This is a genomic window from Lactococcus sp. AK05, from assembly GCF_041026685.1.
GTDB lineage: Bacteria > Bacillota > Bacilli > Lactobacillales > Streptococcaceae > Lactococcus > Lactococcus lactis.
This window is the reverse complement of record NZ_JBFTEI010000001.1, coordinates 749730-807400: the sequence shown is the minus strand read 5'-3', so window position 1 is coordinate 807400 and position 57671 is coordinate 749730. Positions and strand designations below refer to the sequence as shown.

The following is a 57671-nucleotide window of genomic DNA, read 5'->3' as shown; positions in this document are numbered from 1 at the left end:
AAACCTTACCTACTAAATTAAGTTTGGAGTTTTTGCAGTTAATGCAGTTTATTGTTATCAGTGATTTAAGAACTTTAAAACTAAATGAAATAGTGTCTGAACAACAAAAACGTCTGAAAGATTCAATCTTGAGCTCGATTAATGGTGATTTAGACAAACTTTCGAATCAAGTTAAAGAAATATTAAGATTCGATAAAAAAGAGAATAGTGTGCTCCTACTTTCAATGTCGTCTGGGTTACAATACAAACTTCATGATTTAGAAATGTGTCTTATTTCTCATAACTCTAGATCAAGAGAATTTATTACTACGGATGTTCCAATTAATAAAGATAATATATTTGCAAAAAGTTTAAACGGATACTCAGATGGGACTGGATTTAGCAATCTAGGTTTTGAGTTATTCTTTCCAATAACCCCAAAACTTTGTTTGTTTTTATATGATCCTAAAATATATGAGATTACTAACTCTAACAGTATGGATGTTAAAATTAATGATAAAGATATCGATAAAATTAATAAATATTTTTATTTAAATTCTAATTCCAATCTTTATTTTAGTGAAAAAATATCTGAGGATTATTTAAAGAAACATATTCTTAGTTATGAGAAACATAGCAAAAATAAGATATTAGAAGATTCGTTTAGAAAGCATACCAATTCAAAGGGGCAAGACTCACTCTATGAATTCAGGCTTGATTCATCACAGGGAAAGTTAATTTTGCCATTTATTAAAATGACAGAATATGCTAAAACTATTACTGTCAAACCAAGTGCCGGTTTTTATCAAAGAAGTAGTACGTTATTATAAGTATGCAAAATACTTTGAAAAATATATGTTAAAATTCTATATTTATTTTCTTTATATACTTTAAAAAAAAATTAAATAAAAGAAGGTTAAATATTAAAAGGGGAACAATTTAACTTTGTTCCCCTTTTAGTACGTATAAAAATTTCCTTAATCAGCCCAGTAACAAGTGAAGTGTTGTGATGCATTGAGCTTTTCAAAGATATATGAAAATATATCCTTTAGTTCATCTCTTGTTTTTCCAGAAATATCAATATCTGTTTCATAGCCCACGTGGGAGTTAACATTTAAACTTTTTATTAGAGCAATAATTAAGACTTTATCAACCGAGTCTTCAAACTCATTCTCAATTTCACTAGGTGAATTATTTTTAAAATTAAACCTATTATAAGTTTCTAATATTCTCCTCATATTATTCCACATAAAAGTGACTTTATTTTGTTCATATGCATATTTTAGTTCTTCCCATAACTCATCATAAATCGTCTTTATGTTCTCACTATCACATGATATTGTTAACATTGATGTTCTATTTTCAGTCTTTAAAAACTTAATGTATCTTTGCTCAGGATTTCTTGATTTTGAGGGATATTTTTTAGAGTGTGGTGTAACTTGCAAATAAATTTGCACACTTCGCTCAGCTCCATTTGTATCCAATAAACGGTATTGTCCTTTTTGACCATCAGGTGTATCAATATAGTCCAAAGAAAACGAGCGAGAACCTAACCCTCTTAAAAATTCATTAATTCTGCTTACTGTCGATAATTCTTTCGTCATATCTGCTATTAACTTCCTTTTCTCTTGTAACAGGCTATTTTTTTCACCTTTGAGACTGGAAATATCATTAGATAGTAGTTGATTATTTGATTCTAGCTTTACTAAAATTGCTTTTTCGCCAGTATAGTCAAAGTTATCAAGTGATATTTTGACTTCATGATATCGTATCATCTCATTAGCAATCTTTTGTTTTTGCTCTAAATTTTCAGCATACATCATATTTTTTTCATATAAATCATCATATTTTAGTTGAAAATCAGAGAGTGTTTGTGAAATTTCAACATTTACTTGATCGACTTTAATTATTGTCTTTCCTTTTTTTTCTTCTAATGCATTTTTTAAAATATTTAAGGATTTATTGTAACTTGATTTTATCTCTAGTATTTCGAAATTTAATTCTTGTATCAATTCCTTATACTCAGGATAATATTGCTTCTCATCTATAATGGAAATATCATTTATTGATTTCAAACAATTTTCAATATTATTAAGTCCGTCAGCTACTCTCCGATCCAACTTTTCAACTTCATCTGAAAAGTATCTATCTAATTGAACCCAACGATCTTTGGATATTACTGAACCACAAAACGAACAAGGCTCGTTATCTATATCCCTGTTATGAATCTTCATACCTAATTTTGCAAAATTTTGTTTTTCTATATTGTTTGTAAGTTCATTAATTATTCCACTTGGTAAGACAACTGTCTGTAATATTCCGTTTGTGGCTACTAAATATTTATCTAAATCAATTTTAGGAAAAGAGATTTTTGGGTTTATTATTATTTTATCAGCCTTAATTGTTTCTCTTAGTCTATTTATATCTCGCTCAGAGAGTATATTGGCGAGAGGGATATCAATTTTAAAATTTCGTTTATCATAACTTCTACCCAAAGACAATTTAGTAGAGATTTTACTTGCAGATGAAGTATAGAATGTTTCTATTTTTCTATTTTGAAGGTCATAGGAACTTTTTATTTTATTTTGCTTTTTAAACAAGTTTTCAATTCCAGCTTGAGGTTCACTAATTTCTTTATCTATTTCTTTTATTTTTTCATCAATCTCATCAATTTCTATTTGCTTATCAACATTTATTTCTCCAAGTGCTATAGCGTCTAGATAATTATTCTCTTTAATTATTCCTCTCCATCCATCAAAGACTCTTATATCATAAGTATCTGAATATTGCTCTCTTATCGCCTTAACAAGACTAGATTTACCAGTTCCATTTTTTCCATAAATAAAATTTTTTCTTTTTAAGTCCGATAATTCTGACTTAGAAAATACAAATGAATAATTGGATAAATTAATAGTGTTAATCATATATCTCCCCTTAAGTGATTAATTTTTTCATTCATAGTTGGATTGTTCTTAACCAACTTTTTAACCGTCAAATCATCAGCTTTATTATTAGCTAGTCATAGTTTGTTTTCGGAAGAAATGGGGGCATTTTATCTGATTCATATTTTAAACTAACTCCTAATCAAATTTATTTTCCTCCATTTTATCACAATGTTTTATGATTGAAAATAATTTCACAATAAAATAAGAGATTTCATTATTATTTTTTATTCTTTTCTCACCATAATTACTAAAAAATAACAAAAATTTTAAAAAGTTTATGCAATCAAAGAAATAAAGTTCGATTAAATTTACAAAAAGTGCTTAAAAAGAAGACCAACTCTTGGGTGAATATCACATGTAACTGTTTACTCACTTTATGTTTATATTATATAAAATCAATTCTTTTTTAGCATTACTAATTTCATATTTTGGATAATAAATATAATCGCTAAAATATTTTATCTGTTAAACGATTTTTTTATGTTAAATTTAATACAAATATAGAGTATAATATCATTTAAACAGATAATTTTATATTTTGTTAGGAGAAAGTATATGAATTTAACAAGGTGGAGTAATCATTTTGATTATGACCGTGAGACTAGCTTCGAGGATGTGAAGTCCAACTATGCCTCAATCGAATGTATTGGACATGGATTAAATCCAATGACCACCTCATTATGTGTCATGAGTCGAGCTGATAACTCAAATGGTATGCCCTATAAATATTAATGGGGATTGAATTATTCGATAATAACCTTACCTTAGGGAAGCATTTATTTTTGGAAATAGCATCGATAATATAACTGACCCAGAACTCGGATATGAACTAGCGGAGCTGGTTAGGACAGGTAAAAAATCTGCGACTACAAGCGCTTTGATTGAGTACGATATGTATAATGAACCTATCCCTACAGTAGATGGGAAATTTGATATTGTTCTAAATAGTAAATGTGAGCCGGTAGCTATTTTAACAAACAGTAAAGTCTATCAGACAACCTTTGATAAAGTTGCCGAACGTGCCTTAAAAGAGGGTGAAGGTGATTTGAGTCTAAGTTATTAGCGGCAAGCTCATGAGAGATTTTTTAAAGCACATAATGTTTTTAAACCCGATATGCCAGTTATTTGTGAAGAATACGAACTTCTATACAAAAATTGTATTTAAAAATCAAGTTATATTCTACACAAATCACTTCTTCAATTTATCGAACATGTTTTCTATGTTAACTTTAGTACTAATACTTAGTTGACCAGAAGTTATATATTCATTCATTAAATCTGAGTATACTAATTGAGCTTGATTATTACCCAATGGTTTTAAAAGTACCTTTTCTTCATAAAGATTGAAATAAAGATAGCTTTTATTGAACTTACTAAGATGGTTCAGAGTACTTAGGACGGCTGAATAACAATCAAGACATTCGAATAAAGTAGGAGTATTATCCTCAGAAGTATGTATTAATTTATTTCTTTTTTCAACATACTTTTGGACCTTTTTTCTTAACTCCTTAGGAAAGTCATCTTGAAAATAATCATAAAATATCGAACCTAGTAATTTTGGAATTGATGGCGATTGTAAATTATCCAGGATAATACTTAAATCAGGTTTTGTTTCTTTATAGAACTCTTTAACACCAAATTCACATGCAGTCATTATTGAGATAAATTGCTGCCTACGATCAGAGATGTTTTTACTTTTTTTTAGCAATATATATGAAAGGGGTAATCTATCAAAACCATACATGTACTCAACCAAATTCTTTGAGTCATCTTCCGACAGTTTTTTTTGATAATCAATGAATGCAATGTTTGAACTCAGTTCAAAAACTAGTCTTACCCAATTTCCTTGATTATCTTCACTGTATATTATTTCTTCATAATCATCTCTACAATTAAGAATGCTAACATCTGTAACTGCTATCAAAAAATTTTTTAAACGGTTAACCATTTCAAAAATTTTAGTAAAATCATCTAACTGTATTTTTGTTTGAAAAAAAATAGATATTCCACTATTTCTAAGCATAATTTTTTCGACAGTAATCTGTTTATCAGCGCTTTTTTCCTTATTATTAATTTTTAAGTCTTGTGAAATTAATCCAGTATTTTTTTTAAAATTTAAACAAACTTTATACTTAAACATATAACTCCTTCTCAAGTAAGTCACTTTTATGACTTCATTTTTAAGTATAACTGTTAAATCAGGGTTATGTCAATAATTATATTATCCAACATAAAAATTTAACTTTAGTTATAATGCTGTTTTAATATTAAATTAGGTCGTGGAATCTTTAGCGTTAAATAGTAATTGGCAAGTCATCAACCTATATTTGAAACACTTAAACATATAACTAGAGAATCACTTCAATCTTATGATGTTAACTAATATACATAATCAAAAAAATGCTTGATAGGCAGTTTTTTGATTTTATTAAGATTTTATGAGATTATATTGTTAATAAAAATTTCGAGGTGTACTAATAATATGAATAATATGAAAAAAACAATCATTTTCATTGATACGAATGTTTTACTCTCATTATATGATATCGGTTCAGATAATCTACAAAAATTTGAGGAGTTATTATGACGTTATGTCAAGTTTTATAGTTGCAGAACTACCTCATGCTAATTTTACTGGGGCTGAGTTAATTAATGCTGATTTAACTGGAGCTGATTTAAGTGGAGCTGATTTAACTGATGCTGTTTTAATTGATACTGTTTTAATTGATACTGTTTTAATTGATACTGTTTTAACTGGCACTATTTTAGCTGGTACAGATTTAACCGAAAACTCATGATAAGAATTGTGCAGTTTATAAAATATAAATATTCTAAAAAAGGAGTAATCATTTTGATTACTTCTTTTGCATATATAATTATTTCTCAAACACATTTTACTATTTTTTCTGATATTTTTTGTTGATAATTTCAAATAAAAAGCGTATAATATCATTTAAAACGATATTTTGTATTAAATATACTGATTGTAGTAATTGAACAGAGGAGGAGATGACTTTTTTGATTGAATATGACCGTGAACCTAGACGTGCGATTTTCTTTGAAGATGTGAAATCCAACTATGCCTCTATCGAATGTATTGAACGTGGCTTAAATCCTATGACCACCTCATTATGTGTCATGAGTCGAGCTGATAACTCAAATGGTTTGATACTTGCTGCAAGCCCAACATTTAAAAAGGCCTTTGGAATGTCAAATGTAAGTCATTCTAAGGAATTGCCTTTCCTACCAGATACTAGAAAATTCAATTATCGTTTATGGTATCAAAAGCATACTGACATCTTTGGTCAAACGGTCGAACCTGACCCAAAATATATTGCTGAAGTGGAACGTTGGGCTGCTCAAACATACATTGTACCGCCTCAAATGTTGCTTTATATCAAAAAAAATCTTGAAGTTATTAATGTTTTGAGGGAAATTACCTCAATTGATGAAATTCATGCTTATTCTATCGATGAATCTTGCCTTGATGTCACAGAATCATTAGATTTTTTCTTTCCTGAAATTACTGACAAATACGAACAAATGGGTAAATTAGCTCAATTACTGCAGCGTAAAATTTATCATCAAACTGGGTTATACGTGACAATTGGGATGGGGGATAATCCACTCCTTGCAAAACTTGCAATGGATAACTATGCTAAACATAATTCAAATATGAGAGCGTTGATTCGTTATGAAGATGTTCCTACTAAGATATGGTCAATAGCTGATATGACTGACTTTTGGGGGATTAATGTTAGGACTGAAGCACGTTTAAATAAGTTAGGCATTCATTCTATCAAAGAGTTGGCTCATTCTGACCCTGATATGTTAAAACGTGAGATGGGGGTAATTGGCTTACAACAATTTTTCCATGCGAACGGTATTGACGAAACACGGTTGACAGATCACTATAAAAGAAAATCTGTCAGTTACTCGAACTCTCAAACCTTACCTAGAGACTATACTCGTAAAGGCGAGATAGGTTTGATTGTAACTGAAATGGCTGAACAAATCGCTGTTAGGTTGAGAAAATCAAAGAAAAAAGCAACAAATTTCTCGCTCTTTGTTGGGTTTTCTAACATAGATTATAAAAAATCTATCTCAGTCTCACGTAAAATTGAAGCCACAAGTTCAACTAAAGACCTGCAAGAGATTGCTACCAGACTCTTTAATGAGAAATACGATGAAGGGGCAGTTAGACGGATTGGTGTAAGTGCCAATAATCTGATAGACGAACCCTATCAACTTATTTCTCTCTTTGATTCTGATGAAAAAAATAGTGAAACAATCAGACAAAAGAAAGACGAGGCTGTTCAAGAAGCTCTTGATTCAATACGTCAAAAATATCATTTTGTATCTGTTCAAAAAGCAACGGTACTAAAGAAAGGTTCACGTGCGGTTGCTCGAAGTAAAATGGTTGGTGGACACTCTGCAGGAGGATTGGAGGGATTAAATTGAGTCGTGTTGATCGTTCATATAGTAAATATGAGTCTATTCGGACTTATGAAGACCGTGGGAAAATGAAGTGGAACCCGTTTGCGACTGCAGAACTTGCATCAGCACATCGAGATTACCGTTCTGATTTTAATTTTGAAGAGCCTGGTTTTTCTTTAGAACAAGATGATAAGATGACGATGCTCTCTTTTGCAAAATCTCTGCAGTTAGAGATTACCATAGAATATCAATCTGAGAAGACAAATAAAAAGGTAACAGGAATTGTTCTTGATTGGAAAGATAAAACAGGAATTATTTTCAAAAAACAAGATGGCCATTATCAAGAAATTGATTTGGAGTGCATTATCAAATTAACTGATAAGGAGTATTTTGACCCTTATCTCAAACAATAATGAAAGGAAAACTCATGGAACAGCCCGATTATGCTTCGAGAAGAGTACATAAAATAACTGACCCTGAAGAAAAGAAATTGGCGATCCTTAAAGCCACAGAATCAATTGAGAAAAGATTTGGCTCAAATACGATCTTAGATGATGAAGGAAAGGCAGCCCAACATGTTCAGGCGCTTCCTACTGGCATTCTGTCGTTAGATTGTGCGATTGGCATTGGTGGTTATCCAAAAGGACGCCTCATAGAGCTTTTCGGGGCTGAATCTTCAGGTAAAACGACTGTTGCACTTCAGGCCGTAGCTGAAACTCAGAAATCTGGTGGATATGTCGCGTATATTGATGCTGAAAATTCACTTGATATTGAGTATGCCGAAAATCTAGGGGTAAAAGCCGAAAGCCTTATCTTTGCACAACCAGATACAGGCGAAGAAGCCTTTTATATGATTAATGAATTTGTCAAAACAGGCGCTTTTGATTTAATTATTGTTGATTCGGTTGCCGCTCTGACGCCTGCGTCAGAAATAGATGGGGTGAGTATTCCAGGTCAGCAAGCTAAAATGATGTCAGAACAGCTCTCTAAGCTCGTTTCAAAAGTCAATCAGACAAAGACAGTCATTATCTTTATCAATCAAGTTCGTTCAACCATGAGTGGACTATTCTTAAATAAAGAAACTCCCCCAGGAGGGTCAGCATTAAAATTTTATTCCTCTGTGCGAATTGAAGTTAAATCAGGAGAAAAAATCAAAGATGGCATTGATACTATCGGTAAGAAAACAACCCTTCATACCGTTAAGAATAAAGTGTCAGCACCATATAAGAAGCCAACTGTTATTAATGTCTTTGGCGATGGATTTTCTCAAGAAATAGATGTGGTCACTCTAGCAATTCAAATGGGTGTGGTTAAGAAAATGAATGAGTGGTACTCGTTCAACGGTCAAAAGTTAGGTCGTGGAATCTTTAGCGTTAAGGAGTACTTGGCAAGTCATCACTCTGCTTTCGAGACACTAAAAACTGTAACCAAAGAGGCATTAAGATTTGATTGATAATAAAAAGATAGCGGAATTAGTGATAAAGTTCAATTGCAAAAAAATAAATATTCTTCTTTGTCTTTTGAGTTTATTGTGTTAAAAATGAAGGATACTATTTTTTAGGAGGCGGTTATGGAAGATTTCGTTTTTTTTTGCCAGGAATGCTTCAAAAAAATTGAAATTTTTATACTTTATTAATTTTTAGAGCGTAATTGAGCATGTATATATTTGTTGCTCTCCCATAGCATAAGCAATTTAGTTCTGTAACAAAGTTTACAGAACATTCTATTTTATTGATTGAGGCTATAAGAAATATGAATTATACTATTTTTGTATTAGTTAAGCTTTTTATGATAAATCTTCTTATTTATTATTTATTAAGACAGTTTACAGAATAAATACCTATAAAAATAAACTCCTTATATATGATATAATCTAATTAATATTTAGAAATAAAATATTTTTGAGAGAAAAAAGTAAATATCAATTTAATTAATGTACCTGCAGATATTTAATAGAATCAGAAGTAAGAGTATAAGGAGAAAAACATGGCAAATATTCTTTTAGTGGATGATGAAGAACGAATGTTAAACTTATTATCATTATACCTAACGGGTGATGGTCATAAGTGTGAGAAAGAGACCTCTAGTGTTAAAGCGATTGAAAAAGTCTATGAAAATAGTTATGATTTGGTTATTCTAGACGTGATGATGCCTGATTATGACGGGTGGGAGGTTTGTAGACGTATTCGAGAATTTAGTAAAATCCCTATAGTAATGTTGACAGCAAAAACAGAGTATTCAGATATAAGTTTTGGTTTAAATAATGGAGCTGATGAATATATTATAAAACCTTTTGATGAGAGTGTGCTACTAGCTCGTATCAACGCTCTATTGAGAAGGACTACAATAGCCGAAGAACCAATTATTGAATTTAAAAAACTCGTTCTAGATGAAAAACGTTTTTTAGTATACTATCAAGAAAAAAATATCATAGTTACTAAGATTGAATTTGATTTATTAAGGGTGTTTTTATACAATTTAGAAACAATTTTTAACAGGGAAAAATTAATCGAAATGGTATGGGGATATACCTCTGATGTAGATAGTAGAACAGTTGATTCACATATAAGAAATTTGAGAAATAAATTGAAAGAAGCTGGATTTCAAGTTGATAATTATCTTAAAAGTGTGTATGGGGTAGGATATAAGTGGTTACAAAACTAAAGCCCAAAATAAAAAATAATAAGCTTTCTGTTAAGATGGCATTTACTTTTTTTTCAGTAATTTTCATAATAGAAATAACTTTATTCGTTATACTATATTTCGTAGTGATAAATTCAATGGTAAGTCAAGAAATAAACAATCTTTTGTATAGAGGCGATGGATATGCAAGAATGATGCAAGGAGATTTTACAGAAAAGAATATTAATAATGCTATAAATACAGGGATTGACGACCATAGTGCTATGGTCATTGAAAATAATATTAAACAAATAATAAAGTCTTCCCGTAAAATTGATAATGAGATGCTGAAACATATCTCCGAATTACAAAATAACGCTCGCAATGTAAGTGAGTCTTTGGATTTCCATTGGGTAGGAGATAAATACGCTGCTACAAGCAGTCCAATTTTTGATAAAAATAAAAAAATTGGGACAATTTATATGTTTCTTGATAGGTCATATATTCAGCAATTGGTATTCAATTTCTCAAAAGTTTTTATATTAATAGTACTATTGAGTTCATTGATTACAATACTACTTCTAGTATACTTATCTAAAGTAATAACAAGACCACTTATCAAAATTAAAGAAGGAACTGAAAAAATAACTCAAGGAAATTATTCATTGAGCTTAGATATAAATACACATGATGAGTTACATGATTTAGCCCGCTCAATCGAGGAACTTTCAACAAAATTAAATCTAGTAAAAAAAGAAAGAAATGAATTTTTGGCTTCCATTGCTCATGAGCTAAGGACACCTTTAACCTTTATTAGAGGGTACGCCGATATTTTAAAAAGACCAACAATTACAAGTGTTGAAAGATTAGAGTATATTACAATTATTCAAGAAGAAACAGACAGATTAACTCAACTTCTTGAAAATCTTATGATGTTGGCTCAGCTAGAAGAGCATGAGTTTAAAATAAATAAAATAGAAGTCAACTTAAAACCATTTATAGAAAATGTAATAAAAAAATCCTCAACATTTGTTTCTCAAAAAAATATATCGTTGGAGTTAAAAGGTATTGGAAATATATCAGCAATTTTTGACCCGACAAGAATGGAACAAGTGCTAATCAACCTCTTAATGAATGCATTTAAGTATTCTAAAGAAAATTCTAAGATTATTTTAGAAGTAAAGCAAAATGAAAATTTTATTACATTCATTGTTAAAGATGAGGGTGAGGGAATATCTGAACATGAACTAAAACATATTTTTGATCATTTTTATAGAATAGATAAATCCCGCACAAGAAAAAGTGGCGGGGTAGGACTAGGGTTGGCAATCGTTAAGCAAATAACAGAATTACATAAGGGAAGAGTCTTCGTAAACAGTAAATTAAATAGTGGGACAGAAATACAGATAATAATACCAAGTAAAAAAACACATTGAAACATCATTATGTGTTTTTTTTCTGCATTTTTTCTGCACATTATTTTTTTATAATAGTTTCTATAGAACTTCTCATTTAGAAGTTTTCATTAATTATAATATATCTTACATCTAAAGGTAAAACACATGTCAGTTACAAAATTATTAGCAAAAATAGATGGTATAAGTCTTTTTACTGGAAACATAATTCCCAGTAAGAAATTATTAGAGGTTGAAGGTATAATAAAGACTGCCTTACTGAATGATGATATATTAGAAATAATATATGAATCAGATATTTTAAAACTTTATAGGATAAATGAGTCTTTAAGAGAAATTGATTTGAGAGTTAGTTATTACTTTAATAATAAAAAAATGTATTAAGTTTATTTATAGTACTTATAATACAAAAAATATAATTGGAGAAAATTATTTTGAATAAAAAATTCACATCATTATTATTGTTATCTTCAGTAATTCTTATTACAACTGCAGATAAAATAAGAGCAAAAGCTGATACAACTGATAGCTCTATAGAACAACAAGAAAACATAATCAATGAAGCACAATCTGCAAAGGATAAATCTTTATCGGATATTTCTTTGCTTCAATCAAAAATTGATAGTATACGTGTAGAAAAAAATAAAACGGAACAAAAAATTTCTGAAATTAAAAAACAAGCACAAAATTTAAATAATAAAATTGAGGAGCTTTCGAAAAACATCGAAAAAAGAACAGATGTATTAGAATCTCAGGCTCGTAGTGCCCAAGTTAACAGTAATGCAACTAGCTATGTTGATACTATTGTGAATTCAAAGTCACTTTCAGATATTATTCAAAGATTATCAGCTATGGCAACTATTTCTAGTGCAAATAAAAGTATGCTTAATTTACAAATTAAAGAGCAAAAAGATTTGAATAACAAATCGGATGAGGTCAAAAAGAATTATATTGAATACGATAATTTAGTGAAAAATCAAGCTTTACAAGAAAAAGACTTAACCTCTCAGGAGAAGCAGTTAAAAGTTGCATCACTTAATTATCAAAGCACGATTGAAACTGCTCAGGATAAAAAAGAAAATTTACTAAAACAAAAAAGTACTGCTGAAAAGGAAGCAAAAATAGCTCAAGCTGAAAAAGAAAAAGTAGCTTCTGCCCAAAAATCGGCAAAAGAAGCTTATACGAGTAGTAGTATTGTAGCAAATATCCCAAGTAGTTCAGTCGAAAAGTCTTCATCAGCCAAAAAAGAGAATACTATTACTAGTTCTAATATTGGAACAACTGTAGAACAAGGTATGAGTACCAGTTCAAATAATGATACTAATAGCTCGACTTCTGGCACAGGTAATCCTAATTATAATCCTTATGCAGGCGGAGGCTGTACTGATTTTGTTTGGCAGTACTTTGCCGCTAAAGGAATATATATAGCAAATATAGTAAATGGTAATGGGGGTTATTGGGGAACGAATGGTGTGAGTCAAGGAGTCTTGCGTCGAACAAATTTAGCTCCAGGAGTTATTGCTTCAGGATTTACCGACCACTTTACAGGATACGGAACGTCTACTACAGCTCGAACCTCACCATATGGTCATGTGGCAGTAGTAACTGGAGTGAACCCAGATGGAACATTTAACGTTCAAGAAGCTGGATATGGTGGGACATTTCCTTGGGGAAATGTTAGAACAAATATTAGTCCAGAAAATGTTGTATTCCTACTCCCAAATTAAAAAATACAATACTAGATACATATCTAGTATTGTATTTTTAGATAACTGCGAATTAATTTAATAATATTCTTAATTCCAGATGTGGCGTTGAAAAGTTGTACGGATTTTCGTAAGTTTCCAGAATTAATATAGAATTTTGCTTAAGTTTTTTTAGTCTAATTAATTTATCCGTTATCTTATCAGGTTCAATATGTTGTGCTTGAACACAGACATGATCAATATGCAAAATTTTTATATTTTTTAAATTTGATGAGTGGCCCCGAACTTTTAAGGCAAGAAATGTATCGTAGTTACCACACTGGAGTGAATAATAACACCCGATTCGGTTAAAAAATTCTATTTCTAAATCCTTCAACATTGAGATAGTTTTATTAATTGTATCATAGTACTTATTTGAAAAAAATACATCATCAAAAGGTATCAAGATAAAATCCTCATGAATTTGCTCTAAATCAACATTAATTGACGAGTCTAGTTTTTGAGATAAGCTGATTTCATTTTGCATATATTCTAAAAATTGCTTATCCTCTTTTAATTGCTTTTCTTTTAAATCTAATATGTTACTTGCTTTTCTAATGATGTCAATCAAGTTGATCTCAGTTTCTGACTTAATAAAGTCGTTAAAAGTCCTTAAAGGAATTCCATAATCAGCACATAATTTTATAATTTTCACATATGGAATATGTGCATGAGAGTAATAGCGGTAACCATTAATAGTATCAATAAATGCTGGATGTAAAATGCCGATTGACTCATAATATCTTAAAGCCTTGATATGTATACCGGAATAGCTGCTTAGTTTTCCTATAGTCAAATAATTTTTATTTTCCATTCTTCCTCCTTGACCTTACTGTAAAGGTATAGTTTATAATGTCAGTATAACATAAAAAAATTTAAATCATTTAAAAGAGGTATCTAATATGAAAAGTTTAATTACAGCTCTAAAAGAAAAAAGAGCATTACGTTTATATTTTATCGGAATAATAATTTTTATCATCGGATTATTACTTCCAATATCAAGTACAGGAAGAGTTTTAATTAGTATACTAGCAACTGTTTTATCGGGTTATCATGTGATGCTTGAGGGGATAGACGATACCATAAAAGAGACAGTCAAAAAGAAAAGATTTACTCCTAATACGCATATTTTAATGACACTTGCCGCATTAGGTGCAATTTTCTTAGGAGAAGCCGTCGAGGCTGCTCTACTAATCTTTATATTCGCAGGGGCACACTTTCTTGAAGAATATGTTGAGGGAAAAAGTAAACGGGAAATTACTAAACTAATTGAATTAAATCCTACGGAAGCTCGTTTAATTAATAATGAAGGAAACATAGAAGTAGTTTCGATTGATAAATTAAAAATAGGAGATAGACTTCAAGTTTTAAATGGAGCTCAAGTTCCAACTGATGGTATCATACTTAATGGTTCAACAAGCATTGATGAGTCAACCATAAATGGTGAAAGTATTCCTCGAGAAAAAAATATTGGTGATATTGTTTTTGGTTCAACCATCAATGGTACAGGTACATTCACTATGAGAGTATCCAAGGATAGCAAGGATACAGTATTTTCCAAAATATTAACTATGGTTGAAGAGTCACAAAATAACCTTTCACCAACTGCCGATTTCATAAAACGTTTTGAACCATACTATGTCAACGGAGTATTAGTAATATTTTTAGTTTTACTTATATTTTCTCCAATGTTTTTAGGCTGGACATTAACGGAAACAATTTCAAGAAGTTTAGTCTTTCTAGTCTCTGCTTCACCATGTGCATTAGCTGTTGCTGCAATTCCTGCAACATTAGCTGGAATATCATCTTTAGCAAAACAAGGAATACTATTTAAAGGTGGTAATTTTCTTTCAAATTTAATTAATTTAAAAGCTGTAGCTTTTGATAAAACAGGAACATTGACAGAAGGGAAACCAAAAGTAGTAGATTTCTATTTTAATCCCGAACTTGATGGCGAATCCTTTAGAAATACTTTAGTAGCAATGGAAAAGCAAAGTAATCACCCATTAGCAAATGCTATAGTTAATAAATTTGAAACTCAAAAAGTTGACTACGATATAAAAGTTAAAAATGAACTTGGGACAGGATTGAGTGCAACCTATCAAGGAGAAAATTATCGAATTGCTAAACCAAGTGCTTTTAAAATGGTAAGTCAAGAATGGATTGAAAAACAGGAAAACTTTGAAAATGAAGGAAAAACGGTGGTATTTATTGCTGCTAACGATAAAGTCGAAGGTTTAATAGCAATTCAAGATACTCCTCAAAAGACCGCAATTTCCGCAATTCAATATTTAAATAAGAACCAAATAAAAACTATTATGTTAACTGGTGATGCAGTATTAACAGGAAAGGCAATTGGAAAACAGTTAGGCGTAAGAGATGTGCAGGCAAATGTAATGCCTGATGAAAAGGCAAAAATAATAAATGAAAATAAAGAAAAATATGGTCCAACCGCGATGGTCGGAGATGGTGTGAATGATGCACCAGCACTTGCTGTTGCAGATATAGGTATTGCGATGGGAGATGGCACAGATGTAGCTATAGAAACTGCTGATATAGTATTAATGAAAAATGATCTCGGGAATTTTGTGAGTGCACATAAAACTTCTAAAAGATTAAAAAAAATTGTAACTCAAAATATAATATTTGCTTTATTAGTTGTTATATTTTTAGTGTATATTAGTCTATGGAAAAATGCCTCTGTGGTATTAAGCATAACATTGCATGAGGGAAGTACGTTGGTTGTTCTGCTTAATTCATTAAGATTATTATTGCCAAATAAAAAGGTATAGAAGGGAAATTAGCAATGTTTAAAAATATATTTCAAAACTTAACTGGACAAGCACAAGATATTTTGGGACAAATAACCGAAAATATCCCTGAACAAATTCAAAACGCTGCAGGAGGTATAACCGAAAATATCCCTGAACAAATTCAAAACGTTGCAGGAGGTATAACCGAAAATATCCCTGAACAAATTCAAAACGTTGCAGGAGGTATAACCGAAAATATCCCTGAACAAATTCAAAATATATCAGATAACTTTACGAAATATTTGGGGTTATAAAAAAATTTCTTAATATAAAAAAGTGCTTAAATTTAACAATCAGGCACTTTTTTTATATTTAATTGAAATTCAGTCCTATAAATACTATAATTTCGGCTATTCAAATATAGGTGCCAAATTGTAATCAATAAAGCTTAATAATTTGCTGTTAGTTTTACAAAAAATTTTTAAATAATAAGATTCATATGAGTATTGACTAATATGTGAAGTATGGCTGATAATCTTAATAAGTTGCCATACCTTCTATTACTCAGCAAATCAACTGTTCGTATTATTAAAGAGAATATCACATTATCATTGTTGATTAAATTGATAGCACTTATAGCTGCATTTGGTGGAGTATTACCTATTTAGTTAGCTGTATTAAGCGATACAGGAATGGCAGTAATTGTTACATTAAATGCTTTACGCTTATTATCGAAGAAGGATGTTAAATAAAATATATAGTTTCATAGATAAAAAACACCATATGAGGTGTTTTTTATCTTAGGGTCAGTATTAGGGTCAGTATTAGGGTCAGTATTAGGGTCAGTATTAGGGTCAGTATTAGGGTCAGTATTAGGGTCAGTATTAGGGTCAGTATTAGGGTTAGTATTGGGGTTAGTATGAGAAAAATCAAACTTTTTCGGAAAGATATTTATCGTTTCAAAAAGTTCGTATCTGTTAAGTAATTTCTATCCATTTATACGATACTTGAGTCTCTTTCTGAAGTTTAAACACCGAAATACTGAAAACCCGTTTTTCGGTTGAAATAACCGTATTACTGAAAATCCGTATTTCGGTATCCGTAGAACGCCTTTTCCGTATTACGGATATTCCAGAAACTGGATTTATCGTATTACGGATTTACCAGATTCCGTTAAATCAGCCACTACAAATTACCCACTCTTAACAAACTAAATATAATAACAAAATAAATATCTTTTACCAAAAAAAACATTTGAATAGAGGAGGAGGAATATAAATAATAAAGGGGGGAAAATTAAAAAAAACAGTCTAAACAGAGACCCTTATCATAAAATTTTGATTTATAATAAAAATTGACAATACTTTAATATTTGACTACAATATATTCTAATTTGAAAAGAAAATGTTGAGGAATAATAAAAAGAGATGTCAGAAAATCATGGTTATCGTTATAATGTAAATAAACTCATGCTTGAGTTTCCCTACTACGTCAATGAGTTTATCCAGTCTAAGGACACCGTACCGCTGAGCATTGCCTCTATTTACTCTTACTGCTTAGAATTTAGAAAATACTTGAAATGGATGAATGCTAGTAATATAACTAACCATGATAACATCAATGAGATTACATTGAAAGAAATGGAAAATGTATCAAAACGGGAGCTAGAAGAGTTTGTTCTTCATGAACGTTTACGTTTAGAATCAAAATGCGGTTCTAACACACATACATCAGCATTAAATCGAACAATTGCTGCAATAAAGAGCCTATATAATTATCTTTGCGAACAAACCGAAGATAGTAATGGCAATACTTACATGACTAGAAATGTTAGCCGTTTAATTCATATCCGAAAAAAAAGCGAAACCTTGCATTACCGTGCGGCTCAACTTGAAGGGAAACTCTTTTTAGGCGATGAAACCAAAGCCTTTTTAGAATTTGTTGAACATGACTATGAAAAGTCTGTCAGTAATCGTGCAAGAACAAGTTTCAATAAAAATAAAGTCAGAGATTTAGCTATATTAAGTCTTTTTTTATCATCTGGAATACGTTGTGCGGAGCTTGTAGGGATCAATCTTAACGATTTAAACCTTGAAACTGGGAAAGTAAGTGTGATGCGAAAAGAAGGCAAGAATGATGTAGTGCCTATTGCTCATTTTTCGCATAAGTACATCACCGATTATTATAATGCAAGAAGTAGCTTGAATACTGATATAGAAGCTTTATTTATTACTGACTATAACCAAACAATCAGAAAAATTTCTAATGCATCGATCAATAAGCTAGTCGCAAAGTATTCAGAAGCCTATAAAGTCCGTGTAACACCTCATACTCTGAGGCATACTTTCGCAACAAGACTCTATAATGTCAGTCACTCTCAAGTCCTTGTCAGCAACCAACTAGGACATTCCTCAACCAAACCAACTGAGTTATATACCCATATTGTCAGTGCTGAAGCTAAAGATGCGTTGAGAAAGTTATGAAATTCACAAACTATCTAAAATTTATTTAACGTGTAATTTTTGATATAATCAGATTAACGTAATTAAATGACAGGGGAGTAACCATGAAAATCATTCAAGCCGTCCATATTAACGGAACTGACAAACATAAACGCTATTGGAAGGTACCAGACCACCTACAACCGATTAGACTACGTAAAGGCGACGAGGCGGCTGTTGAAACAAAAACTGGCCCACAGAGGGTTAAGATTGTTGCCGTAGTGACCTCAAAGGATGGATTTTTGTATTGGAAAAATGGAGATACCTGGCACAAATTTGAAGTTAAACAGGAAGTTTTAGCATTCTTTGACAGAAAAACAATGGAAGTCAAATACCCTCCAAAAGCTGATTAATCAGCATAACAGAGCATAACAAAAAAATCCTTGCACGCAAGAATAGTTTATGCTATAATTAAGGCAACTAAAAAAGGCCTGATAAAGTTAGCGCTTAATCAGACCTGCCGATTAAGAACCAATCCCGTTCAATCGACTTACTTAGTGATATTATAAATAAATATGCATAAAAAGTCAAGTCATAATGATGTAAAAGGGAGATTCTTAATCGGAATCTCCCTTTTTTGTGAGTAACTGAGTCTTTATGATAACTATTGTAAGTCTTATTTTATGGAAAAACAAAAAACTTCGGAAAAAACTATTTTGAAAGATAATTAAAACAAAAAGCAGGAGAGCAATGTGTTACAAAAACCTTATAATAGCAAGGTTTACGAAACCTTTTGAAAAGGTGTGACACAGAACTCCTATATGTTTTAAGTAACATCTTTCCGAAAAACTGTAATTTTCTTGACAATTGGGTATCTCTTCTGGTATACTTAAATCTATGAAACGTGAACAATTAATACAAAATATTGAAAAACTAAAACATATCATGCCTTCTTATGTTTTAGAATATTATCAATCTAAACTTACTATTCCTTATAGTTTGAATACACTTTATGAATATCTTAAAGAATATGAACGTTTCTTTAGTTGGTTGGTCGATTCTGGAGTTGCTGATGTTGATAAGATAACTGATGTTTCCCTCACTGTTTTAGAAAACTTAACTAAACGAGATTTGGAGTCATTCATCCTCTATCTTAGGGAGAGACCTCGTTTAAATACGCGTTCTACCCGTTATGGGGTAAGTCAAACAACAATTAATCGTACTCTATCTGCTCTTTCTAGTCTTTATAAATACCTTACTGAAGAGGTTGAAAATGAAGATGGTGAGCCTTACTTCTATCGCAATGTTATGAAGAAGGTACAGACTAAGAAAAAATCCGAAACTTTAGCTTCTCGTGCTGAGAATATTAAAGGGAAGCTTTTTTTGGGAGATGAAACTCAAGGTTTTCTTGACTATATTGATAATGAATACGAAAAAACATTATCAAATAGAGCTCGTTCTAGTTTTTTCAAAAATAAAGAACGTGATTTAGCAATTATTGCACTTATTTTAGCCTCTGGTATTCGTCTTTCTGAGGCAGTTAATGTAGATTTAAGAGATTTAAATCTTATTACTATGGTTGTTGAGGTGACTCGTAAAGGAGGAAAAAGGGATGCTGTTCCTTATGCTCCTTTTGCCAAAACTTATTTTGAAAGATACTTGGAAGTACGAAGTCAACGTTATAAGACCACAGCGAAAGATACGGCATTCTTTGTGACGCTTTATAGAGATGTTCCTAGCCGAATAGATCCTTCTAGTGTTGAAAAATTAGTTGCTAAATATTCTCAAGCTTTTAAAGTACGAGTGACCCCTCACAAACTTAGACATACACTTGCGACTCGACTTTATGCTCAAACAAATTCTCAAGTATTGGTGAGCAATCAGTTAGGGCATGCTTCAACTCAAGTTACAGACCTTTATACTCATATTATCAATGAAGAACAAAAAAATGCTCTAGATAATCTATAACAAATAAAAAAACACTTGGAATTTGAATCAAGTGTTTTTTTATTTGTTATAGATTATCTTTTGAAATAATGTCTGTTAAGCTATTTAATGCACGCTCTGCTACCTTAGTATAACGTTCTTTTTTATCACGAATTCGTGGGCCTTCTAATTCTTCAACAATTCCGAAGGTTACATTCATTGGTTGAAAATGTTTGCTGTCGGTATGGGTGATGTAGTAAGGTAAACTTCCAATTGCCGTTGTTTTTGGGAATATAACTACTTCTTCGTCATTAAAGAGTTTAACAGCATTAATCCCAGCAACTAAACCAGAAGCAGCTGATTCTACATAGCCCTCTACTCCTGTCATTTGTCCTGCAAAGAACAGATTCTCTTGTTTGCGAGATTGGAAGGTTTGTTTAAGAAGATTTGGAGAATCCATGTAAGAATTACGATGCATGACTCCATAACGAACGAATTCAGCATTTTCAAGACCTGGAATCATTTGGAAAACTCGTTTTTGTTCTCCCCATTTTAAATGAGTTTGAAATCCTACGATATTGTACAAAGATGCGGAAGCATTATCTTGGCGAAGTTGAACAACTGCATAGGGAGTCTTAAAATCACCGTCTCTGGGTCCTTTATAATCTTCAGGATATTCCAATCCAACAGGTTTCATCGGGCCAAATAGCATCGTTTTATAACCACGTTTGGCCATTTCTTCAATAGGCATACAACCTTCAAAGACTTTTAAATCTTCAAAAGAGTTTAAAGGAGCTTCTTCAGCAGAAATTAAAGCTTCTTGAAAGGCTTGAAATTCTTCCTTGGTCATTGGACAGTTGATATAGTCAGCCTCACCTTTATCATATCGAGATTTTTTATAGACTTTATCAAAATTAATCGAGTTGGCGTCAATAATTGGTGCTGCTGCATCATAAAAATAAAAGCCATCCGCACCGTTAAATTCATGAATTTTTTCTGCTAATTTATCTGAAGTTAGAGGTCCAGTAGCAATAATTGTAATTTCATCTTCTGGAAGATCAATAATTTCTTCACGAATTACTTCAACCAATGGATGGTTAGAAACTTCTCTTGTGACAAAATCAGAGAAACCTTCTCTATCAACAGCTAAGGCTCCTCCAGCAGGTACTTGAGTCACTTCCGCTGCCTTGATAATTACAGAATCAAGTCTTCTCATTTCTTCTTTTAAGAGACCAACCGCGTTAGTGATTGCAGCTCCACGAAGAGAATTTGAACAGACTAGTTCAGCAAATTTATCTGTTTTGTGTTGAGGGGTTTGTTTAACGCCTCGCATTTCGTATAGTTTAACGGGAATGCCACGCTTAGCAATTTGATAAGCAGCTTCAGAACCAGCAAGTCCCGCTCCAATAACGTTAATATGTGTTTTTTTCATAGTCCCAATTATATCTAAATTTAGTAAATTTTTCCATTGATTAATATAATAAAAAAGCGCGGAAGCGCCTTTTATTTTTGTTTTTCTTCTTGATAATCACATTCATCATTTGAACATACCACTTGTTTACCGCCACCACGAACTTTCTTTTCAACAAGAAAATGTCCAGATTTAGGACAATCACGTCCGATAGGTTTGTCCCAACTTGTGAATTCACAGTCTGGGTAACGATCACAACCATAGAAAATTCTATTTTTCTTTGTTTTGCGTTCAATAATATTTCCTTCATGGCAAAGTGGACATTTTACGCCTATTTCTTTGACAATTGCTTTGGTGTTTCGGCAATCTGGGAAGTTGCTACAAGCGTAAAATTTTCCAAAACGTCCCAACTTAATTACCATCGGACTTCCACAAACATCACAGTCAAAGCCAGCAGGTTCATCCTTGATTTGAATTTTTTCCATACCCTCTTCGGCATTTTCAAGTTCTTTTGCAAAGGGTTTGTAAAATTGGTCAACAACCTCAATCCATTGACGTTTTCCTTCTTCAACTTCATCAAGATCTTTTTCCATTTCAGCTGTAAATTCAGTGTTTACAATGTTAGGGAAGAACTCAACAATAAGCTTATTGACAATTTCTCCAAGCTCTGTAGGTTCAAAACGTTTTGCTGACAATCTCACATAATAACGTTTTTGAATTGTTTCTAGTGTAGGGGCATAAGTTGAGGGACGTCCCACTCCATTTTCTTCCAATGTCTTGATGAGTGTTGCTTCGGAATATCTAGCTGGTGGTTGAGTGAAATGTTGTTCTGGTTTAACATTCGCTTTTTTGACAGTTTCATTTTCTTCCATCTCTGGGAGCATATTTGATTTATCAGAATCATTGTAGATTCGCAGATAACCGTCAAATTTCACTTGTGAACCATTGGCAATAAAGATAACACCATTTTGAGACAGATTTACTTTAACAGTATCAAAAATAGCTGCGACCATTTGACTGGCAACGAAACGATTCCAGATGAGTGTGTAAAGTTTTAATTGATCTTTGTCTAGATATTTAGCAATAGCGTCTGGAGTGTTAAAAACATTTGAAGGACGAATTGCTTCGTGGGCATCTTGAGCTCCAGAGGCATTTTTAACTTTTGAACCGTGTTTACTATATTTTTCTCCAAATTGATCAGCAATATAATTGTGAGCTGCACTTTGTGCGACAGGAGAAATACGTGTTGAGTCTGTACGCATATAGGTAATTAAACCTTGATGCCCCTGGCTTCCTAACGTAAGACCTTCATAGAGTTGTTGAGCAACCATCATTGTTTTACGGGTACGAAAGTTAAGTTTATTAGCCGCGTCTTGTTGCATTGAGCTAGTTGTATAAGGAAGAGGAGCGTTTCTGCGACGTTCTTTCTTTTCAACTTTATCTACGTTAAAATCAGGACCGTCTAAACGTTCCATGACTTTGATGACATCTTCATTGGTTTTTAAAGGATGTTTTTTTCCGTCAATTCCCCAGAAGGACGCTTTGAATTTTTTAGTTCCTTTTTTAAATTCACCATCAATTGACCAATACTCTTCTGGAATAAAAGCATTAATTTCATTCTCGCGGTCAACAATTAGTTTTAAGGCAATAGATTGAACTCGACCTGCTGAGAGTCCTTTTTTGACTTTTTTCCATAGAATAGGACTAATTGAATAACCCACCAAACGGTCAAGAACTCGGCGTGCTTGTTGGGCATCAACTAGGTCCACATCAATTTGACGAGGTTCCTTAAAGGCATTTTTAACAGCATCTTTAGTGATTTCATTAAAGACCACTCGATTTTTTTCTTCAAGTGGAAGATTTAAGATATGTGCTAAGTGCCAAGAAATTGCTTCACCTTCACGGTCCGGGTCACTTGCGAGATAGACGGCTTTGGCAGCCTTTGCTTCTTTTTTGAGAGAGTTGATTAATGGGGCTTTCCCACGAATATTAATATATTGAGGTTCATAGTCATTCTCTATATCAACAGACATGGTTGATTTTTTCAAATCACGAATATGACCTACTGAAGCCACAACTTTGTAGTTTCGACCTAAATATTTTTCAATTGTTTTAGCTTTTGCTGGCGATTCTACAATAACCAGATTTTTACCTGGAGTGACTCTTTTTCGTGTTGTTTTTTTCTTTGTAGTTGTTTTTGTTTTACTTTTAGTTGAAGTTGGCATAATTTTTCCTATTTATTCTTTTTGGTATCCACTATCTTTTAGTTATTGTATCTTAATTCATAGAGGTATATATCGAATGTGGAAGTAAAATAATAGTTTAAGAGGTGTTAATGCTCTTATTTACATTAAATTCACTCTCTCATAATAAATGCTTTTCTTCAATATGTCAAGTTATTTAGTTTTCTTATAGTAGAACTTGATATTTTTTTGTACTATAAAAACCGACTTAAGTCTTGTGGTGCAAGGTGATAAAGGGTTTTTTTAATCATACAAATATTCTTCTAAGATATCTTGGGCTTGATAGATTAATTTTGCTCCTTGTTGAATTAGATGATTACAGCCATCTGAAAATCCATCTGCTATGTTTCCTGGTACAGCGAAAATATCTCTTCCTTCTTCCAGAGCGCGCTCGCAAGTAATTAAACTACCGCTTCGTAACTTTGCTTCTATCACTACTACACCATGTGAAAGTCCCGCAATGATACGATTGCGTTCAGGAAAATGATAGCGAAGTGGTTTTTCTCCGACTGAATATTCTGATAGAATTAGTTGGTTTTTAGCAAGATATTCTTGAATTTTTCGATTTTCTAAAGGATAAAAGATATCTAAGCCTGTACCGATAACTGCAATTGTAGGGATTTTATTTTTAATGGCAGAAAGATGACTTGCTGTATCAATTCCTTTAGCTAGTCCGCTGACAATCGTAAAATTTTGGTTCAACTCTGTCACAATTTTTTGAACGGCTTTAATTCCTTGTGAGCTTGCTTGTCGACTACCAACAAAAGCTAATTTAGGAGTTTTTAAGAGTCTTATATCTCCTTGATAAAATAATAGAACCGGTGGATTGTAAATTTCCTTGAGCCTTTCGGGATAAATTTCATCAAGAAGAGAAAATGAAGGGTATATTTTATACTCTTCTCTCAGTTTACTTACATCTTGATTTTTATATTGTTCAATAAAGTTGGGAATTGATTTAAGTTGTGCTACTTGTCCCATTTGTCTTAAACTTATTTTTTTATCATATCTATGAAAAAATTTTAAAAGTTTATTTACTCCTAAATTGGTCATGCCAGCTTTTTTCCAACGATATAAATCAAAATTTGTTATCATAATTCCTCCATTTTTTACTGACAGCTTTGTCAGCAATTTTAAAATTGGCTTATAATTTTCTATACGTAAAAAAGACTGACTTGTAACCAAAAAAATTACTGACAGAAATTTTGTCAGTAATTTTTATAGCTAATATGTTTTAATTTTAGGATTTAACTTCTGCAATGACTTCTATTTCAATAAGAACACTTTTAGGTAATCCTGCGACTCCAACAGCGGAACGCGCTGGGAATTCCTTATCAAAAAACTTTGAATAAATTGCATTAAACCGTGAAAAATCTTCAATATTTTTCAAGAAACATGTTGTTTTGATGACTAAGTCAAAATCAGAATGTGCTTCTTTCAAAATAGCAGAAATATTTTTCATCACCTGTTCGGTTTGAATCTCAATGCTATCTCCAACAATCTCTCCATTCAATGGATTCAACGGAATTTGGCCTGATGCATAGAGTAAACCATTGACAATTTTGCCTTGAACATAAGGACCAATAGCGGCTGGTGCATCTGATGTTGCAATAATTTTCATAGATTTCTCCTTTAATATAGCTAAAGAAATCTAGTGATTATCATTCAGCTACATCGATATCTTTTTTTAGTGCTTCAATATCAAGGTCAGCAAACAAGAATTTGCGATCTTGAACGGGGAATGATTGGTTCAATTGGTCAATTGCGCCAATTTCAACAGTACCATTATCAATAATAAAATCAAGGACATGTCCACCAAAAGTAAAATCTTCACTAATAAAATGGAGATGATAACCAGCAACACTCACACCATGAAACATTTCTGGAGTCCAAATCCCAACAATTGTTCCTTTGACGTTTTCTTCAGTGTATTCGGGTTGATTTTGTGAAACTTCTACAAATCTTGTCCCTGATTTTGCCCGTGGAATCATACGAACGTGCATTTTTGGAAACTCACCAGTTATTTTGATTGAGCGAAATAAGTTTTGCCCGTCAAAATAGCTTTCAATTCGGTCTTCTAATTCCTTATCACTGGCCGTGAATTTCTGTTTAAAAACTACCTCTGCCTGATGGGGAACAACTGCAGCATAAGGAACTTTGATGTCATCAGTTAATTCGACGATAGTTTTATCACCTTTAGCTTGGTAGGCTTTGCCGTCCAAAACAATCAATTCTCCATCAACAGAATCTAAAGTTCCAATTCCTAAATCACCATGTTTCAGAAGTTCACCAATTGTCATTGTCCCCTCGTAAAGGCCTGCCATTAAAGCTCCAAGGGTATTATATTGAAAAAGTTGTGTGATTTCTGTCATGATATTTCTCTTTTCTATCTCATTAAATTTAAATAATTTATTAATTAAATTATATCAAATTTCTAGTGATTTAAAGAGAATTGAAACTAGAAAATGGCTTAAACCAATTGGTTAGTTAGACCAAAAGTTCGTATAAACTATCATTTCCATGTAAGTTAACATAACGATTATCAAATCTTTCAATCCGATCAATCAATGAATCATAATCACTAGCATCTGAAAGTAAAATTCCAACAAGACAAGGCCCTTTACCTTTATCAGCCCTTTTGATGTACTCAAATCGGGTAATATCATCATTTGGCCCTAAAATATCACTGACAAAAGTTCGTAAGGCTCCTGGTCTTTGAGGAAAGTTAATGACAAAATAATGTTTTAGACCTTCATAAACCAAAGCTCTTTCTTCAATTTCTTGCATTCGACTAATATCATTATTTCCGCCGCTGATGATACAGACAATATTTTTACCCTTGATTTCATCTTTAATAAGTTCAAGTGCGGCGACAGATGTTGCACCTGCTGGCTCGGCGACAACTCCTAATTTTGAATACAATTCGAGTATGGTTTGAGAAATTAAACCTTCATCAACCGCAAGCAATTGTTTCACTTTGTCGTTAATAATTTGGTAAGTTTTCTGACCGACAGTCGCAACCGCAATTCCGTCAGCAAATTTATCGATGTGTTCCAAGGTGACGGGCTGACCAGCAGAGTAGGCAGCTTTCATACTTGTTGCTCCTTTTGCTTCAACTCCTATAATTTCAGTCTTTGGATAACGTTCCTTACTGTAGGCGGTAATTCCTGCAATTAAACCCCCTCCACCAATCTGTACAAAAATCTTATCTAAACTTATTCCTTGTTTTTTAGCTTGCGCAAAAATTTCTAAAGCCACTGTCCCTTGACCAGCAATTACATTTTCATCATCAAAAGGGTCTATAAATGGTTTGTCATTATCTTGAGAAAATGCTTTTGCTGCCCTGGCTGATTCATCAAAAGTATCACCAATTAAACGAATTGTTACATGTCTTTCGCCAAAAAATTTAACTTGTGAAATTTTTTGATTAGGTGTAGTAACGGGCATGAAAATTGTCGCAGAAATATTTAATTGATTTGCAGCAAAAGCAACTCCTTGTGCATGATTTCCTGCGGAGGCACAAACCACTCCTTTAGAGCGTTGCTCATCAGATAATTTACTGATAGAATAATAAGCTCCTCGTAATTTAAAAGAACGAACTTTCTGTAAGTTTTCTTCTTTTAAGTAAATATTTGCTTGATATTTATTGGAAAGGTAAGGGTCTAATTGTAAAGGTGTTTTAGTGACAACTGCTTTTAACAAGTCATAGGCATCTTCAACCTCTTTGGCACTTATCATTTATGTCATTCCTCCATAAAATGCTTTTATGTTTTTGTTCAATCAATAAGAGAAATTACTGATAGATTTTAAAGGCATCGTCATCACCAGATTGTGTGAATGGCATTGCTTTACGTAGTTCTGCCCCAATTTTTTCAATTTCAAGATTTTTAGCCGCTTCGCGATAGGCTGTTAATTTTGGACGCCCCGCTTTGAAGTCATCAACGAAATCTTGAGCAAATTTTCCAGACTGAATATCAGCCAAAACAAGCTTCATATTCTTTTTAACTTCGTCAGTAATAATCCGTGGACCAGTCACATAATCGCCAAACTCAGCAGTATTTGAGATGGATTGACGCATTTTAGTAAACCCACCTTCATACATGAGGTCAACAATCAATTTCATTTCGTGCAAAACTTCAAAGTAAGCCAATTCGCCAGCGTATCCAGCTTCTGTCAGTGTTTCAAAACCGGCTTCAACAAGTGCTGTCAAACCTCCACATAGAACAGCTTGTTCTCCAAACAAATCTTCTTCTGTTTCTTCTTTAAAGGTTGTTTCAATAATTCCCACTCGAGCACAACCAATTCCTTTGGCCCAATCCATTGCGATTTCACGCGCATGACCACTTGCATTTTGGTGTGAAACAAACAAAGCTGGTGTACCAAAACCTTCAGTATAAGTCCGACGGACAAGGTGACCTGGAGCCTTAGGTGCAACCATAAAGACGTCAACGTCTTCTGGTACTTTAATATAGCCAAAATGGATATTAAATCCGTGAGCAAAACCAAGTGCTGAACCTGCTTTCAAGTTTGGTTTGATGTCCTCTTCATAAATGGATTGTTGAAGTTCATCTGGCGCCAAAACCATAATAACATCAGCTTTAGCTACTGCTTCTCCTACTTCAAATGTTTCAAAGCCATCTTCTTTTGCTTTATCAAAAGATTTTCCGTGGCGCACACCAATGATAACGTTGTGACCAGAATCACGCAAATTCTGTGCGTGAGCATGTCCTTGTGAACCATAACCGATTACTGCAATTTGCTTTCCAGCAAGTGCTGATACTTCTACATCATCTTCATAATACATTGTAACTGCCATTTTTGTTTCCTCTATTTTTCTATTTATTTATTAACTTATTTAAATTTAGCCACGCTCGAAGCCTGCACTACCTGTCCGAGCCATATTTAGAATGCCGTAAGGGCTAACAACATCAATAAGTGCTTCGATTTTTGCTGAATCGCCCGTTAATTGAATGGTGACATTTTCCAGATTGACATCAACTACATTTACTCTAAAAGGCTCAATCATTGTAAAAATTTCTGCCCTAATGGTCGGTGGAGCTGATACTTTAATCAAGACGACTTCACGTTCTACATGAGGCAAATCTGTAATATCAGCTACTTCAATCACGTCGATTAAGCGATTTAATTGTTTAATGATTTGTTCTACTTCATCAAGATGATCAACTTCAATAACAAAAGTGGTATGAGTTAAGTCTTGACTTTCAGTAACTCCAGCGGTAATTGAAAGAATATTCACTTGCCTTCGATTGAGAACGGCGGTAAATCGATTCATAATTCCTGTTACATTATGAAGTTTTGCGATAATCATTCTACGCATTATCTACCTCCTCATTCTCATCAGTAAAACAAAGACCAATCATTTCGTCATTGTGTAATCCAGCTGGTATCATTGGTAAAACATGTTCAGATTTTGAAATTAGAACTTCAATAAGCATTGGCTCATCTTCAGTAATAATCTTTAAATCTTCAGCCAAAGTTTTTGGATTATCTAACTTAACATGTTTGATGCCATAAGCTTCGGCTAACAATTGAAAATTGGGTTCAACATCAAAAACGGATTGTGAACGTCGCTCTTGGTAGAATGATTCTTGCCATTGACGTACCATTCCCAATGAATGATTATTGATCAGAACAACTTTGATTGCAATACCGTAGCCATTAAGTAATGCTAATTCTTGATTAGTCATTTGAAAGCCACCATCGCCAACAAAAACAATGACATTTTTATTTGGTTGTGCCAGCTTTGCACCGATTGCTGCAGGAATGCCAAAGCCCATCGTTCCCATTCCCCCGGAAGTAATCAGTTGCCTTGCATTTTTATAAGGATAATATTGCGCCACCCACATTTGATGTTGGCCGACATCGGTCACAATAATTGCATCTCCTTGGGTGTATTCTCCAATTAATTTAATTGTTTCCTGTGGGCGGATATCATGGTTTTGTGGCTCATAAGTAAATGGTGCTTTCTCTTTATTTTCAATGACAGTTTTAATCCAATCATTAAAATCAGTCTTGACCTTATTTAATTGCAAAAGTCTGCTTAAAGCCACTTTCAAATCAGAAAGGATTGGAATATCGGTTTTTACAATTTTGCCAAGTTCAGCAGCGTCAATATCAATATGAGCAACGACAGCATTTTTAGCAAATTTTGCAGGATTGGATACAACTCTATCGTCAAAACGTGATCCCAAATTAATAATATAGTCAGCCTCAACTAAAGCCATATTTGCAGCGTATGAACCGTGCATTCCTGCCATTCCTAGTTGCAATTCGTGGCTGATTGGTAATGTTCCTAAGCCAAGTAATGTAGAGACGACTGGAATTTGATATTTTTCGACAAATGCTCTGAAGATATCAACTGAGCCAGAATAATTAATTCCTCCGCCAGCAATAATGACTGGTTTTTTACTGACAGAAAGTTCTGTCAGTAATTCTTGCAATTGTTTATCAGTCGCTCTTTCACTTTCATGATAATGAGGAAGATTCAAGCTTGGGTCATTAATTTCAGTGGCTTCAAGGGTGGAAACATCTTTTGGTAAATCAATTTCTACTGGTCCAGGACGTCCTGTCCTTGCCAAATAATAGGCTTCTGTAACAATTCTTGGAATATCTGCGGTTTCCCTAATTTGATAATTATATTTTGTAATTGGGGCTGTAATTCCAACAGTATCTGCTTCTTGAAAAGCATCTTTACCAATTGACTGACGTCCAACTTGACCTGTGAAAACTAACAATGGGACTGAATCAAGATAAGCGTCAGCAATTCCGGTTACTGCATTAGTCGCTCCTGGTCCAGACGTAACAACGACGACACCAACTTTACCAGACGATTTAGCGTAACCTTCGGCTTCATGCGTTGCTCCTTGCTCATGACGGGCTAAAATATGTTGAATTCCTTCAAAATTATGAATCGCATCATACAAGGGAAGCATGGCCCCACCAGGATAACCAAAAATAATTTCTACTCCAAGTTCTTTTAAGGTTTGGAGAACAAGTTGGGAACCGGAAGTAGGTTTTTCTAACTTTATTTTTTTCATTCAAGCCTTTCTATAAATCTGTAACGCAACCTTCACTAGCGGGGCGTGTAAGTTTGGCAAATTTTGCAAGGACACCACGCGTTGCTTTAGGGGCTGGTTTTTGATAATTGGCACGTCGTTTAGCAATTTCTTCATCAGAAACTTTTAAACTAATACTATTATTCACTGCATCAATTTCGATAATATCATCATCTTCAACTAAACCAATCAACCCACCTTCAACTGCTTCAGGAACGATATGCCCCACAACAAAGCCGTGTGTGCCACCAGAAAATCTTCCGTCAGTAATTAGGGCACAAGATTTTCCAAGTCCTGCTCCAATTAATGCTGAAGTTGGTTTTAACATCTCTGGCATTCCCGGACCTCCGACTGGGCCAATATTTCTAATGACCGCAACATCACCGGCATGCAATCGGCCAGACTCAATTCCATCGATAAAGTGTTGTTCTCCGTCAAAAACACGAGCAGTTCCTTTGAAAAATTCGCCTTCTTTACCAGAAATTTTTGCAACAGAACCCCCTTGGGCAAGATTACCGTACAAAATTTGTAAATGTCCAGTAGCTTTAATTGGATTTTTTAGTGGTCGCATAATATCTTGACTGTCAAAGTCCAAATCTAATGCTGTTTCAACATTTTCAGCCAAAGTTTTACCTGTGACGGTCAAACAATCACCATGAAGTTTGCCTTCTTTAAGTAGGTATTTCAAAACAGCGGGTAGGCCACCAATCTTGTGCAAATCTTCCATCATATATTTTCCGCTCGGTTTGAAATCGCCAAGAACAGGGGTAATATCTGAAATTCGTTGGAAATCATCTTGCGTAATTTCTACACCTATAGCATTTGCCATTGCAATGATATGAAGCACAGCATTGGTTGAGCCTCCAAGGACCATGACAATTGTTATGGCATTTTCAAAAGCTTCTTTGGTCATGATATCACTTGGTTTAATATCTTTTTCTAATAAATTTTTGATGGCTAAACCAATTTCATCACACTCTTCTTGTTTTTCTTGACTGACTGCTGGATTGGAAGAGGAATAAGGTAAACTCATTCCTAAAGTTTCAATAGCGGCAGCCAGGGTATTGGCAGTGTACATTCCTCCGCAAGCACCTTGTCCTGGAATGGCATTACAAATGACGCCATGATAATCTTCATCAGAAATAATTCCAGTGATTTTTTGTCCCAGAGCTTCAAAGGCCGAAACAATATTTAATTTTTCACCTTTATATTCACCATGTTCAATCGTTCCACCATAGACCATAATTGACGGACGATTTAAGCGAGCCATTCCGATAATTGACCCTGGCATATTTTTATCACAACCAGGAATGGCAACGATGGCATCATAATATTCTGCGCCAGCGTTGGTTTCGATGCTGTCAGCAATCACTTCACGACTGACCAAAGAATATCTCATGCCAAGCTTTCCGTTGGCAATTCCATCAGAAACTCCAATTGTATGAAATTGAAGTCCAATCAATCCGTCCGTTTGGTTGACAGAACTTTTGATTTTACTCCCAAGTGTTCCCAAGTGCATATTACATGGATTTCCGTCCCAATCCATGCTGACGATTCCGACCTGAGCTTTTTTGAAGTCCTCATCTTTAAAACCAATGCCGTAGTACATCGCTTGAGTCGCTGGCTGTGTTGGATCTTGAGTCAATGTCTTAGAATATTTATTAAGTTCCACTGATTCAACTTTTCCGTTATATTTGAATTCCATATGTTATCTTTTTGACCTCCCCGTAAATTTACATAGAGCTATTTTATCACTAAAAAAATGAAAATACAATAATTTGTCAGAATATTCTATATAGTCTATAAAATACTTTTGCTTTCCTTTCTCAGTTAGCAGGAATTACAAAATATTTCTGCTCAAAACGGTGAACTTCTACTTTTTCTTGATAAAAATCAGTAAGTATCTTTTCATTTAATAAGTTTTCTTTTTTCCCTGATTGAACCACTTTTCCTTCTCTTAAAAGTAAAAGGTGAGTAAAAATATCAGTGATTTCATCGGGATGATGAGAAATATAAATGAGTGTTGGTGCGGTTTTTAATTGATTAATCTGCTGCAGTTGCTTTAATAATTTTTCTTTAGCAAATAAATCTAAACCGTTCGTTGCTTCGTCCAAAATTAAAAGCTCAGGCTTTAAAATTAAGCTCCTAGCAATAAGAAGAACTTGCTTTTCCCCTTGAGAAAGGCTGGCATAATTTCGGCCAATAAGTGATTTTGCGCCCATTTGTCTTAAAAGCTGACGTGCCTCATCAAGTTCCTGATCTGTGTAAGGTTTATAGAGCATGCTCGAATTAAATTTCCCAGTATAAACAAGGTTTTCAGCCTTAATATTTGGTTGAAATCTTTCAGCAATAAATGAGCCAACTACGCTGATTCTTTTTCTCAACTTTGGAATCTCTCCATTTCCAAATTGAGTATTTAAAACAGTGATTTCGCCAGAAGTTTTCCATTCTTCTGCTAAAATCAATTTCAAAAGACTTGATTTTCCAGAGCCGTTGAGGCCCAGAATAACCCAATTTTCGCCGGGATTTACTTTCCAAGTAATATCTTTAAGAATTTCTTTTTTATTTCGAGTAAGATTTACATTCTTTAAATTAATAATTGTCATTTTAGGCTCGCTCTTATTGATTTTTTTGTTCGTAAGCTGAGATTGCTTCTTCATATTGCAAAGTTATTCCAATATCATCTAAGCCATTAATTAATTTGTCTTTCCAAATGGGGTCAATCTCAAAATGAAAGTCACCAAGGCTTGTGATGATTAGCTGACGGGGTAAATCAATTGTAATTTCTTCTTGACTTGACAGTTTTGTCAGTTGATTTAGAACTTCTCTTGGTTGTTTAATTGGCAACAGGCCATTTTTTAAAGCATTATTATAAAAAATATCTGAGTAAGAGCCAGCAATAATTGCCCGAAATCCGTAATCTGATAAGGCCCACGCCGCATGTTCTCTTGAAGAACCCGAACCAAAATTATCTCCTGAAATTAACACAGAAGCTTTTTTGTATTTTGGAGCATTCAAAATAAAATCAGGATTCTCATCGTAATCTTTGAGATAACGCCATTCATAAAATAAATTTTTCCCAAAGCCCTTTTTGTCGATTGCTTTCAAAAATTGTTTAGGAATAATTTGGTCTGTGTCAATATTATCGTTCATGACTGGAACACTTGTCCCTTTGTAAATCGTGAATTTTTCCATCTTTTTTTTCTTTCTACAGACTAATCTGTTACGAGCGTTCTAACATCTACAAATTTACCAGCGATTGCGGCGGCAGCAGCCATAGCTGGAGAGCACAGGTGCGTTCTTGCATTATGTCCTTGACGACCTTCAAAATTTCGATTAGAGGTTGAAGCACAATGAACGTATTCTGGAATTTGGTCAGGATTCATTCCAAGACAGGCTGAGCAACCCGGTTCCCGCCATTCAAAACCAGCTTCTTTAAAAATTTTATCAAGCCCTTGTGCTTCAGCCGCTTCTTTCACAGGTCTGCTTCCAGGGACGACAATTCCTGTCAGTCCATCAGCAATATGTCTGTCTCCAATAATTTTTGCAGCTTCTTCTAAATCACCAAGTCTAGCATTCGTACAAGAACCAATGAAAATATAGCCTAAATCTATGTCAGAAGCGGTTTGGCCTGGCTTTAAATCCATGTACTGATAAGCACGTTCATAGTTCAAATCATTGTTAATTTCCGGAAACTTTTCGCCAAATTCTAGGCCCATTCCGGGATTTGTTCCCCATGTCACCATTGGTTTCAACTGGCTGACATCAAGACTTAAAATCTTATCGTATTGTGCATCAGAATCACTGACAAGTTTTTCCCATTTACTGACAGCTTCATCAAAGTTTTTAGGTGCATGTTCACGCCCTTTGACATAGTCATAAGTTTTTTCATCAGGATTCATCAGGCCAATTTTTGCCCCAAATTCAATTGACATGTTACAGATTGTCATCCGTTCTTCCATGCTTAAATCACTGATAGCATCCCCACTATATTCAACCGCATAACCTACACCTGCATCCACACCATATTTAGCAATTAATGCGAGGATAAAGTCTTTGCTATAAATTCCTTTTTGTGGATGACCTTGAAATTCAATTTTCATACGCTTGGGTTTAACTTGCCAAATGGTTTGAGTTGCAAGAACATGTTCAACTTCACTTGTACCAATTCCAAAAGCAATTGCACCAAATGCTCCATTTGTTGCGGTATGACTATCGCCACAAACAATTGTTTTCCCCGGTTGAGTTCTGCCAGATTCAGGTGCTACCATGTGAACAATTCCTTGTCCTTTTCCACCATGAGTCTCCGCTGGAACATCAAATTCTTTGACATTTTTAGTAAAAGTATCAATTTGTTTTTTAGAAATCAAATCTTGAATATTAAAAATATCTTGTGTTGGAACATTGTGGTCAAGAGTTCCGTATGTCAAATCTTTTCTCCGAACACGACGTCCTGCTTCACGTAAGCCCTGAAATGCTTGCGGACTCGTAACCTCATGAATAACATGAAGGTCAATATAAAGCAGTTGAGGTTCTCCCTCATTTCCAGCAATCACATGCTGATCCCAAAGTTTATCAAATATTGTTTTACCTGACATTTTTTTATTTCCTTTTTTAAAAATTTATTCTGACAAATTCTGTCAGTAATTTTGTACTTTTTGTCAGTAATATTTACTGACAAAATTATCAAATTTGTTAACGGTTCTTTTGTCTGCAACTAAAATATTCATTGCTCAATCGCATTTTACTGACAATTTTTCAGGATTGCTTCTGTCATTTCTTTAGTTGTTGCAGTCCCACCTAAATCTTTAGTCAAAATTCCGTCAGTAAAAGTTTGGGTTACGGCTTTCTCAATCATCGCAGCCCCCTCTTCTTGCCCAAAAGATTCTCTTAGCATCATGGCAATTGATAGAATCATCGAAACAGGGTTCGCAATTCCTTTTCCTGCAATATCTGGTGCCGAACCATGAATTGGCTCATAGAGTGCTAAACCGTTAAATCCATGCGAACTCGAAGGCATCACTCCTAAGCTACCGGCCAAACTACTTGCTTCATCAGAGAGAATATCACCAAATAGATTTTCAGTGACTATCACATCAAATTGTTGCGGATTAGTAATCAGTAACATCGCACAAGAATCGACCAATTGGTGCTCTAATCGTACATCAGGATATTCGTCAGCAATTTCATCAGCCATTTTTCGCCATAATTTAGAAGTTGCAAGGACATTTTGTTTATCAACCGAAGTCAGTAATTTTCTGGGTCGACTTTGAGCACTTTTGAAAGCAAAATGAAGAATTCTTCTTATTTCATCAGCAGAATAATCATTGACATCTCGTGCTTTATCATCTGCCAATTCATGTTGACCGAAATAGATTCCCCCTGTCAGTTCGCGAATCACTAGGAAATCAACATTTTCAACATTTCGGATGGGAGAAAGTTTTTTTAAAGCCGGATAAATTTTTAATGGACGAACATTAGCATACAGTCCTAATTTTTTCCGTAAAGCAAGCAGCCCTTGTTCTGGTCTAACTTTTGCATTGTTGTATTTAGGATGACCAATTGCAGCGAGCAAGATTGCGTCAGCATTTTTAACTGCTTGCAAAGTTTCTTCTGGTAAAGGATGACCATGCTTATCAATTGCAATTCCTCCAAAATCTTTGGCTTCTAATTCATACTCAAAATCAATTTTTTTACTGACAGCTTTTAAAATACTTAAACCAGCTGACATAATTTCTGGTCCAATTCCGTCTCCTGCAAGTGTCACAATTTTTTTAGACAATATTTTTCACCTTAAATTCCATCATGAGCTGAAATTTGTTCAACCTTTCCTTGTAAATTTTCTTTTTGAACTAAAACATTAGCATTCATGTAAGCAATGGCGCTTCCTTTCAATACATCATAATCAACACCTTTAGCATTAAATATAGTGCCTGTAGATAAATTTTCAACAGAAACCAAAGTCGTTGCTTGTGCATCAATTCCATCAGTTACAGCATCAACTGAATAAGAGATTAATTTTAGTTGATGATTAAAGACTTTATCAATGGCTTTAAAAATTGCATCCACTGAACCTGCCCCCTCTCCTTGACTAACATAAATTTCCTCTTCTTGATTTTTTAGTTGCACCAATGCCTTGTGGCCATCAATTTGAACATTATCAAGTATAAAGCCAGCTAGATTTTTTACCGTTTCTCCTGTAAATAAGGCATGAATATCTGCGTCAGTAATTTCTTTTTTCTTGTCAGCTAATTTTTTAAATTTTTCAAATAAAATTGCAAGACTTTCATCGTCATAAGCAATATTAAGTTCCGTCAATTTTTCACTAAAAGCATGACGACCAGAAAGTTTACCTAAAGGCAACGAATTATGCTTTATTCCGACAAGTTCTGGTGTAATAATTTCATAAGTTTCAGCATTTTTAAGGACACCATCTTGATGAATTCCTGATTCGTGTGCAAAAGCATTAGCACCAACAATTGCTTTATTTTTTGGAATAGCAATTCCTGAAAATTGTGAAATTAGTTCTGCCGTTGCAGCAGTTTCTGAAAGTTTTAAAGGACTTTGTGCCTGATAAAAATCTTTACGAATATGTAGTGCCACAGAAATTTCTTCAAGAGCAGCATTCCCAGCTCGCTCTCCAATGCCGTTGACAGTCCCTTCAACTCTCCCAGCCCCAGCTTTAATTGCAGCTAATGAATTAGCTACAGCCATTCCTAAATCATCATGACAATGTGGACTAAAAATAATTTCTCGGTCAGACTTAGTATTATCAATCAAAAATTTAAAAATTTTTCCATATTCTTCTGGCGTCGTATAACCGACAGTGTCAGGAATATTAATATAAGTTGCTCCAGCATCGACAGCCGTTTGAACAGCCTCCAAAAGAAAATTCAACTCTGTTCTTGTTGCATCCTCTGGAGAAAACTCAACAACCTCGACCCGTTCACGTGCGTATCTCACACATTTATCAATATTTTTCAAAACTTCTTCGGGACTGATTTTAAGTTTATATTTCATGTGAATAGGTGAAGTGGCAATGAAAACATGAATTTGCGGATATTTAGCCCCCTTTACCGCTTCAACCGCTTTATCGATATCTGAGATAACACAACGAGCTAATGCAGTAACAGCCGTATCATTCAAAGAATCAGCAATTTGCTTTACTGCTTCAAAACTATCTGGACTTGCCGCAGGAAAACCAGCCTCTATGACAGAAATCCCCCATTTTTCCAGTTGTTTAGCAATCGTTACTTTTTCTGAAATGGAGAAACTAACGCCCGGTGTCTGTTCGCCATCTCTCAAACTTGTGTCAAAGAATTCAATTTTTCGCATAATATTACCTCTATTTTTTATTAAGAAACAAAAAAGACGCCCGTGAGGACGTCTCTCGGTCCTCGAAATGACTATCGCCAAACAGGACCCACATATTTTAGCCACAAAAGCTAATGTAGGTCCACCTTGATCAACAACAATGAAAATTGTGTGTATGTCATTTCAAGTTCCTCTTTTTTTGTTAATTTACATTATAATACTCTTAATATTTTAAATTGTCAATAAAATAATAATATTTAATGCATTTATTTGTATTAACAAGAATTTAACAACAAATAGATTACAACTTCTCCCTTTAACATTCAATTAAATCCACAATAATTAAGCTTGTTAGAAAATATACAAGCAATTTTGTTGCTTTAGGTAGACAAAAAATGATTAAATTATAATGGATTCTAATGTACTAATAAGATTAAGGAGAAATTATGACTCAAGATTATCGAGTTTTATTATATTACCAATATGTCCCGATTGAAGATGGAGAAACTTTTGCCCAAAAACACCTCGCAGACTGTAAAGAATTAGGTTTAAAAGGACGCATCTTAGTTGCTGACGAAGGAATTAACGGAACTGTTTCTGGTACTATCGAGCAAACAAATGCCTACATGGAATTGATGAAAAATGACCCTCGCTTTAGCTCAACAATTTTCAAAATTGATGAAGCCGAGCAAAATGCTTTTAAGAAAATGCATGTTCGTTATCGCCCTGAATTAGTCAATTTAAGTTTAGAAGATGACGTCAATCCCTTGGAACTTACTGGGGCTTATCTTGATCCAAAAGAGTTTCGTGAGGCCATGCTTGATGAAAATACAGTAGTAATTGATGCACGAAATGATTATGAATTTGACTTAGGACATTTTCGTGGCGCCATTCGTCCAGAAATAAGAAGTTTTAGAGAACTCCCTCAGTGGATTCGAGATAACAAAGAACAATTCATGGAAAAGCGTGTTTTAACCTACTGTACCGGTGGAATACGTTGTGAAAAATTTTCAGGATGGCTCGTTCGTGAAGGCTTCAAAGATGTTGGTCAACTTCACGGAGGAATTGCCACATACGGAAAAGACCCAGAAGTTCAAGGAGATCTCTGGGACGGACAAATGTATGTTTTTGATAGCCGAATCGCAGTTCCAATCAACCAAAAAGAACATGTCATTGTCGGACGTGATTGGTTTGATGGAAGCCCATGTGAACGTTACATCAATTGCGGAAATCCAGAATGTAATAGACAAATGTTAGCTTCAGAGGAAAACGAAGCAAAATATCTTGGTGCTTGTTCACATGAATGTCGAGTTCATCCCAATAACCGTTACATCAAAGCCCACCAACTATCAAATCAAGAAGTTCAAGAACGTCTTGCACTACTTGAGAAAGATTTAGCATCATAAAATAAAAAGTCTATTATTCTTTAATAGACTTTTTATTTTTATCAATTTTCATCCCACTAAAAGTTGCTAGTTCGTGAAAACCAGCTTTTTTAATTAAAGTTCTTGCTTTAGGAATTGAAAGCCAATCGCGCTTTGCTATATGACTATCCGTTCCTAAAGTTATTAATTTTCCACCTAATTTTTTAAAATTAATCAATAAATCACTATAAAATTGTTCAGTTTTCGGATCATCAAACAATCTAGTATTTATTTCTAATGCTTTTTCTTTTGAAGCTAAAGCCCGCAAGATTTCAAATAAAATCTCCCGATTCTCTGCAAACTTTATTGATTTATCCGTGTAAGGCCCATATCTAGCAACATAATCTAAATGACCAAATGAATTATAAGTCTCAAAATTTTGAACAACATCTAAACAAGCTAAAAGATATTCTCTTTGTGCTTCTTCTTTTGTTTTCTGTAGATAAAATTCTGTTCCGTCATAAACTTCAATATCTCCAATTTCATGAACAGAGGCAATCACAAAATCAAAAGGAGCCGAATCAATAAACTGATTAATTTCTGATTTAAAACGTAAATCAATTCCCATTTCCAAGCCAATTTTTATTTTAATTTTATCTTTAAATTCCGCTTGCAATTGATTAATTTCTTGAAAATACTCAGGTAGATTTAGTGAAAAATCCATTCCTGGAAAATAAAAATCTCGATGTTCTGTAAAACAAATTTCTTCTAAACCATGTGCTATAGCTTCTATCACATGGTTTCTAGGAAGCTCCTCGCTATCAGCCGAAAAATGAGAGTGGAAATGATAATCTAATTTTTTCATTTAATCTGCCGTCCTTGTATGAAATTCCTTCTTATTTCCTTCTAGCTGATGCCGTTCTTTTGCTTTTTGCCGTACTTCTTCTAGAGAAATACCTTGCTGATTCATTAATACAAACAAATGATAAAGTAAATCATCAATTTCTCCTAAAAGTTCTACTTTATCCGAATTTTTACTAGCAATGATTACTTCGCTTGCTTCTTCACCAACCTTTTTTAACACTTTATCAATGCCCTCTCCAAGCAAATAATTCGTATAAGATTTTTCGACTGGATGTAACTTTCGGTTGATGATTTGCTTCTCCAACTCACTAAAAATATCAGAGTCATCAAAAGGAATAAGTTCATCATAAAAACAAGAGTAAGCACCAGTATGGCAAGCATTACCAATTTGTTCAACAAAAACCAATAAAGTATCTTGGTCGCAATCCAAACGCATTCCTTTTATTTTTTGAAAATGCCCTGATTCTTCTCCTTTGTGCCAAAGTTTTTGTCGTGAACGTGACCAAAACCAAGTTTCACCAGTTTCAAGCATTTTCTCAAAAGCCACTTCATTTGTATAGGCAAGCATTAATACTTGATTTGTTTGATAATCTTGAACAATAACAGGAATAAGTTCCTGCTTATGAAAATCTGGTCTCATAATGTCTCCTTCTTAATAATTCTTGCTGAAATATTATTTTTTATAAGTTCGTCTTTAACTTCATCAACTGTTGCTTCGCCATAATGAAATAATGAAGCAACAAGGGCAGCATCGCTTCTTGTTTTTTGAAAAACTTCAACAATGTCCGAAATCTTCCCACAACCGCCACTTGCTACAACAGGAATATTAACAGCAGTACAAACGACATTCAGCATTTCCAAATCGTAGCCTGTCTTTGTTCCATCCTTATCCATTGAGGTTAGTAAAATTTCACCTGCTCCTAATCTTTCACACTTTTTAGCCCAATCAACTAAGTCAAGACCTGCAATTTCACGCCCACCTTTGATATAGACATCATATCCCCTATGATCTGCTCGTTTTTTAGCATCAATAGCAACAACAACACATTGAACGCCAAATTCGTTAGCCGCTTGACGAATAAGTTCAGGATTTTCAATTGCAGCTGAGTTGACGGATACTTTATCAGCTCCTCTAGCAAGAATTCTTCTAAAATCGTCAATTGAACGAATTCCTCCACCAACGGTTAATGGAATTGAAAGTTCACGCGCCGCCCGACCAATTAATTCACCAATAATTTCACGTTCTTCAAAAGATGCCGTAATATCAAGAAAAACAATTTCATCTGCACACTGTTCTTCATATATTTTGGCCAATTCTACTGGATCACCTATTTCTCTTAAACCCACAAAATTAATTCCTTTAACAACCTTACCATTTTTAATATCAAGACAAGGGATGATTCTTTTAGTTAGCATTCCTGAACTCCTTTTCAAGATTAATTTTTCCCTCATAGTAAGCTTTCCCAACAATAATCCCATAGAAGTCAGAACGAGTTGCACTTTGAATATCAGAACTATCCTTTACACCTCCAGAAATAATCACGTTTAGAGAACATTCCTTTGAAATTTCGTCATAAAGTTTAAAATTTGGACCTGTCAGTGTTCCGTCTTTGGAGATATCAGTAATAATAGTGGTTTTAACCCCGATTCTCTCTAATTTTTTTAAAAATGACAGGTAAGGAAGACTTGTTTTTTCTAACCAACCACTTGTTGATACAAAACCCTCTCTAATATCAACTCCAACAACGATTCTGCTTGGACCATATTTAATTAATAATTCCTTAAGAAAATCAGGCTTTTCTACCGCTGCGGTTCCTAAAATCACTCGTTCCACACCAATTTGTTCAAGATACATTCTAACTGTATCGAAATCTCTAATTCCACCACCAATTTCGATTTTCAATCTTGTTTCATCTTTTATTTTTCGCACAAGCTCTAAATTGTGAGTTTGTCCTATCTTAGCACCATCTAAATCAACCAAATGCAGGTCAGTCGCTCCCATTCTTTCAAATTTTTGAGCAATTTCAAGCGGATTTTTTGAATAGACTGTTTTCTTATCATAATCTCCTTTGTAGAGACGCACGGCTTCACCATTTTGCAAATCAATTGCTGGAATAATCTTCATTTAAATTTCCTCCAAGAATGCTTTTAGTATCTTTCTGCCAATTTCTCCACTCTTTTCAGGGTGAAATTGACAGCCGATCACATTATTTTTTCCAACAATTGCCGGAATTTTTACTTCGCCATAAGTGGTGTAGGCAATGAGTTCATCATCAGGACAGATCGCCTGATAAGAATGGACAAAATAGACCTCATCATTATCAGACAAATAATGAGTTGTTGGACTGGTTTTAGCCAGGTTTAATTGATTCCATCCCATATGCGGAATTTTCTCATTAGTTTTGATTGGAATTACCTCTCCCTTTAAAAGTCCAAGACCTTGTCTTTCCTCTATCTCGTATCCTTTTTCAAAAAGCACTTGCATCCCTAAACAAATTCCCAATATTGGTATTCCAGCAGCAGCTCGTTCTTGTATAAGTTCAATCAAATTAAACTTTTTTAGATTATTCATTGCTGTAGGAAAGGCCCCAACTCCTGGAAGAATAAGTGCATCTGCTTTATGAATTTCCTCTAAATCTCTTGAAATCACTGTTTCTTGTCCCAATCGTAAAAATGCGGCCTGTACACTTTGAAGATTTCCGATATTGTAGTCAATGATAACAATCATTTATAGTAATCCTTTCGATGACGGAATTAAATTAGCTTTCGATTCATCAATACTTACAGCTTGTTTTAGCGCTCTCGCTGTAGATTTAAACATGCCTTCAATAATATGATGCGTATTTTGCCCATAATGTTCGTTCAGATGTAACGTAATCCCAGCATTAAAAGAAAGAGCACGAAAAAATTCTTCAGTCATTTCTGTATCATAACCACCAAGTTTTTGATTTCCTGATAAATCAGCATTAAATACCAAATAAGGTCGTCCACTAATATCTAAATCACAAGTCACCAAAGCTTCATCCATTGGAATGGTAAAACTCCCATAACGTTGAATACCGAGCTTATTACCTAATGCTTCGCTGATACATTTGCCAAGAGCAATCGCAACATCTTCAATGAGATGGTGGGGGTCCATCCCTACTGTTTCATGATCCCCATGTCCTATGATTTTTAAGTCAAAATCGCTGTGAAAGGTGAGAAGTGTCAGCATGTGGTCGAGAAAACCAATACCTGTACTAATGTCCGCTTGACCTGTGCCGTCAAGATTGATGGAAAGTTCAATTTGTGTTTCTTTGGTATTACGCGTGATGTGTGATATGCGTGTCATAACAGATTCTCCTTAGTTTTTTTAAATATCAAATGATGTAATCGTGCGACTGGATACAGCGTTTGGTCTTTCGCTACTTTTTGCTCTAACTTAAGCATGGGTTGATACCAGTTGTCTGTTTCTTTGATTTCTGCGTTTTGTGAAATACCGTAAAAATGACGAATTCCAAATTTTTCTTGGAGTTTCAGTTTGTAATTTGCCACAAAATCTGTCAGCCAATCATCGTCATAAACTAGGATATTGCCGTGGTTGTGAGAAGCGACAACTTCATTTTCATAAACATCAAGCGCTGCCTGCGGATTATCACGTCCTGCTGCCATTTCTATCATGCTACCGTACTTGCTGTGCTTGACAATAGAAAGCGTGCCGCCGTCTGTCAAAAGTGGTAAGAGCAATTCCAACACGACTTTTCGGTCGGGGACGTATTCTAGAACATTGTGAATGAGAATCACGTCGTAATGCTCATTTTTAACAGTTTCTGCAAAGTCGTCAAAAGTTCCTGTCAACTGACGAAAAGTTTGGTCAGACATCATCTCTAGTTTTTCTACGTCAGGCTCATAGCCCGTGACTTCAAATCCCTGTTCCATCAAAAATGTTTCCGTCCGTCCAAATCCAGAGCCGAAACTCAGAATTTTTGAATCTTTTGTCAAATTTGGTAGGAGCTGTGGAAAAAGTAAGTCATAGAACATCCGACCCCATGGTTTTTTAAAAACTTCTGCGTAATAATTTTCTTGTCTTATCATGTTTTTCTCCCTACTATTTTTCTTATTCAATATTTTAAAATCCATGTGGCTCCTCACGCCTTGACCAATAAATTTTTAAAATCTTGTCTCAAGTATTACATTTCATCAAATCTCACAGAAATTGAGTTAGCATGAGCCGTCAACCCTTCTGATTTAGCAAATGTCTCAACATCCTCTTTAAAGTCGGCCAAAACTTCTTTAGGATAATAGCTATAAGTTGAATATTTTATGAAATTATAGACACCCAAACCAGAGTAAAATTTGGCTGTTCCTCCAGTTGGTAAGACATGATTGCTTCCTGACATATAGTCGCCTAGTGGTTCTGGCGTATACTCTCCAAGAAAAATTGAGCCAGCATTTTTGATTTTTGGAAGTTGGGTTAAAGGTTCACTAGTCAAAACTTCTAAATGTTCTGGAGCCAGCTGATTGGAAACATCAAAGGCTTCATCAATATTTTTTACAACAATGGCTCCACCGTAATTCCTGATGGAACTTTCAATGATTTCACGACGTTCCAAATTTTGAACTTGTCTATTTAATTCCTCATCTACTTCTTGAACAAGTTTTTCAGAAGTCGTCACTAGAATCGCTGACGCAAGTTTATCATGTTCTGCTTGCGCCATTAAATCAGCAGCGATATATTTTGGATTGGCAGTTTTGTCAGCAATAACTAGAACTTCTGACGGACCGGCTATCATATCAATATCTACCACCCCATAACAGATTTTCTTAGCTGTAGCCACAAAAATATTTCCGGGTCCAACAATCTTATCAACTTTGGGAATAGATTCTGTCCCATACGCAACGGCGGCAACACCTTGTGCTCCACCCACTTTATAGATTGTTTCTATTCCACAAACTTCAGCAGCTGCTAAAATATTTGGATTTACTTTTCCATCAGCTTTAACTGGGGTAATCATAATAATTTCTTTGACGCCTGCTAAAAGCGCTGGAACAGCATTCATAATGACTGTTGAGGGATATGCAGCCGTTCCTCCGGGAACATAGAGAGCAACACGTTCCAGAGGACGCGCAATTTGTCCCATGATAACACCATTTTCCTTAAAAATATTCCATGAATTTCCCAGTTGGTGCTTATGAAATTCTTCGATTTGTGATTTGGTGCGTCTAAGAATTCTAAAATAATCCTCATCAATTTGTTCTAGTCCTGTTTCACGTTCCATGGGCGTGACGAGTAAATTACTAGTATTCACATCATAACCATCGAACTTTTTAGCATAGTTAAATAAGGCAGTATCTCCACTTTTTTGAATGTCTTCTACAATCTGTTGAACAGTTTTATTAACTTCTTTTGATACTTCTGTTTTTCGACCTTGAAATTTTTTGGAAATTTCTTCAAGCTTTCCTTGATAATCAATTTGTTTGAGCATCTTCTAACCTCTCCACCATTTCTATAATTTTATCTTTTTTAAATTTGAAACTAGATTTATTGACAATCATCCGTGTTGAAATGTCACTGATTTTTTCAATGACCTCTAAACCATTTGCAGATAAAGTATTTCCTGTTTCGACAATGTCAACAATTGCATCAGCTAAACCGACAACTGGTCCAAGCTCAACAGAACCTTCCAACTTGATAATTTCAATATCTTCTTGCTTTTGAGCAAAATATTTTTTTGTCACTCTTGGATATTTTGAAGCAATTCGTTTACGTCTTTGAAAATTTTTATTTGAAAAGTCAGGATAGGAAGCAAGGGCAAAAATACACTGCCCAATTTTTAAATCCAATAATTCATAATAATCATCAAAATCATTTTCATCAAGCGTATCTCTACCAACAAAGCCAACATCAACAATTCCATGTTCTAAAAAAGTAATGACATCATTAGCTTTTCCAAAAATGATTTGTAAATCATCTTTCGTTTTAATTTGTAATTCACGTCCTAGATTTAGAATTGGTTCAACATCATAGTTCGCATTTTCCAATAAATTGGTGACTTGTTTTTGGATTCGTCCTTTAGTTATGGCAATTTTAATCATTGTCTTCCTCCAATTCTTGTCTTTCCAGTGCCTTTAAAATAGTATCCATATGACAACAAAAACCAATGGCAACCGCCTCTTTTTGAAAATTACTTAATAGCTGGTCATATCTTCCTCCTGATAAAATAGGTTGATTAGCTGCTGAACTGTAAGCTTTAAACATTAAATCAGTATAATAATCCATTTTAGGAACCATTCCCAAATCAATGATAATCGGTTTAATCATTGAAAGTTTTTCTGAAAACTCTTTGAGCTGATCAAAGGAAGAAATGAGCACATCATCTTTTGTATTTGTCACTAAATTTTCCAACCTTGATAACTCATTAGTAATAAATATTTCTTTCAAAAGTCCTCTTAATTCCTTAGAAAAATTATTTTTTTCGATAAAAGCATTGAGGCCACTCAAATCTTTCTTGAGTAAAAGTTCTGTAAGTAACTCTGTTGAACCATTAGCTAACTGACATAAACGTTGAAAAAATTTTGCTGAGCCTATTTCAAAGACCGTTTTATTCAAACCTAACTGTTCAATCACTTGAAGGGCTAAACTAAGAATTTCTAATTCTGACTTATCGGCTGATTCACCAAAAAGTTCAATACCAATCTGATAATTTTCCGTTGAACGACCTTTATGCCGTTTTTCTTTTCTAAATATTTTTCCAAAATATGAATAACGGGCACTAGTAGAATCCTTGATTTGCGAATAGAGTCTAACTAAAGGAAGTGTAAAATCATAACGAAGTGTAATTGATTGTCCCTCATGATTGATAAACTGAAACATTTTTTCTTGATTAAAAGTTTTTCCATTACTTTCAAGTGCTGTATAGAGTTGTGTATATTCAAAGCTTGGGGGCATGACTTCCTGATAATTTTTCAAGCTAAATAATTTTCTTAAACGCCCTTCTATCTGCCGTAGACTTTTAACTTGATTCAAGGTCATTTCTGCCGATTCTTCAGGAAGCAGATAATTTATTTTTTCCATTCGTCAATTTCCTCATTCTTTTTTAAATAGCTTTTTAAAAATTCAATCACTTTGTTCATTTCTTTATTAGTTCCAATAGTTATCCGTAACCAATCATCAATCCGTGGTTGATTCCAATGCCTGACAATAATTTTTGCCTCATAAAGCGCCTTAAAAAGTTGTTCTGCTTTTACTTTTGGATGATGAACAAAAACAAAGTTAGCCTTTGAATCAGTCACTTCAAATCCTAAATTAACCAGATTATCTTTAAAAACTTCTCTTGTCTTAATGATTTTCTGAATGTTTTTTTGAAAATAATGTTCATCCATTAAACTTGCTTCTCCAATAATTTGTGCCAAACTATCAATTGGATAGGAATTAAATGAATTTTTCACATCATACAAATGAGAAATTGCTTCAGCAGAGCCATAAGCTACACCCAAACGAATTCCTGCCAAACTCCGTGATTTAGAAAAAGTTTGAACCACTACTAAATTATCGTATTTTTTAAGCAAAGGAAGACATGTTTCACCGCCAAAATCAATATAGGCTTCATCAATCAAGACAATTGAGTTTTGATTTTTTTTCAGAATTTCTTCTATATCTTTAAGATTTAGCGCCAAAGCCGTTGGAGCATTAGGATTTGCAATCACAATTCCACCATTTTCAATACAATAATCTTTTATTGAAACTTTAAAATCATCATCCACAGGAACTTTTTGAAAGGGAATTCGATAGAGTTCGCAATAAATAGGGTAAAAAGAATAAGTAATGTCAGGCATTAATAAAGGGCTTTGACTATTAAAAAAAGTCAGAAAACTAAGTGACAAAACTTCGTCAGAGCCATTTCCAATAAAAACCTGTTCAACTTCTAAATGATGATATTCGGCCAATTTTTTTCTTAAACTTTTCGCGTCAGTACTTGGGTAAAGACGCAAATTTTTTGTCTTATAACGTTCATTAAATAATTGAGCTACACTAGTGGGCGGATATGGATTTTCGTTAGTGTTTAATTTGATCATGTCAGTAAGTTCAGGTTGTTCACCTGCAATATAGGGACTTACTGACCGAAGATTATTTTGCCAACTCATAGATTTCTCCTTTCGAGAATAGAAAGATAATATAAAAAAACGCCTAAAAGCACTTGGCTTAAAGGACGGTTTAATCGTGGTTCCACCTTAATTTATCACTTTTTCACAAAAGTGACCTCGGTAAGTTATAACAACTTAGCATTAACGCAGCTAACGCTCACATAATAATGTGAGTAAGATAGCGATGAGTGTGGTTCATCCCATTATCAGACCTTTTCTCAGCAACAAGGCTCTCTCAACTGATACCTAAGACTACTCTTTCATCTCTTGTTTGTCAATTCTCAATTATCTGAATTATAATACTAATATTTTTAAAAGTCAACATTTATTTTAACGAAATATCTGTTTTGTTATACAGTAAGAATATTATCTGATTTTCCACTATAAAAAAATAGTAAGAATAACTCTTACTATTTTCTATATATTATTCAAAATAACTGTTTTAGACTAATATAACCAAATTCCTTTTAATAAAAATACTAACGAGTTAACTAGAAAATAAATACCAATACCTAATATAAATAGTGATATGATAATCCTAGTCGCGTTACTTAATTTTTTTCTTCGATTGTTTTTATCTAAATAATCGCTAACTCTTTTAATCACTTTTTCATAGACATTAAACATTAATGATACTATTAAAGTATATAAGGGAAACTGTCCCAATAACATCCAAATTGTCAGACATAATATCGTTAATGAAATGTTTCCTTCTTTCGCACTTATCGCAACAACTGCCCAAAAAGTCGGATCCGACATAGCCCAAAACCCAAAAATAAAACCCGCGAGTGGCATACTTCTTTTTGCAAATTGTACAAATTTTGATTCCTTCTTATCATCTATCTTCTCTTTATTATCTTTCATGAAAGTTGATCTTATAAACCAAGCTATACAGACGATAGATATCAAAAATCCTATAAGTACATAATCTATATCTGGAATATGATTCAATATACTTGTAAAGTAATTCAATCCGATACTGGTTCCGAACGAAAATATTAATCCAAAAATAATCGTTGAGAGTAAAGCCATTAAAGAGAATAAATAGACTTGTTTTTTCTTTATTCCATGTGCCATTGCCGCCATTATAACAATCGCTCCCATTGGATCAAATCCGCCGAAACCCAACAAAATCGTTGATAATACTAGTTTCATCTATCACAACCCCCATGTCTGCTTCTGCGCAACAACATTTTAAAGATTTCAATTTCCATAATGCTTTCTCCACTTTTACTTGAGCTTCTTTTATTATAACATACTGTGTCAAATAGATTACGCAAAACATTAAATTATCTACTTCTGAAGTGCAAGCAGAAAAGCTAGAAAATAAGAATTTCCTTATTATTGTCTATTTTCTAAATTGAATAGATTTCATATTAAAAAAGAACCTACAGTAGATTCTTTTTGTATTATTAGTACTTAGCCTTTTTTAATTAGTACAATATTAAAGCTGAAATAATTACTAATCCTCCGATTAAGTATTCCCAAACCGCAGTCTCAACGGAAGCAGTTGCTGGAAGATTATCTTGTGTTTTATTCTCATCAATCTGATTTTTGTCAATATTTTTTGTTCATCGCTTTTGTTCATTTCTCCTTTCGAATCATTTGAGGATTTATTATTATTATTTTCACTATTTTTAATTTCATCTTTATTATCATTTACTACCGTTATTTTTGCAGTATTAGTTACCCCGTCAAAAGAATAAGTTATTCATAAACTTCTTAAAAAGTTCATAGTTAATTATATTTTTGCTAATAATCCATATTTGCACTATTAAAATAACTGTTATTCTAATTAAATCAAGAAAAAAGAACCAAGTTCTAGTCCTTTTCTTTTATATCTTCAATTTACCTCCAATACCAAAAACATCAGGTCGTTTTATTTTGCTATACTCGATTACAAAAAGAAAAAACCTAGTAACACTAGGTTTTATTCAGGAGCAATTTGTTCAAAATCAACTGTTCCTTTTCGTTTATTAGCAGCAATAACACGAATTTTTATTTCTTGTCCTATTTGATAGACTATTTCTGATTTTTTTCCTTTAAAAATACTTGTTTCTTCATCAAATTCAAGTTCTTCCGTGGTCCCAGTATGTAAATTAGGTACACGAACTAAACCTTCGACTGTATTATCTAATGCAACAAAGATTCCAAATTTTTGCAGACCTGTAATTGTACCAGTATAAACTTCTCCAATCCGCTCTGACATATATTCTGCTTTTTTCATTGCATCAATAATTCGTTCAGTGACGACTGCACGATGTTCCATATCAGAAGAATGGCTAGCAATTTCAGGTAAACGTTCTTTCCACTCGTCTTTAATACGGTTAGAATGGTCAGAAGGATATAAATGCAATAAACGATGGATGATTAAATCAGGATAACGTCTAATTGGGCTTGTGAAATGCGTATAGTTAGTCGCTGCGAGCCCAAAATGTTTTGTATTTTTTTCAGAGTAAACCGCTGTTGACATCGTATGTCGAAGTTGATAAGTCAATGCCTTTTCAGAACTTGTTCCTTTAATTTCATCAGCAAAGAAATTAATGGCTTGATGAGAATCTGAATTCAAGGAAAAGCCAGCATTAGCAGCAGCTTCCATCAATTTAGCAAAAGCTTTCTCTTTAGGATTATCGTGAACCCGATATAAGGAAGGTAGTTTTTTCTTTTGAAAATCAAGGGCAACAGTTTCATTAGCCATCAACATAAAGGATTCAATCATTCGTTCTGCAGTATCACGATCACGTTTTACAATTTCGATTGGATGACCTTTTTCATCTAAAATAATTTTTGCTTCACTCTCGTCAAATTCAATCATTCCTCTGTCTTTTCGCATTGTTTCAAGAATTTCATGAAGTTCAACGGCCACTTTAATCGAATCGGTAATTTTAGAGAAGTTTTCAAGGGCCTCCCTATGACCTTCTTGTCCTTGATGAATCATTTTATTGACATTATTATAAGTCATTCGATAAGTTGTTTTTATGACTGATGGTGATATTTTATAACTGACAATCTTACCTTTGTCATCAATTTCCATTAGACAAGACATTGTCAGTCGTTCTTGAGCTTCATTAAGTGAACACAAATTATTGGATAACTTAACAGGCAACATTGGAACAACTCGGTCAGTTACATAGACTGATGTAGCGCGTGAGTAGGCTTCTTCATCTAAAGAAGAACCCTCAGTCACATAATGACTGACGTCAGCGATATGGACTCCTAATTCAAAATGTCCATTTGATAATTTTTTAACGTGGATGGCATCATCCAAATCTTTAGAATCATCTCCATCAATGGTATAGGTGATTTCATTACGATAATCTTCACGATCTTGCAAATCTGAATCAGTTAATCTTTCGGAAAATGCCTCGGCCTCAGCTAAAGTTTCAAAAGAGAACTCTTGTGGAATTTTCATAGCACAGAGCACTTCTAAAATATCTAGTCCTACTTCGCCTTTATGTCCAATAATACCTGTAATTTTTCCTTCAAATGTCTTGGTATCGGTTGGATATTGGGTTATTTTAAGACTTACTACATCTTCTTCTTGAACCCCTGATAAAGGTTGTTTGATATATAAAGTATCAGAAATTCGATCATTATAGAGTTCTATTCTTCCTTTGTATCCTAATGCTTTGACTTGACGATTAGACAAAGAACGGTAAGTCCCGACCGTATCAACTACGGCTCGTTCATTTATTTTAGTAATTTGTCCACTTGCACCGCGTTTTTCAGTTTTAGGATAGGTAACTTTAACGGTAACTTTATCCCCATCCATCGCAAATTTAGTATCATTTTTACCGATATAGATATCATTTGTTTTATCTGTTGCGTCTTCTGGATGAACAAATCCGAAACCTTTAGGATGTTTAGAAAATACTCCCTTACTTTCTGTTTGATTAAGTGCTGATGCTAATTCTGATAGCTGAACCATATATATTTATTTCTTCCTCCAATTGTATCTTTCTATCATAACATAATCAGTAAGCAATATTCGATTATTAATAATAAAAAAGCCTTTATCAGGCCTTTTATTTTTTAATTACCAGTTTTTTTAGACGAAATGTTATAATAGCTAATCCTATGATTATAAGAGTAAAGCCACTAAGGAAAATTATTATACTCATTTTTTTATTCTCAGCAGTTTCTGGTAGTCTTTTTGGATTTGCGTGACTAGAATTTTTTACTTTTGGATTTGTTTTATTTTTGGATTTGGTCTCAGAACTTATTAACTCATCTTTGGCTTTTATTATCTCATTTTTAGCATAAACATAAGTTACAGTCTGAACTTTAGCAGTATATTTACCTTTTGAGTTTCCTTTAATTTCTTGAAGGGTATAACCAGAAATCTTTTTTTCTTCAGTTATATAATCTTCGCCAACAGTTCCAGTTCTAACAACATCTTTTGAAATTGATTTTCCATCTGTATCTATATATTTTACAATAACTTTTCCTGTAGCAATAGGTAACTCATTTTTTGTGTATACATAAGTAACTATTTGTGCCTTTTCTGAAAACTGACCTGATGAATTTCCTTGAACTTCTTTTAAAGTATAATTTTTAATATCTTTTTTATCAGTATAATAGCTTTCACCAATATTTCCTTGTAAAATGATGTCTTTTGAAATAGGATTATTCTCTATATCTACATACCTTACTGTCACATCAGCTGCAGCCACTGGATTTTTAGAATATACGTAAGTGACCGTTTGAAGCTCTTCTTCAAAATTTCCTGTACTATTTTGTGGTAGTTTTGTTGTGTCTAATGTGTAACCATCCAATATCAACTTGTACTGTTCTGTACTGGTGTCATAAACATCTCCTTTTGAACCACTAATAGTTTGTGAATTATGAATTTTGTTTCCTTTCTCATCAACGTACTCTACTGTCACTCCTTTAGAATAATTAGGATAAATGAATTGGAGTTGATTTCGATCAGTAAAGAAGGGATCAGGACTATAATTTTGTAACCATGACTCTCCACTAAAGGGAATAAACTGTTTATTTAAATTGAAATTACTCAATATGTAATCTGTATCTGGAGAAAGTTGAAAAAAGAGACCTCTATATCATTCTCTTGGTTATTTGCATCATCTGGATATACAATTGGTTTAAGAAGTTCGACCATATAGCCTTTGAGTTGTTCGAGACTTGGTTTATTATCAGAATAGTTCATACCATCCGTTGTATAAGTAATTTTTATGTCTCCTTTAGTTGCTTCTGGATAAGATAAAAATTTGAACCAAGATCTTCCTGATGAATCCTGGTTTATAAAGGACATTTTCCATTTATCAATTCTTCCATTAAATACTATCAGTGTCTGTTTATTATATACAACCTTATTCTTCGTTAAATCAACAGTTGTAGGTTTAACAAAATGATTATAAAAGTCGGAACCCAAAGTATAATAGTCTGATCCATCTGCAGAAACCTGCAGACTCTTACTCGAAACTGAACCTTGAGCGTATACTTTTCCAACTCCAAATACTGCTATTATTGATGTAAATAACAATGATATAAATAAGTTTCTGATTAATTTTTTTGTCATCATCTTCTCCATTTTGGCTTTTCTAATCATAATAAATAAACTCCATAAAATCTGTAAAATATTTTTTCACTAAAAGTAATGCTTCTCTTAATTTTGAGATTGCTCCTCTTTTAACTCTTGCAACATCCAAATTTGCGAAAACTTACATATTTCAAGTTTTTGATTTTTATCAAGATTTTTAAAAAGAAACTCAGCAAAATTTGCTTTTTCCTGTTTTTTTGAGTAAATACTATCCATTCCCAATAAATATCTTGGTGTTACATCAAAATACTCTGCTAATTCTAATAAACGAATGGCTGAAGGAATCGTTTGTGTTTTATAATTGCTTAGGGCATTGCGAGAATATCCTAATTCTTTTTCAATTTGATTGAATGACTTCCCTAACTCATTTGCTAGTTTTTTAATTCTCTTATAAAATATACTTTCTTCCATCATTTTTCCTTTCAAAATATCAAAACCTAATTTTCAGAAAAATTAAGATTTTTCTGAAAGTACTGTGATTATTCTGTTATAATCACTTATGGAAAATTCACTAATATTAACATTTACTAAAACAGTATATAAAATACAGCATTTAAAATAACATACTTTAGTAAACAAAAGTCATGGTATAAGAACGTTAAAGAATTATAAGTGGCTTATTAAGTGTTTGTCGGCATAAAAAGACTCCGAAAAATCTTAATTTTTCGGAGTCTTTTTATAGTATTTTACAAAGCATCATGGTGTTTAAACAACAGACTGTTTATATACCTACTTTATCAGACTTTCTTTTTAAATTATAAAAATATTACATTAGTTACACGTACTCTTTATTATACATTTTTTTATTATTTTTGCCAACATGTTTTTTATATACATTAATTCCGTCAAAACACCTTTCTTCCTTTTCATGTCCCAATCCACTAATTTCTTCGATAGAAATTTCAAAAACCGTCAATACTTCACTAGTGTTTTCGTAAGTTCTTTGAGAGTGTTCTATAGGATAATCCTCACTAATATATTTCTCACAAACCAAGGTCATTGATTTTCTTTTAGTGATTTCATCTATTATTTCCTTAGGTTTTCCGTGAATTATAATCGATTTATAATGCAAAGTAAAATTATCCTTATCCAATTTTATTGCATCAACAATATTTAATGATACTTTCACATTCTTTTGGAGATATTTAACAACATTCTTTTTACTGGAAGTATGGAGATATATAACGTTTTTTTCTTATCCCAAACATACATCATCGGAATCGTTTCTACCTCTTTATCCGAGTTAAGAAGTCCTAAAACTAAATAAGTACCATTTAAAAGCGTATATTCCAAGTCATTTTGGTTTAATTTGTAACTCATTTGATACCCCTTTCTTTTCTTTATCCTACTGTCAGTATATGCTTATTTTTAAAAGTATACAACCTAAAAAGTATTTTAAAAATCTTTCAATAGAGCTTTGATAATGAAAAATTATCTATAAAAAAACTATAAATTATTATGATTTATAGTTTTTGGTTTCTTACCGTTATTAATCACTTATTTCACTTAAATGATTGTGAATTTCAAGATTAACTTTTAATACATTGACTGTTTTTTCACCTAGAAATCCTAAAGTTTTATTTTGAGTATTTTTATCAATAATTTTTTTCAAATTATCTACGCTTATACCTGTGGACTTCGAAATTTGAGGAATTTGAATCAGGGCACTCTGTTGGCTAATGCTAGGATCAAGGCCTGAACCTGATGATGTCAATAAATCTGTAGGAATATCTTTTTTATTTATGCTCGGATTATTATTTAGAAAGTTTTTTAAATCACTCTCTACTCGTTTTTTTAGTAAGGTATTACTAGGTGATAAATTTTGAGAACCTGAAGCCACTCCCAAATATTTACCCTCAGATTTTTCTTTTGCAGTATAAGTATTATAATTAACAGCTGAGGGACGTCCCTTCATGAATTCTTGATCAGAAAACTGTTGACCAATTAATTCAGATCCTATCACCTTCCCCTTATTAACGATTAGACTACCATTAGCCTGATAGGGAAAGATACTTTGCCCCAGACCTGTTATGAGCAATGGATAGAAAAGTCCACAAACCACTGTAAAAACCACTGTAACTAGGAAAGGTGTTTTTAATTCTTTAAATATTTTTCTCATCACTTCTCCTTTTAGCATTAAAGACCAATCATGTGCAGTAACGGAGCAATGATTAAGTCAATAATTTTTATTCCAATGAATGGAGCAATAACTCCCCCTAAACCATAAACTAACATATTATGTGTCAGCATTTTATCCGAATGCTGTGGTTTATATTTTACGCCCTTCATCGCTAGAGGGATTAAAAGCGGAATGATTATTGCATTAAAAATTAATGCTGATAATATTGCACTGGAAGGCGTTGCAAGATTCATGATATTTAAAACATGAATTTGTGGAATAGCAAGCATAAACATTGCAGGAATAATCGCAAAATATTTGGCGATATCATTGGCAATAGAAAATGTTGTTAGTGCTCCTCGCGTAATTAAAAGTTGTTTACCAATCTCTACAATATCAAGAATTTTAGTCGGATCACTGTCTAAATCTACCATATTTGCTGCTTCTTTGGCTGCACTTGTCCCTGAATTCATTGCAATACCAACGTCAGCTTGTGCTAGTGCTGGTGCATCATTAGTTCCATCCCCTGTCATTGCAACAACTTTTCCATCGTTTTGTTCAACTTTTATTGCTTTGATTTTATCCTCTGGCTTACATTCAGCGATATAACTATCAACCCCAGCTTCTTGAGAAATCGTTGCGGCCGTCAAAGGATTATCACCAGTACACATAATTGTTTTAATTCCCATTTCTCGTAAACGAGCAAACCGTTCTACCAACCCTGGCTTTATTGTATCTTTTAAATAGATAACTCCCAGAATCTTTGAATCTTCTGAAACTACCAATGGGGTGCCGCCTACCGAAGATATTTCATCGGTAATTCTCTTCAAATCATTAGGAACTACCCCTCCTTGTCGTTGAATATAATCAATCACAGCATCTGTTGCTCCTTTGCGAATTGTTTTTCCTGTCGGAAAATCAACTCCACTCATTCTTGTTTGAGCTGTGAACTCTACAAAAGTCATTTCAGCTGGGGTCATAAAGTCCTTATCTTCTTGTTCTTCTGCTAATCTAATAATAGACTTGCCTTCTGGCGTTTCATCTTTCAATGAAGTTAAGACGGCATTTTCTGTCAACTCTTCTAAAGATACACCGTTTACTGGAAGAAATTTTGCGGCCATTCTGTTACCAAATGTAATTGTTCCCGTTTTATCTAAAATCATAGTATCCACATCACCACTGGCTTCAACTGCTTTACCAGACATTGCAATCACATTAAAACGTGTCACTCTATCCATTCCAGCGATCCCAATTGCCGATAGTAAGCCACCAATTGTTGTTGGAATTAAGCAGACCGTTAAGGCAATGAGTGTCGTTACACTTAACTTCACAT

General features: G+C 33.5%; 54 protein-coding genes and 1 pseudogene (2 of these 55 cut by a window edge). 17 read left to right on the top strand and 38 right to left on the bottom strand.

From position 1 onward, the window contains the following. Positions 1-809: the 3' portion of a DUF4238 domain-containing protein gene (locus tag AB6B24_RS03860; protein WP_311803359.1), read on the top strand. Its footprint begins 241 nt before the window's first position; the window shows 809 of its 1050 coding nt (coding positions 242-1050); its start codon lies off the left edge, out of view; its stop codon occupies positions 807-809. Positions 810-956: 147 nt separating this feature from the next. On the opposite strand, the gene AB6B24_RS03855 is transcribed toward AB6B24_RS03860, so the two are convergent. After that, entirely contained in the window at positions 957-2903 is a 1947-nt protein-coding gene (locus AB6B24_RS03855; protein WP_369164183.1) for an AAA family ATPase, read from the bottom strand. A gap of 576 nt (positions 2904-3479) precedes the next feature. Here AB6B24_RS03855 and AB6B24_RS03850 point away from each other — a divergent pair. Together AB6B24_RS03850 and AB6B24_RS03845 are read left to right on the top strand one after the other, a co-directional pair. Continuing rightward, positions 3480-3641: pseudogene (locus tag AB6B24_RS03850) on the top strand (DNA polymerase); the annotation flags it as partial. Between the two features lie 61 nt (positions 3642-3702). Next, positions 3703-3987 carry an ASCH domain-containing protein gene (locus AB6B24_RS03845; RefSeq protein ID WP_306471739.1) on the top strand — a complete coding sequence of 95 codons (285 nt, stop codon included), beginning with the start codon at positions 3703-3705 and terminating at the stop codon, positions 3985-3987. 126 nt (positions 3988-4113) lie between these two features. On the opposite strand, the gene AB6B24_RS03840 is transcribed toward AB6B24_RS03845, so the two are convergent. After that, entirely contained in the window at positions 4114-5064 is a 951-nt protein-coding gene (locus AB6B24_RS03840) for a hypothetical protein (protein WP_311803362.1), read from the bottom strand. Between the two features lie 451 nt (positions 5065-5515). On the opposite strand from AB6B24_RS03840, the gene AB6B24_RS03835 reads away from it, so the two are divergent. The 8 genes from AB6B24_RS03835 to AB6B24_RS03800 all read left to right on the top strand — a co-directional run bounded on the left by AB6B24_RS03835 (position 5516) and on the right by AB6B24_RS03800 (position 13125). Next, on the top strand, positions 5516-5722 hold the full coding sequence (locus tag AB6B24_RS03835) for a pentapeptide repeat-containing protein (protein WP_311803363.1): 207 nt from the start codon (positions 5516-5518) through the stop codon (positions 5720-5722). Between the two features lie 211 nt (positions 5723-5933). Beyond that, positions 5934-7385: a Y-family DNA polymerase gene (locus AB6B24_RS03830; protein WP_098403321.1), complete on the top strand. Its 1452-nt coding sequence runs from the start codon at positions 5934-5936 to the stop codon at positions 7383-7385. Beyond that, complete coding sequence (locus tag AB6B24_RS03825) at positions 7382-7774, top strand: hypothetical protein (protein ID WP_058208668.1); 393 nt, start codon at positions 7382-7384, stop codon at positions 7772-7774. Before AB6B24_RS03830 ends, AB6B24_RS03825 begins: the two co-directional genes overlap by 4 nt. 14 nt (positions 7775-7788) lie before the next feature. Next, positions 7789-8814, top strand: a complete 1026-nt coding sequence (gene recA / locus AB6B24_RS03820; RefSeq protein WP_369164181.1) for a recombinase RecA — start codon at positions 7789-7791, stop codon at positions 8812-8814. A gap of 533 nt (positions 8815-9347) precedes the next feature. Continuing rightward, complete coding sequence (locus tag AB6B24_RS03815; protein WP_058208669.1) at positions 9348-10025, top strand: response regulator transcription factor; 678 nt, start codon at positions 9348-9350, stop codon at positions 10023-10025. After that, positions 10010-11419, top strand: coding sequence for a HAMP domain-containing sensor histidine kinase (locus AB6B24_RS03810; protein WP_058208670.1), 1410 nt, complete (start codon positions 10010-10012; stop codon positions 11417-11419). Before AB6B24_RS03815 ends, AB6B24_RS03810 begins: the two co-directional genes overlap by 16 nt. Positions 11420-11545: 126 nt before the next feature. Next, complete coding sequence (locus AB6B24_RS03805; RefSeq protein ID WP_047916780.1) at positions 11546-11782, top strand: hypothetical protein; 237 nt, start codon at positions 11546-11548, stop codon at positions 11780-11782. A gap of 50 nt (positions 11783-11832) precedes the next feature. Then, positions 11833-13125, top strand: coding sequence for a CHAP domain-containing protein (locus AB6B24_RS03800; RefSeq protein WP_058208010.1), 1293 nt, complete (start codon positions 11833-11835; stop codon positions 13123-13125). 52 nt (positions 13126-13177) lie between these two features. Here the strand turns inward: AB6B24_RS03800 and AB6B24_RS03795 are convergent, their stop codons facing one another. Further along, positions 13178-13957: a MerR family DNA-binding transcriptional regulator gene (locus tag AB6B24_RS03795; RefSeq protein ID WP_058208011.1), complete on the bottom strand. Its 780-nt coding sequence runs from the start codon at positions 13955-13957 to the stop codon at positions 13178-13180. Positions 13958-14045: 88 nt separating this feature from the next. On the opposite strand from AB6B24_RS03795, the gene AB6B24_RS03790 reads away from it, so the two are divergent. The 5 genes from AB6B24_RS03790 (at position 14046) to xerS (AB6B24_RS03770) (ending at position 20305) form a co-directional block, all read left to right on the top strand. Beyond that, positions 14046-15935 carry a heavy metal translocating P-type ATPase gene (locus AB6B24_RS03790; protein WP_058208012.1) on the top strand — a complete coding sequence of 630 codons (1890 nt, stop codon included), beginning with the start codon at positions 14046-14048 and terminating at the stop codon, positions 15933-15935. Positions 15936-15949: 14 nt separating this feature from the next. Continuing rightward, on the top strand, positions 15950-16210 hold the full coding sequence (locus tag AB6B24_RS03785; RefSeq protein WP_098403320.1) for a hypothetical protein: 261 nt from the start codon (positions 15950-15952) through the stop codon (positions 16208-16210). A gap of 1113 nt (positions 16211-17323) precedes the next feature. After that, complete coding sequence (xerS, locus tag AB6B24_RS03780; RefSeq protein ID WP_311803371.1) at positions 17324-18379, top strand: tyrosine recombinase XerS; 1056 nt, start codon at positions 17324-17326, stop codon at positions 18377-18379. Between the two features lie 83 nt (positions 18380-18462). Beyond that, positions 18463-18750: a hypothetical protein gene (locus tag AB6B24_RS03775; protein ID WP_058208181.1), complete on the top strand. Its 288-nt coding sequence runs from the start codon at positions 18463-18465 to the stop codon at positions 18748-18750. A gap of 484 nt (positions 18751-19234) precedes the next feature. Beyond that, the gene (gene xerS / locus AB6B24_RS03770) at positions 19235-20305 is read left to right on the top strand and encodes a tyrosine recombinase XerS (protein ID WP_153241822.1); all 1071 of its coding nucleotides are present in this window, start codon (positions 19235-19237) and stop codon (positions 20303-20305) included. A 46-nt stretch (positions 20306-20351) separates the two neighbouring features. Here the strand turns inward: xerS (AB6B24_RS03770) and trmFO are convergent, their stop codons facing one another. From trmFO to AB6B24_RS03695, 15 genes are all read right to left on the bottom strand, one after another. Next, positions 20352-21695: a methylenetetrahydrofolate--tRNA-(uracil(54)-C(5))-methyltransferase (FADH(2)-oxidizing) TrmFO gene (gene trmFO / locus AB6B24_RS03765; RefSeq protein WP_311803373.1), complete on the bottom strand. Its 1344-nt coding sequence runs from the start codon at positions 21693-21695 to the stop codon at positions 20352-20354. A 71-nt stretch (positions 21696-21766) separates the two neighbouring features. Next, the gene (topA, locus tag AB6B24_RS03760; RefSeq protein ID WP_003131148.1) at positions 21767-23899 is read right to left on the bottom strand and encodes a type I DNA topoisomerase; all 2133 of its coding nucleotides are present in this window, start codon (positions 23897-23899) and stop codon (positions 21767-21769) included. A gap of 261 nt (positions 23900-24160) precedes the next feature. Continuing rightward, positions 24161-25009, bottom strand: a complete 849-nt coding sequence (gene dprA, locus AB6B24_RS03755) for a DNA-processing protein DprA (protein ID WP_012897825.1) — start codon at positions 25007-25009, stop codon at positions 24161-24163. A 145-nt stretch (positions 25010-25154) separates the two neighbouring features. Then, entirely contained in the window at positions 25155-25535 is a 381-nt protein-coding gene (locus AB6B24_RS03750) for a RidA family protein (RefSeq protein WP_311803376.1), read from the bottom strand. Between the two features lie 40 nt (positions 25536-25575). Continuing rightward, on the bottom strand, positions 25576-26286 hold the full coding sequence (budA, locus tag AB6B24_RS03745; RefSeq protein ID WP_003131140.1) for an acetolactate decarboxylase: 711 nt from the start codon (positions 26284-26286) through the stop codon (positions 25576-25578). A 115-nt stretch (positions 26287-26401) separates the two neighbouring features. Continuing rightward, entirely contained in the window at positions 26402-27652 is a 1251-nt protein-coding gene (gene ilvA, locus AB6B24_RS03740) for a threonine ammonia-lyase IlvA (protein WP_311803377.1), read from the bottom strand. Positions 27653-27707: 55 nt separating this feature from the next. Beyond that, complete coding sequence (gene ilvC / locus AB6B24_RS03735; RefSeq protein ID WP_017864494.1) at positions 27708-28730, bottom strand: ketol-acid reductoisomerase; 1023 nt, start codon at positions 28728-28730, stop codon at positions 27708-27710. Between the two features lie 45 nt (positions 28731-28775). Then, on the bottom strand, positions 28776-29252 hold the full coding sequence (gene ilvN, locus AB6B24_RS03730; RefSeq protein WP_010905839.1) for an acetolactate synthase small subunit: 477 nt from the start codon (positions 29250-29252) through the stop codon (positions 28776-28778). Beyond that, positions 29245-30972 (bottom strand): acetolactate synthase large subunit, encoded by a 1728-nt coding sequence (locus AB6B24_RS03725; protein ID WP_311803380.1) that lies wholly within the window; start codon positions 30970-30972, stop codon positions 29245-29247. Before AB6B24_RS03725 ends, ilvN begins: the two co-directional genes overlap by 8 nt. Before the next feature lie 10 nt (positions 30973-30982). After that, positions 30983-32695 (bottom strand): dihydroxy-acid dehydratase, encoded by a 1713-nt coding sequence (ilvD, locus tag AB6B24_RS03720; protein ID WP_311803382.1) that lies wholly within the window; start codon positions 32693-32695, stop codon positions 30983-30985. 121 nt (positions 32696-32816) lie between these two features. Then, positions 32817-33596, bottom strand: a complete 780-nt coding sequence (locus AB6B24_RS03715; protein ID WP_058203792.1) for an ABC transporter ATP-binding protein — start codon at positions 33594-33596, stop codon at positions 32817-32819. Between the two features lie 13 nt (positions 33597-33609). After that, entirely contained in the window at positions 33610-34185 is a 576-nt protein-coding gene (gene leuD, locus AB6B24_RS03710; RefSeq protein WP_311803384.1) for a 3-isopropylmalate dehydratase small subunit, read from the bottom strand. Between the two features lie 20 nt (positions 34186-34205). Continuing rightward, on the bottom strand, positions 34206-35588 hold the full coding sequence (leuC, locus tag AB6B24_RS03705; RefSeq protein ID WP_017864490.1) for a 3-isopropylmalate dehydratase large subunit: 1383 nt from the start codon (positions 35586-35588) through the stop codon (positions 34206-34208). Between the two features lie 146 nt (positions 35589-35734). Further along, on the bottom strand, positions 35735-36772 hold the full coding sequence (gene leuB / locus AB6B24_RS03700; RefSeq protein ID WP_311803386.1) for a 3-isopropylmalate dehydrogenase: 1038 nt from the start codon (positions 36770-36772) through the stop codon (positions 35735-35737). 11 nt (positions 36773-36783) lie between these two features. Beyond that, entirely contained in the window at positions 36784-38325 is a 1542-nt protein-coding gene (locus AB6B24_RS03695) for a 2-isopropylmalate synthase (protein WP_311804092.1), read from the bottom strand. Positions 38326-38750: 425 nt separating this feature from the next. Here AB6B24_RS03695 and AB6B24_RS03690 point away from each other — a divergent pair, with 425 nt between their 5' ends. Next, a complete protein-coding gene (locus tag AB6B24_RS03690) occupies positions 38751-39710 on the top strand; it encodes a rhodanese-related sulfurtransferase (protein ID WP_003131122.1) in 960 nt (319 codons plus the stop codon). 13 nt (positions 39711-39723) lie between these two features. On the opposite strand, the gene AB6B24_RS03685 is transcribed toward AB6B24_RS03690, so the two are convergent. The 20 genes from AB6B24_RS03685 to kdpB form a co-directional block, all read right to left on the bottom strand. Beyond that, positions 39724-40533, bottom strand: coding sequence for a histidinol-phosphatase (locus tag AB6B24_RS03685; protein WP_311803390.1), 810 nt, complete (start codon positions 40531-40533; stop codon positions 39724-39726). Next, positions 40534-41172, bottom strand: coding sequence for a bifunctional phosphoribosyl-AMP cyclohydrolase/phosphoribosyl-ATP diphosphatase HisIE (gene hisIE / locus AB6B24_RS03680; RefSeq protein WP_311803391.1), 639 nt, complete (start codon positions 41170-41172; stop codon positions 40534-40536). Then, positions 41169-41948 (bottom strand): imidazole glycerol phosphate synthase subunit HisF, encoded by a 780-nt coding sequence (gene hisF, locus AB6B24_RS03675; RefSeq protein WP_311803392.1) that lies wholly within the window; start codon positions 41946-41948, stop codon positions 41169-41171. The genes hisIE and hisF overlap by 4 nt, the downstream gene beginning before the upstream one ends. Then, positions 41938-42657, bottom strand: coding sequence for a 1-(5-phosphoribosyl)-5-[(5-phosphoribosylamino)methylideneamino]imidazole-4-carboxamide isomerase (gene hisA, locus AB6B24_RS03670; RefSeq protein WP_311803394.1), 720 nt, complete (start codon positions 42655-42657; stop codon positions 41938-41940). Before hisA ends, hisF begins: the two co-directional genes overlap by 11 nt. Further along, positions 42658-43260, bottom strand: coding sequence for an imidazole glycerol phosphate synthase subunit HisH (gene hisH, locus AB6B24_RS03665; protein WP_311803395.1), 603 nt, complete (start codon positions 43258-43260; stop codon positions 42658-42660). Beyond that, entirely contained in the window at positions 43261-43863 is a 603-nt protein-coding gene (hisB, locus tag AB6B24_RS03660) for an imidazoleglycerol-phosphate dehydratase HisB (protein ID WP_311803397.1), read from the bottom strand. It abuts the gene before it with no gap. Further along, positions 43860-44606 (bottom strand): methyltransferase domain-containing protein, encoded by a 747-nt coding sequence (locus AB6B24_RS03655; protein ID WP_311803398.1) that lies wholly within the window; start codon positions 44604-44606, stop codon positions 43860-43862. The genes hisB and AB6B24_RS03655 overlap by 4 nt, the downstream gene beginning before the upstream one ends. 95 nt (positions 44607-44701) lie before the next feature. After that, the gene (hisD, locus tag AB6B24_RS03650; protein ID WP_311803400.1) at positions 44702-45997 is read right to left on the bottom strand and encodes a histidinol dehydrogenase; all 1296 of its coding nucleotides are present in this window, start codon (positions 45995-45997) and stop codon (positions 44702-44704) included. Further along, entirely contained in the window at positions 45981-46607 is a 627-nt protein-coding gene (gene hisG, locus AB6B24_RS03645) for an ATP phosphoribosyltransferase (protein ID WP_228247995.1), read from the bottom strand. The genes hisD and hisG overlap by 17 nt, the downstream gene beginning before the upstream one ends. Then, on the bottom strand, positions 46600-47586 hold the full coding sequence (locus AB6B24_RS03640; RefSeq protein ID WP_311803405.1) for an ATP phosphoribosyltransferase regulatory subunit: 987 nt from the start codon (positions 47584-47586) through the stop codon (positions 46600-46602). Before AB6B24_RS03640 ends, hisG begins: the two co-directional genes overlap by 8 nt. Then, complete coding sequence (gene hisC, locus AB6B24_RS03635; protein ID WP_311803407.1) at positions 47574-48656, bottom strand: histidinol-phosphate transaminase; 1083 nt, start codon at positions 48654-48656, stop codon at positions 47574-47576. Before hisC ends, AB6B24_RS03640 begins: the two co-directional genes overlap by 13 nt. 447 nt (positions 48657-49103) lie before the next feature. Next, the gene (locus tag AB6B24_RS03630; protein ID WP_153241801.1) at positions 49104-49811 is read right to left on the bottom strand and encodes a hypothetical protein; all 708 of its coding nucleotides are present in this window, start codon (positions 49809-49811) and stop codon (positions 49104-49106) included. A gap of 775 nt (positions 49812-50586) precedes the next feature. Continuing rightward, positions 50587-52584: a ribonuclease R gene (rnr, locus tag AB6B24_RS03625; RefSeq protein ID WP_311803410.1), complete on the bottom strand. Its 1998-nt coding sequence runs from the start codon at positions 52582-52584 to the stop codon at positions 50587-50589. 97 nt (positions 52585-52681) lie between these two features. Beyond that, positions 52682-53674, bottom strand: coding sequence for a MucBP domain-containing protein (locus AB6B24_RS03620; RefSeq protein ID WP_311803412.1), 993 nt, complete (start codon positions 53672-53674; stop codon positions 52682-52684). Next, positions 53671-54198: a hypothetical protein gene (locus tag AB6B24_RS03615; protein WP_311804091.1), complete on the bottom strand. Its 528-nt coding sequence runs from the start codon at positions 54196-54198 to the stop codon at positions 53671-53673. The genes AB6B24_RS03620 and AB6B24_RS03615 overlap by 4 nt, the downstream gene beginning before the upstream one ends. 87 nt (positions 54199-54285) lie before the next feature. Next, positions 54286-54630: a helix-turn-helix transcriptional regulator gene (locus AB6B24_RS03610; protein WP_139916715.1), complete on the bottom strand. Its 345-nt coding sequence runs from the start codon at positions 54628-54630 to the stop codon at positions 54286-54288. Between the two features lie 364 nt (positions 54631-54994). Then, positions 54995-55348: a pyridoxamine 5'-phosphate oxidase family protein gene (locus tag AB6B24_RS03605; RefSeq protein ID WP_311803417.1), complete on the bottom strand. Its 354-nt coding sequence runs from the start codon at positions 55346-55348 to the stop codon at positions 54995-54997. Further along, a complete protein-coding gene (locus tag AB6B24_RS03600) occupies positions 55345-55539 on the bottom strand; it encodes a hypothetical protein (protein WP_311803419.1) in 195 nt (64 codons plus the stop codon). The genes AB6B24_RS03605 and AB6B24_RS03600 overlap by 4 nt, the downstream gene beginning before the upstream one ends. A gap of 169 nt (positions 55540-55708) precedes the next feature. After that, entirely contained in the window at positions 55709-56338 is a 630-nt protein-coding gene (locus tag AB6B24_RS03595; protein WP_311803421.1) for a K(+)-transporting ATPase subunit C, read from the bottom strand. Positions 56339-56355: 17 nt separating this feature from the next. Then, positions 56356-57671: the 3' portion of a potassium-transporting ATPase subunit KdpB gene (gene kdpB, locus AB6B24_RS03590; RefSeq protein WP_311804111.1), read on the bottom strand. The gene runs 751 nt beyond the window's last position; the window shows 1316 of its 2067 coding nt (coding positions 752-2067); its start codon lies beyond the right edge, outside the window — the gene reads right to left on this strand; it ends in the stop codon at positions 56356-56358.

Bases quoted from the DNA above. Each gene is read 5' to 3' on its own strand.
- AB6B24_RS03805 (WP_047916780.1), top strand. From the start codon at position 11,546: ATGTCAGTTACAAAATTATTAGCAAAAATAGATGGTATAAGTCTTTTT.
- AB6B24_RS03695 (WP_311804092.1), bottom strand. From the start codon at position 38,325: ATGCGAAAAATTGAATTCTTTGACACAAGTTTGAGAGATGGCGAACAG.
- dprA (WP_012897825.1), bottom strand. From the start codon at position 25,009: ATGATAACAAATTTTGATTTATATCGTTGGAAAAAAGCTGGCATGACC.
- AB6B24_RS03815 (WP_058208669.1), top strand. From the start codon at position 9,348: ATGGCAAATATTCTTTTAGTGGATGATGAAGAACGAATGTTAAACTTA.
- AB6B24_RS03785 (WP_098403320.1), top strand. From the start codon at position 15,950: ATGTTTAAAAATATATTTCAAAACTTAACTGGACAAGCACAAGATATT.
- leuC (WP_017864490.1), bottom strand. From the start codon at position 35,588: ATGTCAGGTAAAACAATATTTGATAAACTTTGGGATCAGCATGTGATT.
- AB6B24_RS03750 (WP_311803376.1), bottom strand. From the start codon at position 25,535: ATGAAAATTATTGCAACATCAGATGCACCAGCCGCTATTGGTCCTTAT.
- AB6B24_RS03725 (WP_311803380.1), bottom strand. From the start codon at position 30,972: ATGAAAAAAATAAAGTTAGAAAAACCTACTTCCGGTTCCCAACTTGTT.
- hisIE (WP_311803391.1), bottom strand. From the start codon at position 41,172: ATGAGACCAGATTTTCATAAGCAGGAACTTATTCCTGTTATTGTTCAA.
- xerS (WP_153241822.1), top strand. From the start codon at position 19,235: ATGAAACGTGAACAATTAATACAAAATATTGAAAAACTAAAACATATC.
- trmFO (WP_311803373.1), bottom strand. From the start codon at position 21,695: ATGAAAAAAACACATATTAACGTTATTGGAGCGGGACTTGCTGGTTCT.
- ilvD (WP_311803382.1), bottom strand. From the start codon at position 32,695: ATGGAATTCAAATATAACGGAAAAGTTGAATCAGTGGAACTTAATAAA.
- AB6B24_RS03790 (WP_058208012.1), top strand. From the start codon at position 14,046: ATGAAAAGTTTAATTACAGCTCTAAAAGAAAAAAGAGCATTACGTTTA.
- AB6B24_RS03775 (WP_058208181.1), top strand. From the start codon at position 18,463: ATGAAAATCATTCAAGCCGTCCATATTAACGGAACTGACAAACATAAA.
- AB6B24_RS03600 (WP_311803419.1), bottom strand. From the start codon at position 55,539: ATGAGTTACAAATTAAACCAAAATGACTTGGAATATACGCTTTTAAAT.
- AB6B24_RS03855 (WP_369164183.1), bottom strand. From the start codon at position 2,903: ATGATTAACACTATTAATTTATCCAATTATTCATTTGTATTTTCTAAG.
- AB6B24_RS03610 (WP_139916715.1), bottom strand. From the start codon at position 54,630: ATGGAAGAAAGTATATTTTATAAGAGAATTAAAAAACTAGCAAATGAG.
- ilvA (WP_311803377.1), bottom strand. From the start codon at position 27,652: ATGATAAGTGCCAAAGAGGTTGAAGATGCCTATGACTTGTTAAAAGCA.
- recA (WP_369164181.1), top strand. From the start codon at position 7,789: ATGGAACAGCCCGATTATGCTTCGAGAAGAGTACATAAAATAACTGAC.
- hisG (WP_228247995.1), bottom strand. From the start codon at position 46,607: ATGATTAAAATTGCCATAACTAAAGGACGAATCCAAAAACAAGTCACC.
- budA (WP_003131140.1), bottom strand. From the start codon at position 26,286: ATGACAGAAATCACACAACTTTTTCAATATAATACCCTTGGAGCTTTA.
- hisB (WP_311803397.1), bottom strand. From the start codon at position 43,863: ATGACACGCATATCACACATCACGCGTAATACCAAAGAAACACAAATT.
- AB6B24_RS03690 (WP_003131122.1), top strand. From the start codon at position 38,751: ATGACTCAAGATTATCGAGTTTTATTATATTACCAATATGTCCCGATT.
- ilvN (WP_010905839.1), bottom strand. From the start codon at position 29,252: ATGCGTAGAATGATTATCGCAAAACTTCATAATGTAACAGGAATTATG.
- AB6B24_RS03595 (WP_311803421.1), bottom strand. From the start codon at position 56,338: ATGAGAAAAATATTTAAAGAATTAAAAACACCTTTCCTAGTTACAGTG.
- AB6B24_RS03655 (WP_311803398.1), bottom strand. From the start codon at position 44,606: ATGATAAGACAAGAAAATTATTACGCAGAAGTTTTTAAAAAACCATGG.
- xerS (WP_311803371.1), top strand. From the start codon at position 17,324: ATGTCAGAAAATCATGGTTATCGTTATAATGTAAATAAACTCATGCTT.
- AB6B24_RS03630 (WP_153241801.1), bottom strand. From the start codon at position 49,811: ATGAAACTAGTATTATCAACGATTTTGTTGGGTTTCGGCGGATTTGAT.
- topA (WP_003131148.1), bottom strand. From the start codon at position 23,899: ATGCCAACTTCAACTAAAAGTAAAACAAAAACAACTACAAAGAAAAAA.
- AB6B24_RS03795 (WP_058208011.1), bottom strand. From the start codon at position 13,957: ATGGAAAATAAAAATTATTTGACTATAGGAAAACTAAGCAGCTATTCC.
- AB6B24_RS03840 (WP_311803362.1), bottom strand. From the start codon at position 5,064: ATGTTTAAGTATAAAGTTTGTTTAAATTTTAAAAAAAATACTGGATTA.
- AB6B24_RS03835 (WP_311803363.1), top strand. From the start codon at position 5,516: ATGTCAAGTTTTATAGTTGCAGAACTACCTCATGCTAATTTTACTGGG.
- hisD (WP_311803400.1), bottom strand. From the start codon at position 45,997: ATGCTCAAACAAATTGATTATCAAGGAAAGCTTGAAGAAATTTCCAAA.
- ilvC (WP_017864494.1), bottom strand. From the start codon at position 28,730: ATGGCAGTTACAATGTATTATGAAGATGATGTAGAAGTATCAGCACTT.
- hisA (WP_311803394.1), bottom strand. From the start codon at position 42,657: ATGAAGATTATTCCAGCAATTGATTTGCAAAATGGTGAAGCCGTGCGT.
- hisF (WP_311803392.1), bottom strand. From the start codon at position 41,948: ATGCTAACTAAAAGAATCATCCCTTGTCTTGATATTAAAAATGGTAAG.
- leuD (WP_311803384.1), bottom strand. From the start codon at position 34,185: ATGGAAAAATTCACGATTTACAAAGGGACAAGTGTTCCAGTCATGAAC.
- AB6B24_RS03640 (WP_311803405.1), bottom strand. From the start codon at position 47,586: ATGGAAAAAATAAATTATCTGCTTCCTGAAGAATCGGCAGAAATGACC.
- hisC (WP_311803407.1), bottom strand. From the start codon at position 48,656: ATGAGTTGGCAAAATAATCTTCGGTCAGTAAGTCCCTATATTGCAGGT.
- rnr (WP_311803410.1), bottom strand. From the start codon at position 52,584: ATGGTTCAGCTATCAGAATTAGCATCAGCACTTAATCAAACAGAAAGT.
- AB6B24_RS03615 (WP_311804091.1), bottom strand. From the start codon at position 54,198: ATGACAAAAAAATTAATCAGAAACTTATTTATATCATTGTTATTTACA.
- AB6B24_RS03715 (WP_058203792.1), bottom strand. From the start codon at position 33,596: ATGACAATTATTAATTTAAAGAATGTAAATCTTACTCGAAATAAAAAA.
- AB6B24_RS03685 (WP_311803390.1), bottom strand. From the start codon at position 40,533: ATGAAAAAATTAGATTATCATTTCCACTCTCATTTTTCGGCTGATAGC.
- AB6B24_RS03830 (WP_098403321.1), top strand. From the start codon at position 5,934: ATGACTTTTTTGATTGAATATGACCGTGAACCTAGACGTGCGATTTTC.
- hisH (WP_311803395.1), bottom strand. From the start codon at position 43,260: ATGATTGTTATCATTGACTACAATATCGGAAATCTTCAAAGTGTACAG.